This is a genomic window from Kineosphaera limosa NBRC 100340, from assembly GCF_000298215.1.
Lineage (GTDB): Bacteria > Actinomycetota > Actinomycetes > Actinomycetales > Dermatophilaceae > Kineosphaera > Kineosphaera limosa.
In genome coordinates this window covers 1-56,461 of sequence record NZ_BAHD01000010.1, presented here as the reverse complement: position 1 = coordinate 56,461, position 56,461 = coordinate 1, and the positions used below count along the sequence as shown (strand labels likewise).

Sequence of the window (56,461 nt, the reverse complement as noted above, 5' to 3'; positions counted from 1 at the left end):
CCTCCTGCACTCACCGCCCCCGCCTGCGCACCCTGTCCAGCGCCGTCCTGGCACTTGCCATGGCCCCGGCCCTGGCGGCCTGCACCGGCTCACCCGACGCCGTGGCGCCCGGAGCCGCGGCCAGCGCCCTTACGACCTACGACGCCACCACCCCAGCGGCCGAGGCGACCGACGGTGCCGGAGCCGGGCTTGAGGTGCTCGACGCGTGGACCGTGGCCCGCCCCGACGTCGCCGCCAACCCGATGACCGGCGTGTTCGGCATCGTCCGCAATGTCGGCGACCACGACGTCGAGCTCGTCGCCGCCACGTCGTCCGCCTCGCAGCGGGCCGAACTGCACGCGACCGTCAACAAGAACGGTCAGCCGGCGATGCAGCACGTCGAGAAGATCAAGGTGCCCGCGGGTGGGTCGCTGGTGCTGCAGCCCGGGGGCGACCACGTCATGGTGATGGACCTGACCCGCCCGATCGCCGTCGGCGACACCGTGAACGTCACCCTGACGACGCAGGACGGCGGAAGCCTCGAGTTTCGCGCCGTCGCCAAGCAGTTCGCGGGGGCCAACGAGCCGTACCACTCGGGCGCGCCGACCCCAGGGCAACCGACCGCGCCTGCCCCGACGTCATGACGGCCCGCCTGGGGCGCCCGAGTCGCCGGGCACTGCTCGGTGGCTCGGCAGCCGTGCTGGCGGGAGCAGGAGGAGTGGCGTTCCTCTCCGATCGGCGGCCAGCTGTCTCTGGCGGGTCGGGCCCTGGCGGATCAGGCGCTGACGGGGCGGGCACGGGCGGATCGGGCACTGGCGGATCGGGCACGGGTGGAGCCGGCCAGCCGGCCGCGGCGCCCGATCGTGACTCGGTGTCGGCCACGCCCGTGATGGTGCCGTTCTACGGGGAGCACCAGGCGGGCATCACCACGCGGCAGAAAGCGCACGTGAGCTTTGTGGGGCTCGACCTTCTACCCGGCACGGACTCCCGCGACCTCGCCGGGGTGCTCGCGATGCTCACCGACGACGCGGCCCGACTCTGCTCCGGGCGGCCCCCGCTCGGCGCGCTGGAGGCCAGTTCGGCGGCGGCCGTCGCCGGGCTGACCGTGACCTTCGGGTTCGGCCCGGGGCTGTTCGCCGCTGCCGGTGTGGCGCAGCGCTGCCCGGAGGGGGTGCGCTCGCTGCCTGCGTTCGCCACCGACCGACTCGATCGGCGGTGGGGACAGACGGATCTGCTGCTGCAGCTCTGCTCGGACGACCCCACCGGGCTGGCCTACGCCCAGCGGCGGCTGCTGCGCGATGCCGCCCACGTGTGCGAGCTGCGTTGGGTGCAGCGCGGGTTCGCCACCACCGGGCACGAGCCGGGCGAGCCCGACGATGCGTCGCCGCGCAACCTGCTGGGGATGCGCGACGGTTCGGCCAACGAGCGCGATCCGGCGCAGGTGGCGTCGGTGGCCTGGTGCGCCGGCCCAGGTCCGATGGCCGGGGGCACGCAGTTGGTGCTGCGTCGGATCCGCCTGGACCTGGAGCGCTGGGACGACGTCGACACTGCCGCCAAGGAGATGGCGTTCGGCCGCCGAGTCGCCGACGGCAGCCCGCTGAGCTCCCCGGCGGGCACGTCGGAGTTCACGGTCGTCGACCGCACGGCCAGCGACGACCAGGGATTCACGGTCGTTCCGCCGAACTCGCACGCGGCCCGGGCCCAGGCCCGCAGCGGGTCCGAGCGGATGCTGCGGCGCGGCTACAACTACGACGACGGACCCGGTGCCGACGGCCAGCGGGATGCCGGGCAGCTCTTCGCTGCCTACCAAGCCGACATCGGGGCGGCCTTCGTGCCGGTGCAGCGCCGGCTCGCGCAGGCCGACGCGTTGAACACCTGGTCGACACACGTGGGCTCGGCCGTCTACGCCGTGCCGCCCGGGGCCGCACCGGGCGAGTGGGTCGGGCAGGCCTTGCTGACGTAGCTCGCGCGCCGAGTTGTCACTTTTCCACCCGAGTCGTCACTTTCGCCGCGGCGAATCGTCACTTTCGGGGCCCAGACGTCACAAAGGACCGACAACTGGGCCACAAAAGTGACAACTCGACTTGTGGGCTGCTGGGGGCTGGGCTGCTGGGGCCTGGGTCGCGGGGCCTGGGCTGGGGGCTGGGCTGCTGGGAGGTGGGGCGGGCCGAGTCGGTGTGCGCCGCGGGTGTCAGACTCCCGGAGTGAGGATGGAGTGAGGATGGAGTGAAGACGCAGTGACGAGCGCCCTCGACGCCTTGGTGCCGGCGCGGTTCGCTGCGGGGATTCGGGGCCGGACGGCGGTAGCGATCGACGCGGGGACTCCGGGCGTCGACGGGGACGCGTGGCTGCGCCGGCTGCCCGGTCTGCTGGGCGACGCGCTGGACCGGTGGGAGCTTCGGGTCGATACCAATTCCGCGCAGACGACCACCAGGCACACCACCACCAGGCACGCCACGACCAGGCACGCCAACACCAGGAAGGCGCGCACCGCGGGCGCCACCCACGCCGCGGAAACGGCCAGTGATCCGGGCGCCGCGCCGAGCCGCTACGGGCACTGCGCGCTGGTTGTGGCCGTGCGCCGCGCGGACGGCACGCCGGCGGCGCTGAAGCTCACGTGGCCGCACCCGGAGGCGCGGCACGAGCATCTCGCGCTGCGCGCGTGGGCCGCAGATGGTGCGGTGCGGCTGCTGGCCGCGCACCCCGGCGACTGGGCGCTGCTGCTGGAGCGCCTCGACCCCGACCGCGACCTGACGGGCGTACCGGAGGACGAGGCGTGCGCGATCATCGGAGCCCTGCTGCGCCGGCTCGACCGGCCCACCCTCCCCCAGCTCGACACGCTCTCGGCGTGGACGCGCCACTTCGTGCAGGACAGCGCCGCCCCCGACCCGCGGCTGCCGCGCCGGTTCATCGAGCAGGCCCGTGCACTGGCCTCCGACCTGCTCGCCGACGACGAGCCGCTGGACGACCGGCTCGTACACACCGACCTGCACTACGCCAACGTGCTGGCCCGCCGCGCCGACGACCCGGTCGCCGACACCGCCGGCATCCTGCGGGCACGCCCGGACGTCACGCAGTGGCGGGCCATCGACCCCAAGCCGATGGCGGCGGAGCCGGCGTTCGCGCTCTGGCCCGCGCTGCATAACCGCTGGCCGGAGGCGATCGACGGCGATCTGCACTGGAACATCCGTTGCCGTCTCGGCTGGTTGTCGCAGGCTGCCGACGTCGATGAGGATCGCGCCCGAGCGTGGGCGATCATTCGGACCGTCGCCGACGCCCGGGACCTCATGCGCGATACGGCGACCACGGACTCGGCGACCACGGACTCGGCGACCACGGACTTGGCGACCACCGACCCGGCCCACCGGCCGGTGCAGACCACCAGCGCCGCAGAACTGCTCGGGCAACGCGTCCGGTTGCTCAAGGCGCTCCAACCGGACGCGTGAGCCGCCCTAGGAGGTGAGGCCCGCCAGCAGCATCGTGCCGCCGAACACCAGACCGCTGGTGATGAGCACGATCGAGGTGTAGCCCATGACGTCGCGCACCCGCAGGTTGGCGATGGCCAGCAGCGGCAGCGCCCAGAAGGGCTGGATGAGGTTGGTCCACTGGTCGCCGTAGGCGATGCCCATGACGACGATGCCGGGCTCCACGCCGAGCTGCTTGGCGGCGTCGAGGAAGATCGGGGCCTGCACGGCGAACTGGCCGCCGCCAGAGGGCACAAAGATGTTGATGATGCCGCCGGCCAGGAACGCCCACAAGCCCAAGGTCGCCGGGGTGGCGATCTGCACGAAGAAGTTGCTGAAGACCGCGACGAGACCGGTGCCGGTCATCATGCCGAGGATGCCGGCGTACAGCGGGAACTGCAGGAGGATCTCGCCGACGTTGCGGGCGGCGTTGGCGACGAGCCCGGCCAGCTCCCGCGGCGAGCCGACGAGCAGCAGGATGAGGCACAGGAAGGTCCAGTTGACGATGTCGAGCGTCAGCGCGAACCCGTTCTGCGCGAAGTACGTCACGAGGTAGATGACGAAGACCACTCCGATGACCAGCGTGATCGCGCGACTGTTGTCGACTCGGTCGGCCGGGGTGGGCTCCCCGCCGGCGCCGGCGGCTGGGTCGGCCTCCCCACCCTCGGACAGCTGCGCACCCTCGGGGAGTTCGATGATCGTCTCGCCCGAGCGCGGCCTGATCGCCCACACGGTGGCGGCGATAACGACGATCGCCACGACGATGCCCAGCAGGTTCCACCAGGCGAAGATCGTCTGGGTGACGGGGATGATGAAGCCGGTCTGCTCCTCGACGAACGAGCCCGGCGTCGCCGAGGTCAGCGGCCCGGAGCCGGAGTAGCCCATGTGCCAGACCGCGAAGCCCGAGTAGCCGGCGGCCACGAGCAGCGGATAGTGCACCTTGATGCCGCGCTCGCGGCAGGCCCGAGCCACCTCGATGGACAGCAACGCGGCCACGACCAGGCCCAGCCCCCAGCTCAGCAGCGACGCGAGGGCCGCGCAGACCGTGACGAAGACGTAGGCCATCGGCGCGGAGCGCGGCACCGCTGCGAGCCGGTCGAGGACCCGGCGCACCGGGCGGGTGTTGGCCAACACGTGCCCGAGCATGAGGACGAGCGCCATCTGGGTCATGAACGCGAGCAGGCCGGTCAGACCGTCGCCCCACTCAGTGACGATCTGCAGGGGTCCGGCGTCGGTCCAGGCCAGCGCCATGAGCGCCACGACGAACGTCAGGACGACGGCGAAGACCAGCGAGCCGGGTAGATAACGCTCGACCGCTCGGGTCAGCGGTCTGGTCAAGGTGGCGAGCACGTGGCACCTCCATTGGTGACGGGGCAAGGCGGGCTTGTGGAACGTGGAGCGCTGAGGCCCAACCGGATTGGCGGAAGGGTGCCGACGCGGCCACTGCCGCACCCGCAGTGAGGCGGCGCCAGGACCATAACGTCACGCCGGGCCGATGTCTTCGGCGACAGACCGAAGTGGGGTCGACGGATCACGTAGATGGGTGTGCGATCGCTCGACACCTGCCCACCTGGCAGCCACGCCATTGACCGACCCGACCGCCCCCGTGATAGGCAGGTGCACATGGCAACCACTGCGTTCAAGGGCACCCCTGTCCAGACCTCCGGCGAGCTCCCCGCCGCCGGGTCCACCGCCCCCGCGATCGACCTCGTCGGCTCCGACATGTCGGCCGTCACCTCGGACTCCCTGGCCGGCCGCCGCGTCGTCCTCAACATCTTTCCCAGCGTCGACACCGGCGTCTGCGCCACCAGCGTCCGCAAGTTCAACGAGCTCGCCGCGAGCCTGGACAACACGTCGGTCGTGTGCGTCAGCAAGGACCTGCCGTTCGCGCTCAGCCGCTTCTGTGGCGCCGAGGGCATCGACAACGTCACCGTCGCATCGGCCTTCCGCAGCTCCTTCGGTGAGGACTACGGCGTCACGATGACCGATGGCCCGCTGGCCGCCCTGTTGGCCCGCTCGGTGGTCGTGCTCGATGGTGAAGGCACGGTCGTCTACACCGAGCTCGTGCCCGAGATCGGCCAGGAGCCGGACTACGACGCGGCGGTCGCGGCCCTGGCCTGACCCCTCGACAAAGATCGCGGACACAAACCGGCAGACCAACCCTGCCGAACGGCCGTCGCCCGCAGGCGACGGCCGTTTAGTGTTCGCTCATGGCCTCCGATCGGACGCACGATCCGCTGCACCTGGACTTCGAGTTGCCTGACCCCGATCGGCGCTTCGCCGGGGTGCGGCTGTGGACCGATGCCGAACTCGGCCACTACCCCCCGCCGGTCGACTTCACGCGCGAGGGCCGGGTGTGGCACCTGCGCCTGGAGACCCCGCCCATCGACCGGCTCGAGTATCAGTTCGTCGCGCGACTCAAGGACGACGCCGGCGAGGAGTACGTGCTGGACCCCGAGAACGAGCGGACGGTCGGGGGCGCCTTCGGCGACAAGTCGGAGCGGGTGCTGCCGGGTTATCGTCGCCCGCACTGGTTGGAGCACGAGCCGGTGGCCGCGCAGCGCCACGACTACGCGCTGGAGACCGACGCCGGACCGGTGGAGCTGCAGGTCTGGTCGCCGGAGGTGTTGGCGGCCGACGAAGAGGCACCGCTGCTGCTGGCCCACGACGGGCCGGAGTTCGACGAGCTGGCCGGCCTGACCCGCGCTGTCGGCGTCGCGATCGCCCACCGGCGGCTGGCACCGACCAGGGTGGCCCTGCTGCGCCCCGGCCCGCGCGACGAGCGGTACGCAGCCAACGACGACTACGCCGCGGCCCTGGCCACGCAGGTCGTGCCCGAGATCGCCGCGGCGCACCCCACCTCTGGGTCGCCGGTGCTGCTGGGCGCCAGTCTGGGCGGACTGGCCGCACTGCACGCGCACTGGCGCCACCCGGGCACCTTCGGCGGGCTGTTCCTGGCCTCCGCCTCGTTCTTCACGCCCAAGCTCGACCCGCAAGAAGCCAACTTCTCCCGGTTCGCGCAGGTCACGGACTTCGTGCGCGAGGTCGCCGAGACCAGGGAGGATGCGGCGGCGGTCCGCGAGCTGCCTCCGGTCGCCATCGTCTGCGGCACGGCCGAAGAGAACCTGGCCAACAACATGGCGATGCGTCAGGTGCTCACCGCCTGGCGCCCGCCGACGTGGCACACCGTGCGCGACGGGCACTGCTACACGACGTGGCGCGACTTACTCGACCCGACGCTCGTCGACCTGTTGGCCCGCGCCGCGCCCTGAGGCGACGCGTCCCCGTTCCGCTCGATCCCACCGCGATCCGCCGCGTCGCCCACCGGCGCCGGTGCCTTGCGTGGCCACCAGAACCGGTCGCCGAGCGTGATGGCGATGGCCGGCACGAGCATCGTGCGCACGATGAGGGTGTCCAGCAGCACGCCGATGCCGATGATGACGCCGATCTGCGCCAGCGCCACGAGCGGCAGCACGCCGAGCACCGCGAACACCGAGGCCAGCAGGATTCCGGCGCTCGTGATGACCCCTCCGGTCGCGCCGAGCGCCCGCAACATGCCCAGCTTCGTGCCGTGCCGGGCGCGCTCCTCGGCGGCCCGGGTCACGAGGAAGATGTTGTAGTCGACGCCGAGGGCCACGAGGAACAGGAACGTGTAAAGCGGCACCGATCCGTCGAGGGCGGAGTATCCGAGTGGCCCGGTGAAGATCCACCAGCCCGCGCCGAGGGCCGCCGCGTACGTCGCCAGCACCGTGGCGATGAGGATGATCGGCGCGACGACGGCCCGCAGCATCACCATCAGCCCGCCGAGCACGAGCAGCAGAATCGCCGGCATGAGCACCCACCGGTCGCGCACCTGCGCGGCCTGACTGTCGACCTCCTGGGCCTGGTTGCCGCCGATCAGCGCGCCACTGTCGGCGTAGGCGGCCCGCAGATCGTGGACGCCCTGCTCGGCCGCGTCGCTGCCCGGCGCCGCCGCCAACACGACGTCGACGCGGTCCAGGTCACCGACCTCCCCGGCCGGGCGCGCGGAGACGACTCCGGGCACGTTCTGGGCTGTTGCGATCGCCGCCTGCGCGTCGGGCGCCAGGACGATGAGTGGGTCGGCGTCGCCGGCGGGGAAGGACTGGGCGAGCCGCTTCCCCGCGGTCACCGCCTCCGGAGCATCGAGCAGCTGCTCCTGGGTCGAGAGCCCGGTCTGCACCTGAGTAGCGCCGACCCCCAGGCCGGCGAGCAGGATGAGCACGGCCGCGATCGCCGCCGCGGGGCGCCGGGCCACACCGTTGCCGACCGTGCGCCACAGCGAGGCCTCGGCGGCCTGGGCCGCCTCCCCGTCGGCTGCCACCTGGGGCACCAGCGGCCAGAAGATGCGCCGGCCGAAGAGCACGAGAGTCGTCGGCAGCACGATGAGCGCGAACAGCATGGCGACGACGATGCCCACGGCCGAGCCGACGCCCAGGGCGCGGGTCGCCGGAGTCAGCGACGCGATCAGCACGATGACACCGATGATGACGGTCGAACCGGAGGCGAAGATCGCCTCCCCCGCACGCCGCAGCGCAGCGCGCATCGCCGCGTACTTGTCCTCGGTCGTGCGTAGTTCGTCGCGATATCGAGAGATGAGCAGGAGCCCGTAGTTGGTGCCGGCACCGAAGATCAGCACCGAGACGATGCCGCCGACCTGCGCGTCCCAGACAAGGCCCACGCCGTCGACGATGCGGCTGGCGACGGTCGTCGCCGTGCGCTCGGCGATCGCCACGAGGCTGAGCGGCACGAGCCACAGGATCGGTGAGCGATAGGTGACGATGAGCAGCACCGCGACGACCGCGGCCGAGGCGAGCAGCAGTTGCACGTCGGCGCCGTCGAAGACCGAGGCCAGATCGGCGCGCACTGCAGCCGGGCCGGTCAGGGCGATCTGGGTGCCCTCGGGGGCGGCCGCCCGCAACTCTTGGCGCAACTGCTCGACCGCCGCGGCGTTCTCGCTGGAGTCGCTGGCGGCCACGGGGATCGGCGCGATCGCCGCCGTACCGTCCTCGCTCACCTCGACCGGGCCACCGCGGGCGCCTGCCGTGCCCTCGGGGGCTGCAGCCCCCGGCGGCGGCCCGTTGCCCGCGGCGGACAGGCGCGCCAGCGCCTGCCGGTTGATGTCGGCGAGCTGGGCCTGGGTCAACGCGCCGTTGTCGGCGGTCCACAGCGCAACGGCGACCGAACCCGATCCGTCGTCGGTCTCGGCGAGTTTCTGAGCCACCAGAGTGCTGTCGGCGCGATCGGGTAGTCCGGCGGTCGGCGACCCGGCGGACGTCATGGGGCCCAGGCCGCTGACACCCAGGCCCAGCAGGATGAAGACGACAGCGACGATGGCCGCGCGGGGGCGGCGCACCATGCCGGAGACGAGTGCGGTCACAGTGATCCTCGTGAGAATGTAGAAGCCGGAACCAGCAGGTACATTAATTGCTTAACTAAGTCACTTAACAGTAGCCACGGGAGCGAGGACATGGCAACTCCAGAACCGGAGCCGGGTGACCCCACGGGTGGGCCCGACTCCGGAGTCGCCTGGGTTCGCGCCGAACTACAGACGCCGACCCTGTCCGCGCTGCGCGAGGTGATGACCGTCGGCAACCAGGTGGGGCCGGTCATCGCCCGCCGGGCGGGCCTGTCGCACAGCGAACTCGACGCGCTCGAGCGGCTCGCCGAGCGCCCGTACGGCCCGGCCGAGCTCGCCAAGCAACTCGGCGTGACGACCGCCGCGGGCACCCAGATCGTCGACCGGCTGGTGGCCCGCGGGCACGCGACCCGCCGCAAGCACGAGAGCGACCGGCGGCGCACCGAGGTCGTCATCTCCGACTCCGGGCGGGCCGAGGTCGTCGGTCACCTCATGCCCATGTTCGCCGCGTTGGGGCGCCTCGATGCCGCGCTGACGCCGCAGGAGGCGCAGGTCGTCACGCGCTACCTGCAGGGTGCGGTGGAGTCGATGAAGGCTCTTTTGTAGCTCGCCGGTCGCCCGGCGGCCGTGGGTCGCTCCGCGCTGGTATACCTGCTGGGCAGATCGCCGACCCGCACGGTGGCGATGACACACAAGACCATTGCGACAAAAGCCAACTGCGACAAAGGGGCCGCCTCGTGAACCGGACGCACGTCGATCTCGAGGCTCCGGGCCTCGGCCGCTCCGGCGCCGTCATCCGCTACGGCCACTGGGGCCGCCCGGTCATCTGGTTTCCCAGCGAGGCGGGCCGGGCCTGGGACTTCGAGAACAACGGGATGCTCGAGGCCGTCGAGCCGCTGCTGGCAGCCGGACGGATCAAGCTGTACTGCGTCGACGCCTACGACGAGCAGACCTGGTCGGACCGCTGGCTGTCGCTGGAGGAACGCGCCCACCGCCACGGCAACTACGAGCGCTGGATCACCGGGCCGGTCGCCGCGTGGATCGGGCAGGACTCCCCCGGCACGACCGATGCGATCGTCGCGGGGGCCAGCCTCGGGGCTTACCACGCCCTGCACCTCACCCTCACCCGAGCAGACCTCTTCCCGGTGGCCCTGTGCTTCTCCGGCAACTACGACCCCTCCACGTGGAGCGCCTGGGGCGAGCGCGGCGACGCCGCCTACTTCACCAACCCGACCGACTACGTGACCGGGCTGGGCGGCCCCCACCTGGACTGGCTGCGCTCCCGGGCGTATCCGGTGCTCGTCGTCGGCCAGGGCGCCTGGGAAACCCATCCCACCGGGGCCCTGCCCTCGACGCACCGCATGGCCGGCCTCCTGGCGGACAAGGGCATCCCGCACGAGCTCGATGTCTGGGGCCATGACGTGGCCCACGACTGGCCGTGGTGGAAGAAGCAGCTTGCCCACCATCTGCCCCGGTTCTGCTGACGCAGGAGTGCCGATCAGCGGCGATCAACGACCGCGGACGGAGAGGCCTCACGAGGGTATTTCCGCAGGTCAGGGCAGCCTCACCTTGCTTGCGGGCCGTCACCAGGACAGCTAACGTCAAGGGCGTCAGATACGCGGCATAGACGAACTCTTCGTAAAGGAATCGGCATGCCTGCCCTTGCTACCGTCACGTCCTGCTCGACCACCGCTTGCTCCTACAACACCGACGGCTGCACCGCGTTCGCCATCACGGTCGGCGGAGCCTCCGGCGCGGCCTCCTGCGGCACCTTCGTCGCTCTCGACGCACGCGGTGGCTTGCCCACTGCGGACAGCCACGTCGGCGCCTGCCAGCGCCTGGAGTGCCGCCACAACAACGACCTTATGTGCACCGCCGAGGCGATCACCGTCGGCGGCGACAACGCCGCCTGCGAGCTGTACGAAGCCAGCTGAACTCCGTGGGCCGCTGAGCCGGCCGAAGCGACGCGCGCGTGGCCCCCTGCCGATAGGGGACCACGCGCGCTCTCGATCCTGTTGTCAGATACGCGGTTGGCGCGTCAGGACCGAGCCCGGTGCAGCAGCCCCGTCAGGCGCGCGGACAACTGCGCCAGATCGCGAGCAGGCTGCGCGAAAGGTGCGAACACCACGGTCGTGGCCCCCGCCCCGACGTGCATCAAGGTGACGCCCACACCATCGATGTCCACCCAGTAGATGCGCCCGAGCGTGGCGCGGCAGCTCGGCGCGATCGGTGTCTGGCTGAGCACGCTGCCCGCAAGACGACCGCTGCTGACCCCCGCATAAAGCTCGTACACATCCGATTCGGGCAGCGCGGCAGCAAGTTCCGCAACCTCGAACTCTTGGTCGGCGCTCGGAAAGGGCGCCAGCGCCGGCCGACCGCGCCTAACCCGCGCCAGGTCGGCGAAGGCCAGGGGCGTCACCCCCGCGGCATCGTGCACCAGAACTCGATCACACGTCACCACGCCGACCAGCGCGTCCGGCGCTTGGGCCACCAGCGCAACCGTCGGGGGCAGCCGGCCTTCCGCCACGGCGCGATCGAGCGCCTGGGCGGACAACCACTCGATGCTGCCCAGGGCGTGCGCGGTGGCGGCCACGATGCGCACCCGGGCCTCTGTGGCCTCCCGTCGGATGTCCAGGCGCACCTGGGTCGGGGCTGTCGGCTCGCACGGCAGGGCGGCACCGCGGTGCGCCACGACCAACTCTCCGGTCGAGGTCAACCCGTGCGCCGGGACGTCGACCGCGCGCTGCGCGTCATGGCGGTAAGCGGTGAAGGAGGCCCGCCCCGCCCCCGCCAGCAGACGGCGAGCGGTCGACTCCGTTCGTCCCCGCAGGGCTTGGGAGATCGGCGCGCTGAGCATCGGCGAGGACATGCGGCTCCTTTCGGCCTGAGCGACTTTTGCAACCAAGGTTAGCCTGCCCTAACTTCTCTTGGTAGACGGCAGGCTGAATCGGCCGAACGGAATGGCTGGGTCGGTCAGGGGCGTGCTGGTTCGCCAGCGCTGCGCCCCTGGAGTCGGTGTGCGATGCCGTCGAGGTCACGCAGCGGCGGTAGGTCGGGGTCGGCGGGCAACCCGAGGCGCTGCGCCAATTCCAACACCCAGGGGCGGCGCAATCGGGCCCGGACGAGCAGGTCCGCGTCGCTCAGCACCTCCCCCGGCTCGCCCTGGTGCACGGCGCCGTCGACGACGACAGCTGCCACGTCCGCCCACGCCAGCGCCAGGTCGACGTCGTGGGTGGCGATGACGACCGTCGTGTCGTGCTCCTCGAGGCGGCGTAGGGCGTCGAGCATGTCGTCGACGCCGACGGGGTCGAGGCCGGCGGTGGGCTCGTCGAGCAGCAGCAGGCACGGGCGCATGGCTAGGGCTCCGGCGATCGCCACTCGTTTGCGCTGGCCGAACGACAGCCGGTGCACCGGCCGGTTCGCCAGGTCGGTCAGGCCCAGGAGGACGAGGGTCTGCGCGACCCGCGCGGCCACCTCCTGCGCATCGAGACCGAGGTTGGTCGGACCGAACGAGACGTCGCGCGCGACGTCAGCGGAGAACAGCTGGTCGTCGGGGTCCTGCAGCACCAGTTGCACGGCCTGCCGGTGCGCCCGCAAGCCCTTGCGGTCGTAGGTGAGCGGCTTTTCGTCGAGCAGCACCTGACCGGTGGTAGGCCGCAGGGAGCCGGAGAGGGCCCGCAGCAGCGTCGTCTTGCCCGAGCCGTTGGCGCCGAGCAGCGCCACCCGACGCCCGCCGGCCACGTCGAGGTCGGCACCGGCCAGCACCGGATGGTCGCCGTAGCCGACGTGCAGGCCGCGCGCCCGCAGACTCAGGTGACTCACGCGCCCCACCCTGGCAGACGTAATCCCGTGGTACCGGCGACCAGCAACGTCAGCGCAGCGACGGCGGCGAGCAGCAGCAGGCTGGCGGCGACGAAGCGGGCCGAGGCGTGCCGCGGCGGGTCGAGGGTGCGCAGGGCGTCGACGTAGCCGCGGCCGACCAGGCCCTCCTCCAGTCGGGCGGCCCGCTGCCACGCGCGCAGCAGCACGGACGTCAGGGCCGTCGAGGCCGACCGCATCCCGGCCCGACGGGTGGCGTAACCGAGCCGCTGCTCCTGGGCCATCCGGATCGCCCGCACCGACTCCAGCAGCGTGAATAGCATGCGGTACATCAGCGCGGCGACCTCGACGCAGGCGTCGGGCACGCGGGCCCGACGCAACGCGCTGAGCAGGTCGATCATCGGGGTCGTGGCGGCGAGCACGAGCACCGCGAGGGTGCCGGCCAGGCCGTGCCCGACGAGCGAGCCGGCGCGGGCCAGCGAGTCGGGCGCAAAACCCAGCCGTGGCCCACCGTCCCACGCCAGCGTCACCGCTACCGACAGCCCGCCGATGGCGATGAAGACCGCCGGCGCGGCCAGGCAGCGCAGCAGCAACTGCGGCGCCACCCGGGCCGGGCCGAGAAGGAGTGCCGCGGCGGCCAGGGCCACGAACACGGTCCCCGGCCAGGCCGGCAGCACGAGCGCCGCAACGACGAGCCCGAGCGCGAGCACCGCCTTGTCGCGCACCGCGCGCTCCCGCCAGGGGCTGTCCCAGGCGGCGTTGTCCAGCGCCAGTCCCGAAGCCGTCACCGACCACCCGTCTCTGCAGGTCCGCCGGAGGGCACGGGCGTAGCGGCGGGTGAACCCTCGGCCTCACGATGCCGGCGGGCGTGCAGCCGCCCGATGCAGTAGCCGAGCGCGATGCCCCCCAAACCCGCCTGCAAGGCGAACAGCCCCGACTCCAGCTCCGCGGACTCCGGTTCGAAGAGCGGGGTGAACCAGGGTTCGTGGCCGTCCCCCTCCACCATCTCGGTGGCGGTGGCGTCGGTGCCCGCGAACTCGCCGTCGCCCACCGAGCGCCCGATGACGAAGGATCCGGCGATGAGCAGGAAGAGCACGGCGACGAGGGCGACGTCGATCCAGCGGCGGCGCGTCATCGCGACTCACCTGCACCGGTGCTCGAGGTCGTGGACCCGGTGGCGTCCGCGCTACCCGATGACCCGCCCGAGGACTCCCCCGGCGAGCCACTCGGTGCGGCGCTCGGCGAGCCGGAGGCAGCGGTTGCTGTCGGTTGCGCGGTCGGCACCGGCAGCCCCAGGCGGGCCAGCTCGGGCGCAGCCACGCCGGTCAGCAGGCGCCACACGAGCACCCCCAACACGCCCTCGGCCAGCGCCAGCGGGATCTGCGTGAGCGCGAAGACGGTGAGGAACTTGGCCGCGGCGCCGGCGAACCCGGTCTCGACGTCGGGGTGGGCGAGCGCCAGCTGCAAGGAGGTGACGACGTAGGTGGAGATGTTGGCCAGGAACATCGCGCTGAAGATCGCCACCGCCGGTCGGGAGCGCAGCAGCGACCACGCGGCGAAGGCGACCCAGGGGCCGACGATGCCCATGGAGAAGACGTTGGCGCCCAGGGTCGTCAGCCCGCCATGGGCCAGCAGTAACGCCTGGAAGATCAACACGATCGTGCACAGGAACGTCATGATCGGCGGCCGGAAGAGCACCGCCCCCAGGCCGGTCCCGGTGGGGTGGCTGGAGCTGCCGGTGATCGAGGGCAGTTTGATGGCGGACAGAACGAAGGTGAACGCTCCGGCGGCACCGAGCAGCAGGCGGCTCTCGGGGTGCTCGCGGACCTGGATGACGACGCGGCGGGCGCCGTGGACGACGAACGGTGCGGCGACCGCGGTCCACGCCGCGGCATGCAGCGGGGGCAGGAACCCCTCGGCGATGTGCATGGCAACTCCTTGGGGGTTTCGCGCCCCCGACGAAGGGGTCTCCCGCGCAGCCGGGTCTGACTCGGACCCACAGGGGTCCTCACAGTGGCGCGACCGTGCCGGACTCACACCGGCTTCCGCACCCCGCGGGCGACAATGACCCCGCGAGTATGGCACAGCACACGACCCTCGGTCTGCTAGACAATGGGCACCCCAACCCCCGCGGAGGTCGCTGTGTCGAACACCCGTCATCACCTCATCGGCCTGCTGCTGGGCGCCGAGACCGACTGGCCCCAAGCGTTCGAGGCGCTGCTGGCCCGCGTCGGCCCGCTCGACATCGACGGCACCCGGCACGAGCTGACGAGCGAACGCCTGACCATCCACCCCTTCGATCTGCGCGACCCGGTGCGCAGCGAACTGGTCATCGACCGCCTCGCCCACTGGTACTACCACCCGCGCGAGTGGCTCAAGAAGGCCGCTCTGATGAACGACACTTACCTTTTGAACAGCCCGTTCACCTTCCAGTCGATGGAGAAGCACAGCGCCTACTGCGCGATGCTGCGACTAGGTTTGAAGGTGCCGCGCACGATTCTCGTGCCGTACAAGAATCCGGTCGACAATGTGCGGTGGGCGTACACGTCGGAGAACTACAACACGAGCTTCGACCTCGACCAGATCGCCAATGACCTCGGCTATCCGATGTACATGAAGCCCTTCGACGGGGGCGGTTGGCGCGGTGTCTCACGCATCAACAACCGCGACGACTTGCACACGGCCTACGACTCCTCCGGGCAGATGCTCATGCACCTGCAGGCGACGATCGACTACGAGACGTTCGCCCGGTGCCTGTCGATCGGGCCCGAGACCATGGTCATGGACTTCAAGCCGGACAAGCCGATGCACGAGCGGTACGCCGTGACGCACGGCTTCCTCAGCCCTCGGGCGGGCTACGAGTGCGCGGCGATCAGCCGCATCGTCAACGCCTTCTTCTCCTGGGAATTCAACTCGGCCGAGATGCTCGTCACCGGCAACGAGGTCTACCCGATCGACTACGCGAACGCCTGCCCCGATGTCGCGGTGACGAGCCTGCACTACTACTTCCCGTGGGCGATGACCGCCCTGGTGCGCTGGTCGACGTTCTGCGTGGTGACCGGCCGCCGCGGACAGATCGACCTGCGGACCAAGGCGTACTTCGAAATCGCCGACAATCCCGACCTGAGCTACGAAGAGAAGATCGACGCCTATCTGGCGTTGGCGGACAACCACTTCGACTCCGAGCGCTATTGGGAGTTCTGCGAGAAGCACCTGTCGCACGTGCCGGAGGTGGTGCACGAGTGGGTCACCAGCGCCGACTTCGAGCGGTTGCTGCAAGAGACCGTGCAGGCCACCTATCCGCCGCACGAGGAGGACATGTTCATGGGCCACTTCCGGGGTCTGGTCGGCCAGTGGGCCGGCGAGAACCAGCACGTCCGGGGAGCCTGATGGTCGACGAGCTGGTCGACCATCACGGCGGCGAGCACGGTGACGTACCGCAGGCGCGGGCCGAGCTCGCCGCCACCGGGGCCCTGCGCGCGCACATCAACCTGGGCAATCCGGTGCTCACCCACGGCACCCCGCAGGACCCCGGCGGGGTGAGCGTCGACATCGCGCGGGAGGCGGCTCGGCGGCTCGGGGTGCCCGTCGAGTTCACGTGCGTCGATGCAGCGCGGCACAGTTTCGACGCCCTGGTGCAGGGACGCGCCGACCTCGCGTTCCTGGCCGACGAGCCGGCCCGGGCTGCGCAGGTGGCCTTCACCCCGCCGTACGTGCTCATCGAAGGCGTCTTCGTCGTGCCCGACGACTCCCCGATCACGACGGTGCAGGAGGCGGACCGGCCGGGGGTGCGGATCGGCGTCAAGGAGGGGTCCGCCTACGACCTGTACCTGACCCGCACCCTGGCGCACGCACAGTTGGTGCGCGGCGCCGAAGGCGTCGACGTCTACCTCGACGAAGCCCTGGAGGCCGGTGCCGGGGTGCGCCAGCCAGCGACGCGGTGGGTGCAGGAGCATCCGGGGCATCGGGTGGTGCCGCAGCGCTTCCAGGAGATCGCCCAGTGCGCCGCGACGCGACCTGACCTCTCGCAGAGCACGTTGGCCTGGGTCGCGCAGTTCGTCGAAGAGTTGAAGGCGAGCGGTTTCATCGCCGACTCACTGGCCCGCGCGGGCCAGGAGGCGACGGTGGCGCCGCCGCGCTGGCCAGCTGCCGCTCAGGTGCTGACCAGCTGTTGACCGGCGGCCACTCGCCACGCGCCCACCCCACACTGTTCTGTGGGGTGGGCGCGTGGTTTTGTCAGTGCTTGGTCAGTGCTTGGTCAGTGCTTGGTCAGTGCGCGGAGTAGTCCGGTGCGGGGATGTCGTGGGCCCCGACTGCCAGGCGCGAGCGGCGCATGCCGTAGACGAAGTAGATGATGAGGCCCAGCACCATCCACGCGATGAACCGGACCCACGTCTCCAGGGGCAGCGTGAGCATGAGGTAGAACGCGACGGCGGCCGCCAGCCACGGCACGAAGGGGCTGCCTGGCACCTGGAACGAGCGCTTGAGGTCGGGGCGGTTGCGCCGCAGGATCGGCACGGCGATCGAGACCAGGGTGAACGCCGCGAGGGTGCCGATGTTCACCATCTCCTCCAGCTTGCCGACCGGGGTGAACGCGGCGATGAAGGCGACCGTGGTGCCGATGATCAGCGTCAGCTTGATCGGGGTGCCGGTGCGCGGATTGGTCGTGCCGAGCGAGGCGGGCAGCAGCCAGTCGCGGGACATCGCGAACGTGACGCGGGTGGCGCCGATGAGCAACGTCATGACGACGGTCGTCAGGCCTGCGACCGCGCCGGCGGAGATGATCGTGGCGAACTCCGGCCGGCCGACGTGTTCGAACGCGGTGGCCAGCGAGGCCTCGGTTGAGATCTCCTGGTAGGGAATCATGCCGGTGATGACCAGCGTGACCGCGCAGTACAGGATCGTGCAGATCACCAGGGAGGCGATGATGCCGATCGGCAGATCGCGCTGCGGGTTCTTGGCCTCTTCGGCGGTCGTGGCCACCACGTCGAACCCGATGTAGGCGAAGAAGACGAGCGAGGCCCCGGCCAGCACGCCTCCCACTCCGAACGCCGAGGGCGCCATGCCGAACATCGTCTCGACCAGCGGCGCCGTCCAGATGCTGCCACCGGTCGTCGACGCGGGCACGGCCGGCGGGATGAACGGCGTGTAGTTCGCGGTGTTGATGTAGCCGATGCCCGCGAAGATCACGAACAGCACGACGAACAGCTTGAGGCCCACGAGCACGAGGTTGACCCGCAGGGACTCCTTGATGCCGTAGCAGACAAGCGCTGTCAGCACCGCGACCAGCAGGAACGCCGGCAGGTCGAACGAGGATCCGTAGGCGACGGACTTCGGGATCTCGATCCCCAGGTGCCCGAGAAAGACCCCGGCGTAGGCCGACCAGCCCTGGGCCACGACGCTGGAGCCGAGCATGAGCTCCAGCAGCAGGTCCCAGCCGATGATCCACGCGACGAACTCGCCGAGGGTCGCATAGGAGAAGGTGTAGGCCGACCCCGACACCGGCACCGTCGAGGCGAACTCGGCGTAGCACAGGGCGGCCAGGCCGCAGCAGACGGCGGCGATGATGAAGCTGATGAGCACCGCTGGGCCGGCCACGGTGGCCGCCGCGCGCCCGGTGAGGGTGAAGATGCCGGCGCCGATGATGACGCCGACACCGAAGACCGTGAGGTCGAGGGCCGTGAGTCGCTTCTTCAGCGAATACTCCGACTCGGTGGTCTCGGCGAGCGATTCCTCGATCGACTTGGTGCGAAAGATCCCAGCGCGCCTCTTTGCGCTCTGGGGGTGAGCCTGAGCCATAGCGGCCCCCTCGTCTTGTCCGGTCGGAGCCGGCGCTGTCGGGCTCGGCTACCAGGCGGGTTCGCGCCGCGGCCGGGAGGTCCGCAGTCTGACAATCCGCGGCGCAACATTAGACCTTTGCGTGCGATCCGTCTCCCCTCCGACGCGCCCCTCTCAGCGGGCTCCCAGGGGGCCGAGCGGACCTGCGGCCCACGACGGTCCGCGAGTCCACGAAGATGGGGCCATGCACGCACTGCCCGAGAACGTTCGAGCCACCGCCGCGCGCGCGTGTGCGTCCCTGCCGCCGGAGACCGCCGAGATCTTCACCCTGCGCCTGGAGCGCTGGTGGCCCGATATCGTCGGCGGCCTGGCCGACCTGTACCCGGCTGAGCAGGCGCAGGCCACCGCGGTGCGGCTCGTCGAGGCGGCCGCAGCCGCCTACGTCGAACGCTCCCCCGCGCTACGGCGCCTCGACATCCGGCGCTCGCTGCGGCCCGACTGGCTGCAGGAGCCGGAGATGGTCGGGTACGCGGCGTACACCGAGCGGTTCGCCGGCGATCTGAGCGGGATCGGGGATCGGCTCGACTACCTCGACGAGCTCGGGGTGCGCTATCTACACCTCATGCCGCTGCTGACGCCGCGTGAGGGCGACAACGACGGCGGCTACGCGGTGGCCGACTACCGCAGCGTGCGCCCCGACCTCGGCACGATGGACGACCTCCGGGAGCTGACGACGACCCTACGGGGGCGCGGCGTGAGCCTGGTCATGGACCTCGTGCTCAACCACGTGGCCGCCGAACACGAATGGGCACAGCGGGCCCGCGCCGGCGAGCAGCACTACCGCGACTACTTCTACATCTACCCCGACCGGCAGCTGCCCGACGCCTACGAGCGCACGCTGCCCGAGGTCTTTCCCGACTTCGCGCCCGGCTCCTTCAGCTGGGACGACGAGCTCGACGGCTGGGTGTGGACGACGTTCAACGAGTGGCAGTGGGACGTCAACTGGGCCAACCCCAATGTGCTCGTGGAGTACGCGCAGATCGTGTTGTTCCTGGCCAACGCCGGGGTGGAGGTCTTACGCCTGGACGCAATCGCGTTCATGTGGAAGCGAATGGGCACCAACTGCCAGGGGCAACCCGAGGTGCACTCGATCACCCAGGTGCTGCGGGCGCTGGCGCGGGTCGCGTGCCCGGCGGTGGCGTTCAAGGCGGAGGCCATCGTCGCCCCGAACGAGCTGGTGCAGTATCTGGGCACCAGCCGATTCACCGGCAAGGTCAGCGACCTCGCCTACCACAACAGCCTCATGGTGCAGGTCTGGTCGATGCTGGCGACCAAGGAGGTGGGCCTTGCTGCCCACGCGCTGCGGCAACTGCCGCCGGCGCCCGCGACCTCCACGTGGATCACCTACATCCGGTGCCACGACGACATCGGCTGGGCGATCTCCGACGACGATGCCGCCTCCGTGGGGCTGCGCGGCTTCGACCACCGGTACTTCCTCTCCGACTGGTACAGCGGCGACTTCTGGGGCTCGGACGCCGACGGGCTGGTGTTTCAGGAGAATCCGCAGACCCGGGACCGGCGGATCAGCGGAACTGCCGCGAGCCTGCTCGGTATCCGGGCGGGGCAGGGCCTGGAGGAAGCAGCGTCGGGGCTGTCGGCGCTCCGGCTGGCTCACGCGATGATCCTGGGGTGGGGCGGGCTGCCGGTCATCTGGAGCGGCGACGAGTTGGCCACGCCCAACGATGCGGGCTGGGCCGCGGAGCCCGGCCACGAGGAGGACAACCGATGGGCGCACCGCCCGGCGCTGGACCCCGCTCGCGTCGCCCAGCGGCACGATGGCGCGACGGTGGCGGGCCGGGCGTTCGCGGATCTGCGTGAGCTGGTGGCGGCCCGGGCTCGACTCCCGCACCTGCACGCCAGCGTCGCCACCCGCATCGGCGACGTCGACGACCCCGGGGTGCTGGTGACCGTCCGCAACCACCCGCTGGGCACGTTCGTCGGGTTGTACAACGTCACCGGCCAGTGGCGCAGTTGGCCCTGGTGGCGCCTGCACGAGCACGGCATCCCCGATGCCGTCGAGCAGATCAGCGGCGAGCCCGTGCACCGCGGCGACGACGGCCACGTCTGGCTCCCGCCCCACGGCGTCTACTGGCTGACCCAGCGCTGAGCCGCCGGGGCCCCACGAGGCCCCGCGAGGCCCCACGAGCCTCGCTAGGCACCACGGGCACCATGCTGCACTTGCCACCTAGCGCCGGGGCGTGCCCCGCGATCAGGTCAGCAGGTCGTAGGTGAGGCGGACGATGAAGGCGCTGACGACGATGACGAAGACCGCGCGGACGAAGCCGTGGCCGCGCGCGACGGCCGTGCGGGCACCGAGGTAGCCGCCGAGCACGTTGGCGGCGCCCATCAGCAGGCCGATCTGCCAGATGACCGCGCCCTGAGGGATGAACACGACGAGGGCGGCGAGGTTCGTCGCCATGTTGGCGATCTTGGCCTTGGCGCTGGCCTCGATGAACGCGTACCCGCACAGCCCGACGAGCGCGAACACGAAGAACGAGCCGGTGCCAGGACCGAGGATGCCGTCGTAGAAGCCGACGAGGGCGCCGATGAGGATCGCCGTGCCCAGGTGCCGCCGCCCGCTGAACCGCAGGGCGGTGACCTGCCCCATCGACGGCTTGAACAGCGTGTACGCGCCGACGAGCACAAGCACCACGAGGATGATCGGGGTGAACGCGTCCTTACTGATGAACCGGGCGAAAAAGGCACCGGCGGCCGACCCGACAAAGGCGGCGATCGCCAACGGAATCGCGGTCCGCAGGTCGGGCCGCACCCTGCGTAAGTAGGTGATCGCGCTCGTCGTCGTGCCGCAGATCGACGCTAGCTTGTTCGTCGCGAGCAACTGCACCGGAGAGGCACCGGGCAGGCCCAGCACCAGCGCCGGCAGCTGCACGAGGCCGCCGCCGCCGACGACCGCGTCGACCCAGCCGGCCACCAGGCCGGCCAGGGTCAACAGCGCGATCGTGCGGCCGTCGATCCCTAGGTCGGGGAGCTCGGGCAGGGCGGCCAACATCGGCGCGAGAGCGCCGGGATCGACCAGCGCGTTCACTCCTGCCCGCGAACCTCGCGGGTCACCTCCGACACCAGGGCGTCGACGGGCACGGCGCGGCGCTCACCGCTGCGGCGGTCCTTGATCTCGACGGTGCCCTCGGCCAGTCCGCGGCCGACGACGACGATCGTGGGGACGCCCACGATCTCGGCGTCCTTGAACTTCACGCCGGGGCTCACCTTGGGCCGGTCGTCGTACAGCACGTCGAGTCCGGCGGCGGCGAGCTCGTCGGCGAAACCGGCGGCGGCCTCGAAGATCGCCTCGTCCTTGCCGGTGGCCACGAGGTGCACGTCGAACGGAGCCAGATTGCGGGGCCATACGAGCCCCGCCTCGTCGTGGTTGCTCTCGGCGACGGCCGCGACGGCGCGCGAGACACCGACTCCGTAGGAGCCCATCGTCACGGTGACGAGCTTGCCGTTCTCATCCAGCACCTTCAGGCCCAGCGCGTCGGCGTACTTGCGCCCGAGTTGGAAGATGTGGCCCATCTCGATGCCGCGGGCGGTGCGCAACTCCCCCGCGCCGTCGGGGCTGGGGTCGCCGTCCCGCACCTGCGCGGCATGGATGAGCCCGTCGGCCTCGAAGTCGCGGCCGTAGACGAGGTGGGCGACGTGTACTCCGTGCTTGTTGGCGCCGGTCACCCACTCCGAGCCGCGCGCGATCGTCGGATCGACGAGAAAGCGCAGCCGGCGCGCGTCGCCCTCGGCCAGCCCCGCGTTGGGGCCCATCGCGACCGGGCCGATGTAGCCCTTGACGAGCGCGGGGTAGGCGGCGAAGTCGGCCTCCGTGAACTCCTCCACCTCGGCGGGAGCGACCTGCGCCTCCAGGCGCTTGGGGTCGACCTGCCGATCGCCGGGCAGCCCGATAACCAGCGGCTCGCGGTGCCCGTCGGGGTAGGCAAGCATGACGACGACGTTCTTCAGGGTGTCGGCGCCGGTCCAGGCCCGCCCGTCGGAGCGGGGGTAGAGGTCGTTGAGGCAGTTGACGAGGGTCTCGATGGTGGGCGTGTCGCTGGTGTCGAGGTCGGTGGCGGGCGGGATGGCCGCGACGATGTCGGGGTCGACGTCGGGCGCCTGGGGCACCTGCACGGCTTCGACGTTGGCGGCGTAGCCGCTCTCGTCGCAGCGCACGAAGGTGTCCTCACCGACGTCGGAGATCGCCAAGAACTCCTCGGAGGCCGAGCCGCCCATCGCCCCGGAGGTCGCCTTGACGATGACGTAGTCGAAGCCGAGCCGGTCGAAGATCTTGACGTAGGCATCGCGGTGCCGCTGGTAGGCGGCCTCGAGCCCGGCATCGTCGACATCGAAGCTGTAGGAGTCCTTCATGATGAACTCGCGGCCGCGCAGCAGCCCGGCGCGGGGGCGCGCCTCGTCGCGGTACTTGATCTGGATCTGGTAGAGCGCCAGGGGCAGGTCTTTGTACGAGGAGTACAGGTCCTTGACCGTGAGCGTGAACATCTCCTCGTGCGTGGGACCGAGCAGCATGTCGTTCTCGCGGCGGTCCTTGAGGCGGAACAGGTTGTCGCCGTAGTCGGTCCACCGTCCGCTGGCCTCGTAGGGCTCGCGGGGCAGGAGGGCGGGGAAGCGCACCTCCTGGGCGCCGATCGCGTCCATCTCCTCGCGGACGATCTGCTCGACCTTGGCCAGCACCTTCAACCCCAGCGGCAGCCAGGAGTAGATGCCGGGCGCGGCGCGTCGGATGTAACCGGCCCGCACGAGCAGCTTGTGCCCGGGCAACTCCGCGTCGGCCGGATCTTCCCGCAGCGTGCGCAGGAACAGGGTGGACATGCGGGTGACCGACACGCGTGGCTCCTTCAAGGCGGTGGACGTCGACGACGCCCCCATGACGACGCAACTTCACCAGGAAGCGTATCGGCCGCCACCAAGCCTTTTGTGCACCCGGGCCGCCGGCGCCTGCAGATCGGGCGCTCGATCAGAGCCGGATCAGAGCAGGATGGTGGAGAAGGTGGCGCGCTGGGTGAACCCGACGCGAGCGTAGGTGGCGATCGCCGCCACGTTGTAGGCGTTGACGTAGAGGGTGACCAACGGGGCGATATGCGCGCGGGCGTAGGCGACGACAGCGGCCATGGCGGGGACCGACAGGCCCTCACCTCGGCGTGAGGGGGCCACCCATACGCCCTGCACCTGGCAGGTGCCCAAAGCGACGGAACCGAGTTCGGCTTTGAAGATGACCTCATCGTTCTCGACGATGCGCAGGCAGTGCCCGCGTTCGATGAGGGCGCGGGTGGAGTTGATGTAGGTCCGCCGGCTGGGGCCGTCGGAGTACGGCGCGTAGCCGATCTCTTCGGTGAACATCGCGGCTGCGGCGGGGACGATGAGCTCGAGTTCGCTCGGAGTCGCGGGTCTGACTCGGTCGTCGACGGGGGCACCCAACGGGGCGTCCTCCTCCATGACGAGCAGCGGTTGGTCGGCGCGAATGTCCATGGGCTCGCGCCACCAGACCCGCAGCTGGTTCCACAGCGCCTCGACCTGGGCGTCCATGCCGAAGACCGAGGAGAACTGGGACTGTTGGCGGCGCACCTTGGCCGCGAAGGCCGCTGCGGCGGCAGCGTCGCACTCGACCGGCACAAGGTTGGCCGACTGCCAACACAACGCCTCGATCCGCCCTTCGGGGCAGTACGCCAGCAGCGGACCGCGGGTGCGATGCAGGTCGGTCTCCGCGAGCCGAGCCGCTACGTACACGTAGGCGGCGGGGTCGCGGGCGCACAGGGCGAGGGCCTGGGCCCGCTCATGCGGACGCAGCGCTCTGACCTCCCGGGTCGTCCGCAGCATGGGCATAGTCTGCCTGGCGTTCACCTGCGCGCCCGCAGCCGGGCCCGCTCAGTCTTGCGCGTCGCCCTCGCCGCGCCGTGCCTGGGCCGGCCGCATCAGCCGCACCAGCTCGGATAGCAGGCCTTCGATACGCTCCAGCCGGTGCTCCACGCCGATCAGCCGCCGGCCCTGGTCCTCGACGCCGCGACTGACCTCGTCCAACCGGTTGCGTTCGATCAACTGGGTGCTGTGGATGTGGGTCAGCTGATACTCCGTGGAGTCGAAGTCGAAGCACTCACGGTAGCGCCGCCGCATCTCCTCCATGTCCGCCTCCGTGACCCCGTCAGCCGGGCGACTGGTCATGGCGTCACTCACCGCGAACGCAGGATGCCGACGACTTCGTGGAGCAGGCCTTCCACTGTGCCGAGCCGACCATCGAGTCCGTCCAGGCGACCATCGATACCGTCCAGGCGACCCTCCACGGCACCCAGGCGACGGTCGAGTCCGGCGATCGAGTGATCGAGACCGTCGAACCGCAGGTTCGCCGCCTTCTGCCACTTGTTCACGTCGGTGAGCAGGTCGTAAATGGCGTGGATGTCGTTGCTGTTTCGCTGCACTTGGCGCTCAAGCTCGACCATCGGGGTTGTCATGTCCTCGACGCTAGACGGCTCGGCGTCCGACCCGCCAGGCCCGTCGTCAACCTGTGGATAACCTCGGTGCTCGGCGACGACCATGTGGATCAGCCTACGGTGACGGACGGCGAGCCGGCTGCATCTTCGTCCACAGGCTCGCCCATCTCCTCGGCGATGCGCATGGCCTCTTCGATGAGGGTCTCGACGATCTGGGCCTCGGGGACGGTCTTGATGACCTCGCCCTTGACGAAGATCTGGCCCTTGCCGTTGCCGGAGGCGACACCCAGGTCGGCCTCGCGGGCCTCGCCGGGACCGTTGACGACGCAGCCCATGACGGCCACCCGCAGCGGCACGGTCATGCCCTCCAGGCCGGCGGTCACCTGGTCGGCCAGCGTGTAGACGTCGACCTGCGCGCGCCCGCACGAGGGGCAGGAGACGATCTCCAGCTTGCGGGGCTTCAAACCCAGGCCCTGCAGGATCTGGTTGCCGACCTTGACCTCCTCGACCGGAGGCGCCGACAGGGACACGCGAATCGTGTCACCGATCCCCCGCGAGAGCAGCGCGCCGAACGCGACCGAGGACTTGATCGTGCCCTGGAACGCCGGCCCGGCCTCGGTGACCCCGAGGTGCAGCGGCCAGTCGCCGCGCTCGGCGAGCATCTCGTAGGCGCGGATCATGACGACCGGGTCGTTGTGCTTGACCGAGATCTTGAAGTCGTGAAAGTCGTGCTCCTCGAACAGGCCCGCCTCCCACACGGCCGACTCCACGAGTGCCTCCGCGGTCGGCTTGCCGTACTTCTCGTAGAGGCGCTTGTCGAGGGAGCCGGCGTTGACGCCGATGCGGATGCTCACGCCGGCGTCCTTGGCCGCGCGGGCGATCTCCTTGACCTGGTCGTCGAACTTGCGGATGTTGCCGGGGTTGACCCGCACGGCCGCGCAGCCCGCGTCGATCGCCGCGAAGACGTACTTGGGCTGGAAGTGGATGTCGGCGATGACCGGAATCTGGCTCTTCTTGGCGATGGCCGGCAGCGCCTCGGCGTCGTCCTGGCTCGGGCAGGCGACCCGCACGATGTCGCACCCGGTGGCCGTCAGCTCGGCGATCTGCTGCAGGGTGGCGTTGATATCGGTGGTCGGCGTAGTGGTCATCGACTGCACCGACACCGGGGCGTCACCGCCGACCTCGACGTTGCCGACGCGAATCTTGCGGGAGATGCGCCGGGGGCTGACCTGGGTGATCGAGGGCGGCGGGGCCGAAGGCATGCCGAGCGAGACCGTCATGACCGCCAGTATCGCCCAGCGTCCTGACCGTCTGCTGGGCGAGGGTCCTGGCAGTCAGGCAATCTGCGCAGCACGATGGCGCCCGCTTGCGCAACCCATGGCCGACGCACAGGCGGCACTGAAACAGCTCCTACATCAGCGCTCCCACAATGAGTCGTCCGCACCGCAAAGAAGGCCGCACCGCAAGAGAACGGCGCACCGCAAGAGAACGGAAACCCATGACCGACAACGACACGCCAGCCTACGAAGGCCGCACGCTGCCCCGGCCGCACGAAGACCTCTACGACCAGGGGTTGGCCTTCGACCTCGTCACGATGTCGAGGCGCCGGATGCTCGGCTCCCTCGGGCTGGGGGCGGGGATGCTCGCGCTGGCCGCCTGCGGTGCGGACGGCGCCTCGGGCTCGAGCGCCACGTCGGCGCAAGCGTCCGCCGCGGCCACCACCGCCGATGGGGAGATCCCCGACGAGACCGCGGGCCCGTATCCCGGGGACGGCTCGAACGGGCCCAACGTGCTCACCGAGAGCGGCGTCGTCCGCGAGGACATCCGATCAAGCTTCGGCTCGGCCAGCGGCACAGCCGCGGGCATACCGATGACGATCACGCTGTCGATCACCGATTACTCGCAATCCCAAGCCCCCTACGCAGGTGTCGCCGTGTACGTCTGGCACTGCGACCGCGCAGGCAACTACTCGCTGTACTCCGACGGCATCACCGACCAGAACTACCTGCGCGGTGTGCAGATCGCGGGGGCCGACGGCAGCGTGACCTTCACCAGCATCTTTCCGGCGTGCTATTCGGGGCGCTGGCCGCACATCCACTTCGAGGTCTACCCCGACGAGGCCTCGATCAGCGACGCGTCTAACGCCATCGCCACCTCCCAGATCGCGCTGCCTCAGGAGACGTGTGCGGCTGTCTACGCCACAGCCGGTTACGAGCAGTCCGTCACGAACCTGAGCCAGATCACGCTGGCCACCGACAACGTGTTCGGCAACGACGATGCGGCCCTGCAGATGGCCACCGTCACCGGTGCCACGACGAACGGGTACACGGTCTCCCTCGTTGCGGCGGTCGACCCGGCCACCACCCCCACCGGCGGGGACGCCCCCGGGGCACCCGGCGGTGGCGCGCCCGGAGCCGCTACCGGCACGCCGGCCGCGGCCCGACCCACACCCACCGGCCCACGTCCGACCTCCGCGTGACCGTCGAATGACCCGTCGGAGTTGGGTGCTGCCCAATGCCTACAGCCGGATGGGTTTGACGATGTCGGCGTAGATGAGCAGCACCGACATCGAGATGAGCACGATCGCGACGCCGTACGTGAGCGGCAGGGCCTTGGCGACGTCGACGTAGCCGGGATCGGGGCGCTTGGTGACGCGCGCGAAACCGCGCTTGATCGACTCCCACAGGGCGCCGGCGACGTGCCCGCCGTCCAGCGGCAGTAGCGGGATGAGGTTGAAGACGAAGAGCGCGATGTTGAGGCTGCCGAGCAGCGACCACAGCATGACGACCCGGTCGCTGATCGGCAGAGCAGTGCCGTCCGGGCCTTGCAAGGCCATGCCGGAGGACACCTCGCCGGCTACTCGGCCGACGCCCACGACGCTCATGGGCCCCTCGGCATCCCGCGGGGCGCTGCCGAAGGCGGCCTGGCCGACCTCGTAGATGCGCTGCGGCAGCGTAAACACGATGGCCGCGGTGCGCTCGGTGACCATCCACACCATCGAGGGCACCTGGCTCAGGGAGCGGTCCATGGCGACGGGAGGAGCGCTGCCGACGCCGATGTACCCGGCGGTCGTCGTCGCGATGCTGCCGTCGGCCTCGTGCACGAACTGCCCGTCGGCGCCGAGCTGCGGCACCGTGTTGGGGATCGGGGTGACGGTCAGCGTGAGCTGCTGCCCGTCGCGTTCGACGACGAATTCCAGCGGCTGGTCGGCGTGCGGCCGGATGAGGGTGGCGACCTCGCTGGTGTCGGTGACCGGCTGGCCTCCGATGGAGACGAACGTGTCACCCGGGCGCAGTCCGGCGGCGGCCGCCGGGCTGGGCGTGTCGGCGGCGGTGCAGGGGCTGCGATCCGCGGTGCTCGCCGGGCCCTCGACGGGCCGCACGCACTGCACGACGGAGGCGACCTGGGCACCCGGTTGGGCGACGGCCACGCCGTTGAACAGCACGATGCCGCCGAGGACGAGGGTGGCGAGCAGCAGGTTCATGACCGGCCCGCCGAGCATGACGATGATCTTCTTGGGGGTGCTCAGCCGGTAGAAGGCCCGCGGGCGATCCTCCGGGGTCATCTCGGCCAGGGAGGCGTTGCGGGCGTCCTCGATCATCGCGGCCCACCGGCCGGAGCGTTGCGGCCGCGGCGACTCGTCGGTCTCCGGGCTCTCCCCCACCGTGACCGCGGAGGCGCGGGAGCGGCTGCTCGTCTCCTCCGCGGGCGGGAACATGCCGACCATCCGCACGTACCCGCCGAGCGGGATGGCCTTGATGCCGTACTCGGTCTCCCCCTTCGTGCGGGACCACAGGGTGGGGCCGAAGCCGACCATGTACTGGGTGCACTTGACGCCGAACTTCTTGGCGGGCAGCAGGTGCCCGATCTCGTGCAGCGCGATCGAGACGCCGATGCCGACGACGACGAAGAGCACGCCGAGCAGATACATCACGATGGTTTCTACCTCCACCTGTCCATCGGCAGGAGTTTCCCCTGTCGGTGTGCTGCGCTGGATTGCCGTTGGCCCGAGTTTGCGCCTGGGCCCAGTGTGCGCCCCGACCGGCGCCACGTCCTCAACGCCGCAGGGCGGTGAATCGTTCTCCGCAAGCACTGGTATCACTATGGCGAAATCTGGTATCATTGGGCATGGCTATGACTCTGCGCCTCACCGACGAGCAGGACGCCAAGTTGACCGCTCTGGCTGACCGCCAGGGGATCAGCAAGCAGCAGGCGGTGATTCGCCTCATCGACACGGCCGCGCTGCGCGACGCGCGACGGCGCGAGGTCGACACCATCATGGACGACGTTCTCGCCCGTGACGCCGAGCTGCTTGAGCGCCTGGCCCAGTGACCACTGATCCGCCGACGACCCCTGACCCGGCAACCTGGCGTTATCCCGACGTTGAGGACCTGCTGCACATCGCGGAACGCCTCGGCACCCCGGCCGTCCGCGACTTCGGCCTGATCGACTCGGCCGCCCACCGACCGGCAGCCACCGTCTTCGGGGAGGACGCCTACCCAGACCTCGCCACGAAGGCCGTGGCACTGCTGTCCTCGATCGCGCGTAATCACGCCCTCGTGGACGGCAACAAGCGACTCGCCTGGTCGGCGACGCGGGTACTCGTACGGCTCAACGGCTTCGACCTGGTGCCGCCCTCGACGGATGCGGCGTACGACCTCGTCATTGCAGCCGCCACGGGCGAAGCGGACGTCGAGACGCTCGCCCCGACGTTGAGTCAATGGCTCGTCCCGATGCCAGAGTCCTGACCACGGCACGCCTAGCACTGGTCAACGCGACGCACCGAGCACCTCGTGCGCCCGGGCGCGCGCCCACGCCTCGGCGGCCAGCACGTCTTCGACCGTGCGGACGGCGGCCCGGGAGCGTTCGTCCGCGGCCCAATCGTCGACGACCCGCTCGACCGTGTCGACGATGTCGAGAAAGCCGATGTGCCCGGAGTGGAACGCCTCGACGCACTCCTCGTTGGCGGCGTTGTAGACGGCGGGCTGGGTGCCGCCGGCGCGGCCGACGCGGTAGGCCAGCGGCACGGCGCGGAACGCCTGCTCGTCCAGAGGGAAGAACTCCCAGGTGGCGGCCTTCGTCCAGTCGCAGGCGGGCGCGGCGTCGGCGACGCGGTCGGGCCAGGCCAGGCCCATCGAAATCGGGATGAGCATCGACGGCGGCGAGGCCTGCGCCAGCGTCGATCCGTCGACGAACTCGACCATCGAGTGCACGACCGACTGCGGGTGCACGACCACCGTGATGTCGTCGAAATCGACGTCGAAGAGCAGGTGCGCCTCAATGACCTCCAGGCCCTTGTTGACCAGGGTCGCCGAGTTCGTCGTGACGACCCGGCCCATGTCCCATGTCGGGTGCGCCAGGGCCTGGGCGGGGGTGACGTCGGCCAGTTGCGCGCGGGTGCGGCCGCGAAACGGTCCCCCGCTGGCCGTGACGACGAGCCGGCGCACCTCGTCGCGGCGCCCCCCGCGTAGGCACTGGGCCAGGGCTGAGTGCTCGGAGTCGACCGGCACGATCTGGCCCGGCGCCGCGGCGGCCTTCACGAGGTCGCCACCGACGATCAGCGACTCCTTGTTGGCCAGCGCGAGGGTGCTGCCCGCCGCGAGAGCGGCCAGGGTCGGCCGCAGCCCGATCGAGCCGGTGATGCCGTTGAGCACGACATCGCACGGCAGCCCCGCGATCGCGGTCGCGGCGTCAGGCCCGGCGTGGATCGTCGGCGCGTAACCCGATCGGTCGGCCTCAGCAGCGGCGGCGGCAAGCTCGCGGTCGAGCGCCGCGGCAGCGCCCGCGTCGGCCACCCCGACGTGCGCGACGTCGAAAGCCACGGCCTGGCGGGCCAATTCGCGCGGCTGCGCCCCACCGGCCGCCAGGGCCACGACCCGGAACCGGTCGGGATTGCGCCGGGCGATGTCCAGCCCTTGCGTGCCGATGGAGCCGGTCGAGCCGAGGATGACGATGTCTCGCTGCTGCACGAGCGCCATTCTCACGCACGTGCGGCACCGCCCGGCACCCGGCTGAGTCACCGACCCAGATTTGTCGTTGTGGTGAACTAATTACGTGCCCCCGAGTGAGACACATCGCGCGAGCCGTTGACCTGCGCCGACGCGAACGGGGCTGGGCACCCCCAGAGGGGCACGTAATTAGTTCACCACAAAGACAAATTTCCCCGCCGCGGTTGGCGACGCGGCGAGGCGGACATTCGAGACGTTCAGCGCCGTCAACGGGCGAAAATGGGCTGATGGAGCTCGACGTCAACGGCGCCCGTCGTCAGATCGCACATCCCGACGAGCCGCTGCTGTGGGTGCTGCGCGACGAACTCGGCCTGAACGGTGTGCGGTACGGCTGCGGTATCGGGGTGTGCGGCTGCTGCACAGTGTTGCTGGACGCCGAGGCGGTGCGCAGCTGCCAGGTCAGCGCGGCCCAGGCGGCCGGGCGGGCGGTGACGACGCTGGAGGGGCTCGCCGACGGCGAGACGCTGCATCCGGCGCAGCAGGCCTACCTGGAGAACCCGCTGCAGTGCGGCTGGTGTCTGCCGGGGCATGTCATGACGGCGGTCGCGTTGCTGTCCCGCGACGCCGACCCGACACCCGAGCAGATCGAGGCGGAGGCGAGCCGCAACCTGTGCCGCTGCGGCGGGTACGGCGCCGTGCGGGAGAACGTGACCCGGGCCGCGAGCATCGCGCGGGAGCGATCATGAACAGCGGTCAGCCTGACGAGAGTGTCGGCGCGGGGGCGAGGGGCGACCAGGGCGAGGCCGCTCCCCCGGCGAAGCGAGAGCCGAAGCGACCGGCGAAGAAGCGCGGCATCACGCGCCGCCGACTGTTGCTCGGCGCGGCGGCGGGTGCGGGGCTGCTCGTCGTGGGCGCGCCGATCGCCCTGGACCGCGGGCGCCCGTGGCTGGCGCAGACGGTCCTGGAGCGCGGCGCTGGCGGCCCGACGATCCCCGAGCCGCTCGTCTGGTTCGAGCTGACCGAACAGGGGGTCACCCTCTACGTGCCGAAGATCGAGATGGGTCAGGGCGTGCACACGGCGCTGGCCCAGATCGCCCTCGAAGAGCTCGCGCTGGACCCCGAGCAGCTGGTCGTCCGCCAGGCCGACACGAGCCGCGGGTTCGCGGCGAACGCGCAGTTCACGTTCGGCTCCACGTCGGTGGCGACGATGTACCAGCCGCTGCGCGAGGCCGCCGCCGCGGTGCAGGCGATGCTCACGGCCGAGGCTGCCGCCCAGCTACAGACGACCCCCGATCGCCTGACCGCGGCCGGCGGCCGGTTCACGGTCCGCGGCGGCGACACGGCTCAGGGCAACGACGCGACGCGGACGTTCGGGCAAGTCGTGGCCGCGAAGGTCGGGGCGTGGCAATTGCCCGAACAAGCGCCGCCGCTGCGCCCGGCGAGCGAGTTCACGCGCATCGGCACCGCCGCGCCCCGCACCGACATGCGCGACAAACTGACCGGGGCCGCCACCTACTCCTACGACGCCCGCGTCGAGGGGATGCGGTTCGGCGCGGTCGCCCGCCCACCCAGGTTCGGCGCCGCCCTGAAAGCGGGGCGCGGCCCGCAGCGCGCGAACCTGACCGTCGTCATCGACCCGGAGGCGAACTTCGCCGGGGTCGTTGCGCCGACCCGCACCCAGGCCTGGGCCGCGGTGCGCGAGCTGGAGCTGGAGTGGGAGGGCGGCACCGACACCGACTCGGCCGCCCTCGACGCGCTGCTCGAGGCGACCTCCGGTGCGGTCGTTCGCCGGGACGGCAATGTGCGGCGCGCCTTGGAGCAGGGCACGGTCGTCGAGGCCGCCTACCGCACGCCGTTGGCCCACCACGCGCACCTGGAGCCGATTGCCGCGCTCGTGGCGATCGACGAGCCGGAGGCGGGCCAGCCGAGCCAGTCGGGCCAGTCGGGCCAGTCGGGCCAGTCGGGCCAGTCGGGCCAGTCGGGCCAGTCGGGCCAGTCGGGCCAGTCGGGCCAGTCGGGCCAGTCGGGCCAGTCGGGCCAGTCGGGCCAACCGAGCCAGACCAAGCGCCGGGTGCGCGCCTGGGTGGGCACCCAGGCTCCGGGCAACGCCGCGGATGCGCTGACCGAGCTGCTCGGCGACGACCACGCGGTGACCGTCTACCCGACGTTGCTCGGCGGGTCGTTCGGCCGCAAGGGCAGCCAGGATGCGGCAGTCGAGGCGGCGCGGCTCGCGCGAGCGGCGGGCGTGCCCGTGCATGTCGGCTGGTCGCGGACCGAGGATCTGCAGCACGGCATGTACCGCCCGCCGACGCACACGCGGCTGCGCGGGTCGGTCGACGCCAACGGGCGGATGCTCGGCGTCGAGCAGCACAGCGCCTCCGGCGACATCATCTGGGCCGTCGCGGGACTGCCGGAGTTCGTGCGCGGGACGCTGGGATTCGACCCCGGCACGCTGCTCGGGCAGTTTCTGCCCTACGCCCTCGACGGCTACCGCGTGGTCAACCAGCGCGAACAGCTCCCGGTGCCGACGGGCCCGTGGCGCGGCCTGGGGGTGCTGCCGAACGTCTTCGCGCTGGAGAGCTTCGTCGACGAGCTGGCGGCGGCCGCCGGCGTCGATCCGTTGGAGTTCCGGCTCAACAACCTGCCCGACGACGAGGCCGGCCGCCGCCTGCGAGCCGTGCTGACCAAGGCCGCGGACGAGGCCGGCTGGCGCACCGGGGCCTTCGCCGGCACGCCTCGGCGCGGCTCCGACGGGATCACGGCCGGCGCCGCCTCCCGCCCGGGCCTGGGCATCGCCTGCTGCCTGGACCACGACACGGCTGTCGCCGTGGTTGCCCAGGTCGCCGTGCGCGAGCGCCAGATCGACGTGCAGCGGGTGGTGGTCGCGGTCGATCCGGGGTTGGTCATCGACCCGGCGGGCGCCCGGCTGCAGGCCGTCGGCTCGGTGGTCATGGGCCTGAGTTCGGCGCTCGTCGAACGTCTCGACGTCGCGGGCGGCGCAGTGACCCAGACCAACTTCGACGACTACCCGATCCTGACGATGGACCGCACGCCGCCGATCGATGTCCACTTCGTCGCCAGCGACGACCAGCCCCGCGGCATGGGTGAGCCGGTGCTCGGCCCGGTGGCCGCGGCGGTCGCCAACGCCGTGTACGCCGCCAGCGGTCAGCGAGTGCGTACCCTGCCGTTACCGGCCCACCTACCCTGATGAGCATGACCACCTACCGGGTGCGGCACCCCTACGTCTGGATCATCGGCGTGAGCCTGCTGCTCACCGGCGCTGTGTGGCTCACGGGCCTGGCCATCGCCCGCGACGACCTGCTGCCCGACGCAGGCCCCTCCTGGTACTACTGGCAACTGCCCGAGCCGACCTTGCTGACGCGCCTGTCGGCGTGGGGCGGGTACCTGGCCCACCAGTTGGCGATCTGGGGCATCATCTACTACGCCCAAACTCGCGTACGCACCTACTCGGCCGGGCTGCATCCGATCAACGTCATCGCGCTGGCCACGAACTTCGGGTTCATCGTGCTGCACCTGGCCCAGAGCCTCGTGTTCTACGACGGCCTGGCCCAAGACGTGTCGATCTACAGCTCGCAAGGATCGGTCATCGCCCTGCTGGTCGTCGTTCTCCTCATGGAGAATCGCCGCCGCGGCCTGTTCTTCGGCAAGAAGGCGCCGCTGAGCAAGCGCGTCGTCGAGGTTGCCCGCCGCTATCACGGCTATCTGTTCAGCTGGGCGATCGTGTACACGTTCTGGTACCACCCGGCGGAGAACAGCAGCGGACACCTCATCGGCTTCTTCTACATGTTCCTGCTGCTCGCGCAAGGCAGCCTCTTCCTCACCCGCTATCACACCAACCGCGCGTGGACGCTGACGCTCGAAGTGATGGTGCTCGTCCACGGCGCGCTCGTGGCGCTCATGCAGGCGGGCCCGACGGGTTTCTGGCCGATGTTCTTCTTCGGCTTTGCCGGCATCTTCGTCATCACGCAAATGCACGGTGTCGGCTGGTCGCTGCGCACCCGCTGGCTCATCGGAGCCGGCTACGTGCTGGGCGTGGTCGGCGTGTACTTCTACCGGGGGTACGACCGCATCGACGAGATCGTGCGCATCCCGATCATCGAGTACGCGCTGGTCTTCGTTCTGGTGCTGCTCGTGTGGCCGGTCGTCCTCGTGGTCGACGCGGTGGTCGACGCGGTGCGCCGCCGCCGTGGATCCGGGACCGACCCGCAGCGATCCCCGCAGGCCACGGGGGTGGGCGGCGGCGAGGCGGGCGGGTCTAAGCTGGACTGACCGGGCAGCCCGTCGGCCCCCGGGCACCCAACGAAGGACCAGTGAATCCCATGGCACGCGACGGCCTGAGCCTGAGCTACCGGGTGTGGTGGAACATCCGCAAGACAATCCTGACGTTCTACGGGCCCGCGCAGCTCGGCCACGCCAACGACCCGATCCGTCGCCTCGAGCGGGAGCGGGAGCAGAAGGTCGAGGAGGCGCGTCGCGCCCGCTCCTGACCCGGTTCGAGGCCGACGACCGCGTCGGAGTGCGGGTCGACGCGCCCTCTAGGGACCCTCACGGCCGCGCCAGGATCTCCCCGTGCAGCATGGCGAACCACGCATCGGGCCCGGGCCAGTCCCGCCAGGCCTGCGCTATCTGCTCCAACTCGGTGTCGTCGGCCAGGCCGTGCCGCCGGGCCCCGACGGCGAACTCGGAGGCGAGTGCCCGTTGCGCCCAGGTGCCGGCCCAGTGCGCGCGGGATGCCTCGTCGGCGTAGCACCACGCGCTGGCGGACGCCGTGACGTCCGTGAGACCGGCCGCGTGCGCCCAGTGCAGGAGGTGGCGCCCGGCGTCGGGCTCCCCGCCGTTGGCTCGGGCCAGCGGCCGGTAGACCTCGAGCCAGCGCGTCAGCCCGGCGGCGGGCGGATGCCAGGTCATCGCCGCGTAGTCGGCGTCGCGGGCCGCCACGAGGCCGCCGGGGCGGGTGACCCGGGCCATCTCCCGCAACGCCGCGACCGGATCGCTCAGGTGCTGCAGCACCTGGTGCGCGTGCGTGACATCGAAGGAGTCGTCCGCAAAGGGCAGGGCGTAGACGTCGGCGAGTTCGAAACGCGTCGTCGCGTCGCCTCGAGCGGCGGCGTTGGCGCGGGCCGCCTCCAGAGGCGCGGGAACGTTTTCGATCCCGATGACCTGCCCCTGTGCCCCGACGATCTCGGCGAGGTCGAGAGTGATGGACCCGGGACCGCACCCGACATCGAGCAGGCGCAGGCCCGGCCGCAGGTGCGGCAGCAGGTAGGCGGCACTGTTCGCGGCGGTCCGAGCGCCGTGTGAGGCAAGCACACTGCCATGGTGACCGTGCGTGTACACGCCCTGCGGTTCATTCTCCGAGACCATACGTCTCAGTCTATGACCGTCTCGGCGCCGGGTTCAGCCGTCGAGATCCAGGCCCTCGGTCACGGGCATGTTCGGCACGACGATGACGGGGCTGGGCAGCTTGTCGAGGATCTTGCTGACCGCCGCACCGAGGAACTGTCGTTGCGGAGCACCCACCCTCGTCGACCCCACGATCAACACGGACGTTTCGAGCCACTTCGTCGCTTCGATCACCGCCGGGACATCGCCGCCTCGGGCGAAGACGAACCGGGTGTCGGTCGGTGCGCCGTAACGGGCGACGGAGGACGACATGAGCAGGGCGACCCGGGCGCGCGCCTCGTCGACGATGGCGTCGTTGATCTCGGTGTCGGGGTCGACGAGGATGACCACTCGCAGCGGCAGCCCGGTGCGCACGCAGACGCGCAGCGCCACGTCGAGCACAGCTTGCCCGCCGGGGCGAGTGCCGACCGCGCAGTCGACAGACTCGATCGGCCGATTCACGCGATAGTCCAAGGGAGCCAGCGCGACCGGAATCGTGGCCTCTTGCAGCACGTCCGTGGTCACCGACCCCAGGGCCTGCCGGCGCAGCCGAGCGCCGAAACCGCCCGGGCCGTCGGACCCCAGGATGATGACGCGCGACCCCAGGTCGCGGGCCGTCTGCAGCACGGCGGGGGCCACCGCAGGGGCGGTGCGGACGTGTACCCGCACAGGCACATCCCGCGGCACGAGGGCCGCTCCCCGATCGAGGGCCTCCCGGGCACGGCGCGTGACGCCCCGGTCGCTGCGTGACACGCGCCGCCCGCCCGGCACGACCGACACGAGATCGAGGGAGACACCGAAGGCCTGGGCCATCGACACCGCCAAATTCAGCGCATCGCGCCCGCCTTCGTCGTCGCGGTAGCCGACCAGGTAGTTCAGCTGCTCATCCGCCGTCTTCGGCGCAACCCCTGACACTGCGCGATCCCCCTCTCCCCCAGCTCAGCACGTCACGAATTGCGCCGCCGTGGCGCGCCTCGCCTAGCTGCCCCGAACGCGCCGCCGCCGGGTCGGCCGCTGCCACGTCGAAGCTCAAGTCACGACATTAACCCCGAGATGGCGTGCCGTGCGAGGGGCTCCCGGCTAACGGTCAGTCACGTCGCCAATCGGGGCCGCACAAACACCGGAACACCTGCGGGAGTGTCCGATTCGACCACGCACGCGGCCCGACCCCCGCTAGCTGCGGGGGCCGGGCCGGATCGCGGCGGGACACGTGCGCCCCCGAGCGAGGCGACCTACTCGTGCCGCAGCACGGGACGCAGCACCTCGAGCACGGAGGCGTCCTCGATGGTCGAGGGGACCATCGCCTCCTGGCCGTCGGCGATCTGCCGCATGGTCTTGCGCAGAATCTTGCCCGACCGGGTCTTGGGCAGCGCCTGCACGACGTCGACCTCACGCAGGGCGGCGACGGCGCCGACCTCGGAGCGGACCCGGCCGACGAGCTCCTTCTTCAGCTCTGCCTCCCCGGCGTCGTCGAGGGTGATACCGGACTTCAGCACGACCAGGGCCCGCGGGATCTGCCCCTTCATCTGGTCGGCGACACCGATGACCGCGCACTCCGCGACGCTCGGGTGGCCGGCCAGGGCCGCCTCGATCGAGCCGGTGGACAGGCGGTGCCCGGCGACGTTGAGTACGTCGTCGGTGCGGCCCATGACGTAGATGTAACCGTCGGAGTCGATGTAGCCGCCGTCGCCGGTGAGGTAGTAGCCGTCGAAGGCGCTGAGGTAGGACTCGACGTAGCGGTCGTCGTCCTGCCACAACGTGGGCAGGGTGCCGGGGGGCATGGGCAGCTTGATGCAGATGGCCCCCTCGGTGCCGGCCTCCACCTGGTTGCCCTGCTCATCGAGGATCTGCACGTCGTAACCGGGGGTCGGCACGCTGGGCGAACCGGGCTTGACCGGCAGCTCCTCGATGCCGACAGGGTTGGTCGCGATCGGCCAGCCGGTCTCGGTCTGCCACCAGTTGTCGATGACCGGGATGCCGAGCTTCGCGTGCGCCCACTCGTAGGTGTCGGGGTCGAGCCGCTCGCCGGCCAGGAAGAGCCGCCGGAAGTTCGACAGGTCCGACTGCTTCATGAACTCGCCGTCAGGGTCTTCCTTCTTGATGGCCCGGATGGCGGTCGGCGCGGTGAACAGGGAGGCGACGTTGTACTTCTCGATCGTGCGCCAGAACGCGCCGGCGTCGGGCGTGCCGATCGGCTTGCCCTCGTAGACGATCGTCGTGGCGCCGGCGAGCAGCGGCGCGTACACGATATAGGAGTGGCCGACGACCCAGCCGACGTCGCTGGCGGCCCAGAACACCTCGCCGGGGTGGATGCCGTAGAGGTTGGGCATAGACCAGTTGAGGGCGACCGCGTGACCGCCGTTGTCGCGCACGATGCCCTTGGGCTTGCCCGTGGTGCCCGAGGTGTAGAGCACGTACAGGGGGTCGGTGGCCTGCACGGGTACGCACTCGGCCGGCTCGATGGAGTCGTCGTTCATGACGGTCACCCAGTCGAGGTCGTTCTCGCCCATCTCGGCCTCGACCTGCTCGCGCTGGAACACGATGCAATGGTCCGGCTTGTGCTCGCTGCGGCGGATGGCGGCGTCGATCATCGGCTTGTAGGGGATGGTGCGCGACGGCTCGATGCCGCAACTGGCCGCGACGATGATCTTCGGCCGCGCGTCCTCGATGCGGGCGGCCAGCTCGGCCGGGGCGAACCCGCCGAACACCACGGAGTGCACGGCACCGATGCGCGCACACGCCAGCATCGCGACGAGCGCCTCGGGGATCATCGGCATGTAGAGGACGACGCGGTCGCCCTTCTCCACACCCTGGGCGCGCAGCACACCGGCGAACTTGGCCACCTGCTCCAGGAGTTCGGCGTAGGTGATGGTGCGAGAGGAGCCGGTGACCGGGCTCTCGTAGTGGATGGCTGCCTGGTCGGCGCGGCCACCGGCCACGTGCCGATCGAGGGCGTTGTAGCAGGTGTTCATCACACCGTCGGGGAACCAGCGATAGAACGGCGGCCGCGAGTCATCAAGGGCTTGGGTCGGGGCCGTGATCCAGTCGATTCCTTCGGCCACCTCCCCCCAGAATCCCGCGGGGTCGCTCGTGCAGCGATCGTGGACAACTCGGTATGCGCCATTGCTCATGGCACATCTTTACGTGTCCGACCCCCCGCGCGCAGGCAACGGGCAAACATGTCGCTGGGCGCGCGCACCGCGGGGACGAACGGCGGTTCGCCCTCGCGGATCAGCCGCAGGTCAGCCGCAGTTCGCGCAGAACGAGGCTGGGTGCGATGCCGCAGCCGACCTCGAAGGTGCCGAGATCCGCGACGTGCCAGTGGGCACTGCGACGCTGCACGAGCACGACCGCGCCGTCGACCTCGTCGGGGTCGTTGGGCACCAGCATCGCGGTCGCCCACCGGCCGCCCTGGGCGACGCTGATCGAGCGCACGGTGTAGGCATCATCCGGCACGTCGGCGGTGACCTCGGAGTCGCGGACCGCTGCGGCGATGGCCCGCTGCGTCGGCGTTGTCGCTGCATCGCCCGGCGGCGACCAACCCCGACTCGCCGCTGCCGGCCGGGCGGCGCCCGGATGGGCTACTGGTCGGGCCTGCGCGACGGCGGGGGCGGCCGGCGAGGTCGCGGCCTCGGCGGGGGTGATGTCGGGAACAGCGGCCAGCGCGGCGGCGATAGCCAGGCCGGACAAGGACCCGGCCAGGGCTTGCAAGAACTTCATGTCGTCCTCGAGGGGGTACAGCGCGGGAGATCGGTGCCGTTCTTCCCAACGGCCGCCCGGCCCAGCCGATCACCCCTGCGACGTCACGAATGGGAAACGATCCCACAGCGTCCGGCATCATCGAGCGATGGATATCGAGTCGGTGGACGCGCTGCGGGCGGCGCTGGCGGCGGGCACGGCCCCGGCGCACATGCGACTCAAGGGCCTGGACCTGCGCGGCAACGCCGACATCTTCGACGGTCACGGCGACTTCGACGGTCTGGTGGTGCTCGGCGGCCTGTTGCCGCCCCGGTTGGGGCGCAAGCTGACCCGCGCAGGCGCGATCGTCTTCCCACCCGCGCCTCATGCTCCGGTCGACCCGTATCGGGGGCGGCTGTACGAGCCGCAGGAGCTGTACGCCGGGCTGCTGGAGCGCGGCTACGGCTCGACTCCCGACGCGCTGGCCTACGCGTGGAGCCGCGACCCGGCCTTGCTGCACGACGCCTATGTGTCGGTGCTGCGGGCGATCCACGACGCGGCGATGGGCGATGCCCTGGACGCCCTCATCGACGATCGTGCGGTTGTCGGGGTGATGGGTGGACACAACTGGGATCGAGGCACCGACCACTTCACGGGCGCGGCCCGATTGGGGTTTGCGCTGGCTCAGGCGGGGATGCTCGTGGCGACTGGCGGCGGTCCGGGTGCCATGGAGGCCGCGAACCTCGGCGCCTACGCGACGTGCGAGGACGGCCTGACGGCAGCTTTGGAGTTGCTCGCGCGGGTGCCGTCGTTCGTCCCGACCGTCGACGACTGGGCGGGCACCGCGTTCCACGCTCGAGAATTGGCCCGACCGGTGCCCTGGGAGGGGCCGCCGCGCAGCGTCGGCATTCCGACGTGGTTCTACGGCCACGAGCCGCCGAACGTGTTCAGCGAGCACATCGCCAAGTTCTTCTCCAATGCGGTGCGCGAGGACGGCCTGTTGTCGCGCTGCCGCAACGGGATTGTCGTGCTGCCGGGCCGCGCGGGCACAGTGCAGGAGATCTTCCAGGCCGTCACCCCACTGTTCTATGCGGTCGAGGGCAGCCCCCTGCCGCCGCTCGTACTCGTGGGCGTCGAGCACTGGACCCGGCGTGTGCCCGCCTGGCAGGCCGTCCAGGCCCTGGCCGCGGGCCGCGGCATGTCCGAAGCCGCACACCTCGTTGACACGCTGGAGGAGGCCGCCGCCCTCGTCGGCATCTCGTAATCCGCCCCTGCCCGCACGGCGGATCGGTGGGTCAGCGGGTCACTTCTTCCAGGACCTCCAGGACGTGGCGGTAGACGTGGCCGGTGGCTCGGGTCATGCCGATCTCGCAGGTGCGGTTGGTCGAGACCGCCGCCCAGATGTCGGGGCCGAGGGCGGCGACGTCGAGGGCCTCGGGGTGGGTCGCGGCGGCAGTCAGCTCCGGGTGCAGCATCCCGCGGTCGCCGGCGAAGCCGCAGCAGCCTGCGTCCGGGGGCACGATGACCTCCTCGGCGCAGAAGGAGGCGACGGCCTGCAGCGCAGGCAGGTCTGCGGCGCGGCGGTCCGAGCACGTGGGGTGCACGACCATCCGCCCACCCCGCCGCACCGGCTCCGGCAGGCGCGGCAGCACCTCCTGCGCGACGAACGCCACCGCATCCATGACCCGCAGCGCCTCCACGCGCGCCGCGAGCCGGTCGTCGCCGGCGGCGCGCAGGTCTCCGGCCAGCTCGTGCAACCCATGGGAGCAGGAGCTGGCGTCGGAGACGACCGGCACCGCGCCCTCCCGGGTCGCCTCCAGCAGCGCCAGGGCGGTGCGGCGGGCCATCGTCGCCGTGCCGTCGCTCAGGCCCTTGCTGCGCCACACCGTGCCGCAGCACAGGTCCTGCACTCCGGCGGGGATCTGCACAGCCACCCCGGCGCGGTCGCAGACGGCCAGAAAGGCGCGCGCCGCCCCCAAGCCGCTCGGGTGGCGTTGCGGCCCGGCGGGATCGGCCGGTCCGAACAGCTCGCTGATGCAGGAGGCGAAGAGCACCACCTCGCCCGGCTCGCGCCGCGCAGTCGTCGCGCGGCTGATGCCCGGCCCGGGGAGGTCGTCGCCGACGTACGGCACCAGGTCGGTCGGCAGCACCCGCCGCGACAGTCCCGTGACCGCCGAAAAGAGGCCGTGCGGGCCGACCGCGCCGATCCCGACCCCCGTGCGCAGCAGCGGCAGCAAACGCCCCCACTCCTGGGCCAGGGTCACCCCGACCGCCTGCACGGCGCTGCTGTGCCGCGCCTTACGGTGCGCCTTCATGAACACACCGGTGTCGATGCCGACCGGGCACGCGCTCTGGCACAGCGAGTCGGCGGCACACATGTCGACGGCGTCGTAGGCGTAATCGGCCTCGACGCTGCGGCGCACGTCCTGTGGCGCGTGGGCGATATCCCGGAGCAGCGCGATCCGCTGCCGCGGGGTCGTCGTGACGTCCCGCGACGGGCACACGGGCTCGCAGTAGCCGCATTCGACGCAGCGGTCGACCTGTTCGTCGACCGCTGCCGTGACCTTGAGGTCGCGCAGGTGGGCCTTGGGGTCGTCACCGATGATGACCCCGGGGTTGAGCACGTTGCCGGGGTCGGCCAGCGACTTGATCTGCCGCATGACGTCGTAGAGCTCGTCGCCGTACTGCCGGCGCACATACGGCGCCATGATCCGCCCGGTGCCGTGCTCGGCCTTCAGCGAACCATCGGCGTCGAGAACGAGGTCGACCAGCTCCTCCGTGAACCGCTCAAAGCCACGCAATTGTGTGGGATCAGCGAGGTCCGGGTTGATCATGAAGTGCAGATTGGCGTCGCGCGCGTGCCCGAAGATCACCGCGTCGTCATAGCCGTATCCGCCACACAACCGCTGCAACTCGCGCACGGTGCCGGTCAGGGCCGGCATCGGCACCACGACATCCTCGAGCAGCGCCGTCGAGCCGGTCGGGCGCGCTCCGGCGACGGCGGTGTACAAGCCCTTGCGCACCGACCACGCCGCGGCGCGCTCGCTCGGCTCGGTCGTGAAGACCGCCTCGCTGGACAGCCCCCGCAGTCCGCCGATCGCCCGCTCCAGGGCGGCCCGGGTGTCGGCGAGCGCCTCGGGGCTCTCTTCCTGAGCCTCGATGAGCAGCGCGGTGTGCTCGCGCACCGCCAGCCCGTCGAGGGCGCCGACCCGCACCGGGCCGGCCTGGCTGACCCGCAGCGAGGCCGCGTCCATGAGTTCGGCGGTGCGGCTGCCGGCCTCGATGAGGGCGGGCAGCGCGTCGGTGGCCGCGTCGATCGACTCGAAGACGAGCAGCGCGGTGGCGATGTGCGGGTAGATCGGCACGGTGCGGTAGGTCGCGCCAAGGACGAACCCGAGCGTCCCCTCCGACCCGATCATGAGGTGGGCCAGCATGTCGGCGGGCGTCTCGTGGTCGAGCAGGGAGTTCAGGCCGTAGCCCATCGTGTTCTTCATCGAGAACTGGTGCTCGATGCGGCGCACGGAGTCGGGGTTGGCGCGCACGCGGTCACGCAGTCGGGCCAGGCCCTCCCAGAGCGCCGGCTCGTCGTGGCGCAGTTTCTCGTCAGCGTCGCGGGACGCCGTGTCGATGCGGGTCCCGGAGGGGAGCACAAAGTCGAGTGCGTCGAGGGTTCGGTAGGTGTTGGCGGTCGTGCCGCACTGCATGCCGGAGGAGTTGTTGGCGACGACCCCGCCGATGGTGCACGCGGATTCGCTGGCCGGGTCGGGCCCGAGGGCCCGCCGGTAGGGTGCGAGCCGGGTGTTGACGGCCCGCACTGTAGCGCCGGGTTGACACAGCACGCGGGCACCCTCGTCGAGCACCCGCACCCGCCGGAAGTTGCGGCGCGTGTCGATGAGCACCCCATCCGTGCCGGCCTGACCCGACAGGCTGGTGCCGCCCGAGCGGAAGGTCACCGGCAGCCCATGCCGGGTCGCGACTGCGATCGTGTTCTGCACGTCGAGTCCGTCGCGGGCGACGACGACCGCCTGCGGCACGAGTTGGAAGTGCGAGCCGTCGTGGCTCATCTTCAGCCGGTCGATGAGCCGGCTGCGCAGCGGCCCGGGCCCGACCTCCTGCCGCAGATCGTGCAAGAGCGCTTTGTCGACCGGCCCGGGCACGACGGGCGTCGCCCGCAGCTGCGGATCAGGGCTCGGCTCGGAGCGGTGAGCATCGATGACATCGGTCATGGCGAACCTCCAGCGACGACAGGCCCTCAACCTACCGGCGCCTGCGCCGATATGCCGCCGACCTGCTCAGACCAGCCGGAATCGAGCCACCTGCGCGCCGAGCCGGTCGCTCATCTGGTCGAGCTGGCCCGCGGTGACCCGCGTCTGCTCGGCGATCTCGGTGGTGTGCGCCGTCGCCTTGGAGACCTGCTCGATCGAGGTGCCGATCGAGCGGGTGCTGCGGGCGGCGCGGTCCACGCTCACGGCCATCTCGCTGGTCGTCGCGGATTGCTCGTCGACGGCGGAGGCGACGACGCTCTGGTAGTCGTTGATCCGCTCGATGACCGCGGTGATCTGGCCCATCGCCGCGGTCGCGGACTCGGTGTCGGCCTGGATCGACTCGATCTGCTTGGTGATGGTCTCGGTCGCCTTGGAGGTCTCCTGCGCCAGATCCTTGACCTCGTTGGCGACCACGGCGAAGCCCTTGCCGGCCTCGCCTGCGCGGGCCGCCTCGATCGTGGCGTTGAGGGCCAGCAGGTTGGTCTGTTCGGCGATGCTCGTGATGACCTTGACGACCTCGCCCACCTCCGCGGATGAGGCGCCCAGCCTCGTGACGGAGCCGGCCGTGCCCTGGGCGGCCTCGACGGCCTCGGCCGCGACCCGGCGAGCCTCCTGGGCGTTGTCGGCGATCTGGCGGATCGAGGCGCTCATCTCCTCCGCGCCGGCGGCGACGGTCTCGATGTTGCGGCCGGCGTCGGTGGCGGCGTGGGAGACGCCGCTGGCCTGGTCGGAGGCGCTGGAGGCGCTCTGGGCGATCGTGCCGGCCACGCCGACGAGCCGCTCGGACTCGGTGCCCAGTTCTCGCGAGCAGGCCTGCAATTCACCGACCGTGCCACGCAGGGTATCCACGACTCGGGCGAGCCCCTGGGACACCTGGGTCAGCTCGTCGCGTCCGGTGGCGGCGGCGCGCTCGCGCAGGTCGCCACCGGCCAGCGCGTCGAGGTCGGCCAGCAGCCCCGCGACGCGTGAGCGGATGTCGCGCGCGGCCAGCAACGCGACCCCGAGCGTCAGCAGCGCGCAGACGACGGTCAGCACGGCCACGATGATGCGGGAGCGTGAGGCGAGGGCGTCCAGGTCGGAGACCTGCGCCATGTACGCGGCGCCCCCTTCGACCAGGCCTTTGAGGGTGCCCTCATAGGTCTTGCGCAGGTCGCGGTTGGCACCCAGCGCGGCCGCGATCGCCCCTTGCCGGTCGCCGGTGTATTGGGCGAACTCGGCATCCAGCGCGTCGTTCCACCCGGCGATCTGGGTTTGCAAGAGGCCGACCTGCGTGCGCGCCTCGTCCGTCGGCGCAAGCCCGGCGGCGGCGGCGGGTCGTCGCCGACCTGCTCGCGTCGCTCGATGACCTCGTCGACGAACTTACGGTCGCCGCCGATGAGAAAGCCACGCTCGTCGTTGGCGATCGCCTTGAGGGTGACGGCCGCCGATTCCAGTCGCAGCAGATAGGCGGTCGCGCTCTGCTGGTTCTCTCCGCTGCGTTCCAGCGCGGAGACCAACATGAGCGTGAAGCCACCGACCGCCAGGAGGGCGACGAGCAGGAGCAGCAGGGGCGCCACCATTTTTCCGACGAGCCCACCGGGGATTCGATCCTGCAACGACATGACTCCTCCTGGGGATGCGCCGGGCTGCACTCCCCTCCCATCGACTCCTGCAAAGAAACCTTGGAGGAATCTGGGTGTGATCTCGACGGGTGCCGCTCAGGCGGTCGCTGCCGCCAGCTGCCCGCAGGCCCCGTCGATGTCGCTGCCGCGCGTGTCGCGCACCGTCGTCGGGATGCCGTGGGCACGCAGCCGCTCGACGAACTGCTGCTCGACGCCCGGGCGGCTCGCGGTCCACTTGCTGCCTGGGGTCGGATTCAGCGGGATGGGGTTGACGTGTACCCAGCCGCGGCCGCGGGCGTTGAGCTTGTCCCCCAGCAGGTCGGCGCGCCACGCGTGGTCGTTGATGTCGCGGATCAGCGCGTACTCGATGGAGACCCGTCGTTTGGTCGTCTCGAAGTAGCGGTAGGCGGCGTCGAGGGCCTCGTCGACCTTGTACCGGTTGTTGATCGGCACGAGCTCGTCGCGCAGCTCGTCGTCGGGCGCGTGCAGACTGAGCGCGAGGGTCACCGGGATGCCCTCGCCCGCGAGCCGGTCGATGCCGGGCACGAGGCCGACGCTGGACATCGTGATGCCGCGCGCCGACATCCCCAGGCCGGCCGGGGTGGGGTCGACCATCCGGCGGATCGCGGCGATCGCTCGCTTGTAATTGATGAGGGCCTCCCCCATGCCCATGAACACGACATTGGAGACGCGCGAGTTCTGGCCGGGGTCGGTCGGCGCGCCGTCGTCGTCGGGGGCATCGAATGCGCCCGCGGAGCCCTCCGGGGCGTCGAAGGCGCTGGCGGCGCCGGCCGGCAGGTCGATGGCGGCGGCCGGTCCGCGCAACCCCGAGGGCCCGTCTCGCAGCATCCGCTGGGCTGCGACGACCTGCTCGACCATCTCGGCGGTCGACAGGTTGCGGGTGAAGCCCTCCTGGCCGGTCGCGCAGAACGGGCAGTTCATGCCGCACCCGGCCTGGCTCGAAATGCAGACGGTGGCGCGGCGGGCGTAGCGCATGAGTACCGATTCGACGAGCGCGCCGTCGTGCAGCCGCCACACCGACTTCACGGTGGCCCCGCCGTCGGCCTCCAGGTGTCGCACCGGCGTCAGCAGGGTCGGCAGCATCGCGGCGACGAGTTCGTCGCGGCCGGCCTTGGGCAGGTCGGTCATGTGCTCCGGGTCGCTGGTCCAGTGCTCGAAGTAGTGGGTCGAGAGCTGCGCGGCGCGAAACGGCTTGTGCCCGAGCGCGGCGACCGCCTCCTTGCGGGCAGGCACGTCGAGGTCGGCCAGGTGCGTCGGCGGCATCGGATTACCCGGCGGCGAGAAGGTGACTTGGCCCGGGCCGGGGCGGCGGCGCTGCAGGCGGACGGGCGTGGGCTGCGTGCTCATGATCGGTCCAGTCTCGCAGGCCACTGGTCGGGTGCGCCCGCTAGGCAACCGGAACGAGCAGCAGCATCATCCACCAGACTCCGGGGGCGCACAGCAGCAGGGAGTCGATGCGGTCCATGATGCCGCCGTGGCCGGGCAGGATACGCCCGAGGTCCTTGATGCCCAGGTCGCGCTTGAGCATCGACTCCACGAGGTCGCCCAGCGTGGCCATGGCGACGGCCACGAGCCCGATGAGCGCCCCGGCCCACCACGCTCCGGAGAGCAGCGTCGGGACGGCGATCGCCCCGACGACGACGCACGCGGCCGCCGAACCGGCGAACCCCTCCCACGACTTCTTCGGGCTCACCGAGGGCGCCATGGGGTGCTTGCCGGCGAGCACCCCGGCGGCGTACCCGCCGATGTCGGAGGCGATCGTCACAAGGATGAAGACGATGACGCGCCGGTTGCCGTCGGGCGCGGCGAGCATGAGGGCCGAGAACGCGGCGAGAAAGGGCGCGTAGGCCACGATGAAGGCGCCGCCGCCGATGTCGCGGGCGGCGCCGTCGAGGCCGCTCGCCACCCGCCAGCAGACCACCGCCAGGATCGTCAGGCCGAAGGCGACCATGAGGGCCGCCGGGCCGCCCAGGTAGGCGGCGGGAAGCATCGCCATCGCGCCCAGCCAGACCGGGACCAGGGGGATGTGGATGCGGCCGGCCTGCATGCCCTCGTTGAGCTCCCAGACGGCGAGCAGGATGGCGGGGGTCGCGAGCAGCAGCCAACCCCAACTGACCAGGGTCAGTGCCGCCAGGGCCAGGCCGCCCAGAAGGAGGGCGACGGCGATGGCCATCGGCAGGTTGCGCCCGGCGCGGCCCGTCGACTTCCCGGCGGCCGGCGGGCCGGAGGGAGTGGCCGCGGATGTCACCTCAGACCCACTCACACCTCGGTGAGCTCGGTTTCCTTGCCCTTGAGCAGGGTGTCGATGAGGTCGACGTGCTTCTTGGTGAGGGTCTCCAGCTCCTTCTCGGTGCGGGTGCCCTCGTCTTCGCCGACGTCGCCGTCCTTGACGAGCTTGTCGATGGAGTCCTTGGCGTGCCGGCGGATGTTGCGGATGGAGATCTTGGCGTCCTCACCCTTGCGGTGCGCCATCTTGATGTACTCCTTGCGCCGCTCCTGGGTCAGGGCGGGCAGGACGCAGCGGATGGTGTTGCCGTCGTTGCCGGGGTTGACGCCCAGGTCGGAGTCGCGCAGGGCCTTCTCGATCGCCGACATCGACTGCTTGTCGTACGGCGTGATGAGGACCGTGCGGGCCTCGGGAGTCTGGAAGGACGCGAGCTGCTGCAGGGGGGTCGGTGCGCCGTAGTAGTCGACCATCAGCTTGTTGAACATGCCCGGCGTGGCGCGCCCGGTGCGGATCCCGGCGAAGTCCTCCTTGGCGACTTCGACGGCCTTCTCCATCTTCTCTTCGGCCTCGAACATCGTCTCGTCCAGCATCCGCTGCTCCTTCGTCACATCCGCGCCGCCCCCGGTGGGCTACGCGGTCATCCTCTCAGATCGCTATCAGCCGCCTGCGCCCCGCCGGAACCGAGGTCACTGTGCGTAGACCTCGGTGCCGATCGGCTCGCCCCGCAGCGCCCGGGTGATGGTGTCTTCGCCCTGAATGCCGAAGACGACCATCGGCAGCTCGTTCTCCATGCACAGGCTGAACGCGGCGGCGTCGACGACCTTGAGCCCGTCGACGAGGGCCTGGGAGTAGCTGACCCGGTCGAACTTCTTGGCCTCCGGGTTGGTGCGCGGGTCGGAGTCGTACACGCCGTCGACGCCGTTCTTGCTCATGAACACGGCGTCGCAGTGGATCTCCAGAGCGCGCTGGGCCGAGACGGTGTCGGTGCTGAAGTACGGCATGCCGGCGCCGGCGCCGAAGAGCACGATCCGACCCTTCTCCAGGTGCCGGATGGCGCGGCGCGGGATGTAGGGCTCGGCGACCTGACCCATGGTGATGGCGGTCTGCACCCGGGTCTCGCACCCCTCCTTCTCCAGGAAGTCGGAGAGCGCCAGGCAGTTCATCACCGTGCCGAGCATGCCCATGTAGTCGGCCCGGGAGCGGTCCATGCCCTGCTGCTGCAACTCCGCTCCGCGGAAGAAGTTGCCGCCGCCGACAACGATCGCCACCTGAACACCCTCGCGGACGGCCACCGCGATCTGGTGCGCGATGCCCTTGACGACCGTCGGGTCGACCCCGATCCGCCCACCGCCGAACGCCTCGCCGGAGAGCTTGAGCAGGACGCGCTGATAGGCACGGTTCTCGGAGGACACCGGTGGGATTCCCTTCGTCGGCGCCCTCGAATCGGGCGCGCGGATGCGGACACTGCACGTGATTCTCACACGACCCACGCGGCGGGTGGGCACCAGGCGGCGACCGGTCGGTGAACGGCGGAGGCGGCGCAGGTACGGCATGACACACGCCGCAGGGCCCGCCCCTCCGGGTGGAGGAACGGGCCCTGCGGATACGGTGCGTGTGGCTGCTCAGGCACCCACGCGGAAGCGGGCGAAGGACGTACCTTCGGCGCCGGCCTCCTTGAGCACGGCCTGGACCTGCTTCTTCTGGTCCTTGGCGTACTTCTGCTCCAGCAGCACGTTCTCGGCGAAGTAGCCGTTGACGCGGCCCTCGACGATGCGCGGGAGGGCGGCCTCGGGCTTGCCCTCCTCCTTGGCGGTCTCCTCGGCGATGCGACGCTCGTTCTCGACCGTCGCCTCGTCGACCTCGTCGCGGGTCAGCACGGTGGGGCTGAACGCGGCGATGTGCATCGCGATGTCGCGGCCGATCTGCTCGTCACCACCGGAGTAGGCGAAGACCACGCCGACCTGCGCGGGCAGATCGGGGCTCGTCTTGTGCAGGTAGGACACGACGTTGTCGCCCTCGACGCGGGCGACGCGACGCACCTCGATCTTCTCGCCGATCGTGGCGTTGGCCTCATCGAGCACGGCCTGCACGGACTTGCCGTCCAGGTCGGAGTCCAGCAGCGCCTGCGCGTCGGCTGCGCCGACCTTGACGGCCTGGTCGAGCACCTTGTCGGCCAACGCGATGAACTTCTCACCCTTGGCGACGAAGTCGGTCTCGCAGTTGACCTCGACGAGCGTGCCGACGCCACCGTCGACGTGCGCGGCCACCAGGCCGTTGCTGGCCGAGCGACCCTCACGCTTGGTCACGCCCTTGAGGCCCTTGACCCGCAGGATCTCGGTGGCCTTCGCGGTGTCACCGTCGGCCTCGTCAAGAGCCTTCTTGACGTCGAGCATGCCGGCACCGGTCTGCTCACGCAGCGCCTTGATGTCTGCAGCGGTGTAGTTCGCCATCTGTGTTTCTCGCTCCTTTGGCGGAATGGATGGTTACGGAACGGCTCAGGCCTGCTCGGCCTGCGCGTCAGCGGTCTCCTCGACGACGACCTCTTCGGCGACGACCTCTTCGACCGCGGCCGGGTCGACAGCGGCGACCTCCGCGGCCTGCTCGGCGGTGGCCTCGGCCAGTGCGACCTGCTCGGCCGGGTCGACGACGTCGGCGGCGGCGGTCTCCTCCGCGGCCTGCGCCACGGAGGTCGGGCCGGTCTCGACGTCGGTCGCGGCGGCAGCCTGCTCACCGGCGGCCTGCTCGCCCGCCAGCAGCTCGCGCTCCCACTCGGCCAGCGGCTCGGCCTGGGCGCCACCGTCGACGGCGTTCTGGCCGCCACCAGCGTTCTGGCTGCGGGTCAGCAGGCCATCGGCGACCGCGTCGGCCACGACGCGGGTGAGCAGCGTGACGGAGCGGATCGCGTCGTCGTTGCCGGGGATCTTGTAGTCGACCTCGTCGGGGTCGCAGTTGGTGTCGAGGATCGCGATGACCGGCAGGTTGAGCTTGCGGGCCTCGGTAACGGCCAGGTGCTCCTTCTTGGTGTCGACGATCCACACGGCCGAGGGCACCTTGGCCATGTCGCGGATGCCGCCGAGCGTGCGCTCCAGCTTCTCCTTCTCGCGACGCAGGACGAGCAGCTCCTTCTTCGTGCGGCCGCTGCCGGCCACGTCGTCGAAGTCGATCTCCTCGAGCTCCTTGAGGCGCTCCAGGCGCTTGTGCACCGTGTTGAAGTTCGTGAGCATGCCACCGAGCCAACGGTGGTTGACGTACGGCATCCCGACGCGCGTCGCCTGCTCGGCGATCGGCTCCTGGGCCTGCTTCTTCGTGCCGACGAACAGGATCGTGCCGCCGTGGGCCACGGTCTGCTTGACGAAGTCGAAGGCGTCGTTGATGTAGGTCAGCGACTGCTGCAGGTCGATGATGTAGATGCCGTTGCGCTCGGTCATGATGAAGCGCTTCATCTTGGGGTTCCAGCGACGGGTCTGGTGCCCGAAGTGGACGCCGCTCTCGAGGAGCTGGCGCATGGTGACGACGGCCATGCCGAGGTCTCCTTCTCGTTGGTCCAGTTGTCGGCCACGGCGGCGGGATTGCCGTGTGGCCCCTGGCGCCTCGACCGCACACCACCGGCGCGAGCCGGACTGTTGGCGGGTGGTCCCAGCGGGGCGAGGGCGGGCGAACCCGGCCTCGCGGCGCCGGATGAGACGCGCGAATTCCTGCGGTGCCGCTGCCCTCCAGGCATGACAGACCACAGGTGTGCTCAGAGTACCCGTCCGCGGGCCTCCGGAGCCAATCGCCGCGGCGAGCTGGGCACACCCCTAACCTGGCGGACATGAGCGACGAGACCACCACCCTGTCCGCAGCCACTGCCTCCCCCTCCGGAGCGGACCGCGCGCAGCAGCCGTTGGTGGAGCGGATGCGCTCGTTCGGCACGACGATCTTCACGCGGATGTCGGCGTTGGCGAACCAGACGGGGGCGATCAACCTCGGGCAGGGATTTCCGGATGAGGACGGCCCGCAGGAGGTGCTGGACGCGGCGGTCGCGGCGATTCGCGCCGGCGACAACCAGTACCCGCCGCTGCCCGGTGTCGTCGACCTGCGGCACGCGATCGTGCGGCACCAGGAGCGGCGGTACGGGCTTTCGCTGAACGCCGACACCGATGTGCTCGTGACGATGGGCGCGACCGAGGCCATCGCCGCCAGCGTGCTCGCACTGTGCGAACCGGGCGACGAAGTCGTGACCTTCGAGCCGTACTACGACTCCTATGCGGCCGTCATCGCGCTGGCGGGGGCGACGCGGCGCACCAGCGTGCTGCGATTTTCCGACTTCGCCCTCGACGAGGAGTCGTTGCGCGCGGCCTTCAGCGAGCGGACGCGGCTCGTGCTGCTCAACACCCCGCACAATCCGACCGGCAAGGTGTTCACCGCCGATGAGCTGGAGGTCATCGCGCGGCTCGCGGTGGAGTACGACGCGATCGTCGTCGCCGACGAGGTCTACGAGCACCTGGTGTTCGCCCCGGCGCGGCACATCCCGATGGCGACCCTGCCGGGGATGGCGCAACGGACCCTGACGATCGGCTCGGCGGGCAAGACGTTCGCGACGACTGGCTGGAAGATCGGCTGGATCACCGGGCCGGCGGAGCTGGTGGCCGCGGCGCGGACCGTCAAGCAGTTCCTCACTTTCGCCGGCGGCGCACCCTTCCAGCCCGCCGTCGCCGCCGGGTTGGCGCTGCCCGACACGGTCTTCGACGACTACGCGGCGGGGCTCGCCCAGGCGCGCGACGCGCTGCTCGCCGGGCTGGCACAGGCCGGCATCCCCGCCACCAACCCGGATGGCACCTACTTCGTCATCGCCGACGTGCGCTCGGTCGGCGGCGAGGACGCGATGCAGTTCTGCCTGGATCTGCCCGCGCGGGTCGGGGTGGTCGGCGTGCCGGTCAGCGTGTTCTGCGACGACAAGGAGTCCGCGGCCGGGCTCGTGCGGTTCGCCTTCTGCAAGCGGCTGCCCGTCGTTCAGGAGGGCGCGCGGCGGCTGAGCCAGCTGACCGGCTGAGCCAGCTGACCGGCTGAGCCAGCTCGCCGGTTGAGCTGCACCTACTCCTGGTGCGCTCGCGACTGGACAACCCCCGGTCCGACTGAGCCATCGGCAACCGACTGGGCAACCGCTCGAGTGGTTGCCCAGTCCCGGTCGCCGTTGTCCAGCGCTAGTTGCCGTTGTCCAGTACTTGGTGCGCACTGCGCGACCCAGCCGAGTGGCCCGCCGCCGGCGAGCCGGGAAATCTGCTCAATCCGCCGTCCACAGGGGTGCCGACCGGGCGGGGTCTATCCACAGGTGCGGCACTCAGAGTCGGCGCGTGGGGGCATCGGCGCGCCACGGTAGGTGCCATGCCGCTGCCGATCGTCCCCCTCATCCCCGTCGTCCTCTCCGCCTTCGGGCTCATGCCCGTGGGGGCCGGCGTCGCCGGAGCTGGAGCGGCCGCCACCGCAGCCCGCACGGCGCTGGTCGTGCGCGACGTGGCCAAGGCGGTGCCGCGCCCGGGATGGCAGGCCCCGCTGCGCGGCAGCCCAGAGATCGGGCGGGCGTTCGATCCGCCCAAGGAGAAGTGGCTGGCGGGGCACCGCGGGGTCGACCTGAAGTCGCACGTCGGCGCCAGTGTGCTGGCCGCGGGAAACGGCATCGTGTTGCACGCCGGACTGGTCGCCGGCAAGCCGGTGGTCTCCATCCAGCACCCCAACGGCCTGCGCACCACCTACGAGCCGGTCATCACCAGCGTCAAGAAGGGCCAGCCGGTGGGCCGCGGGGCCGCGATCGGGCGCCTGGCGCCCGGAGGCCACTGCCCGCCACAGGCGTGCCTGCACTGGGGAGCGCGCAAAGGCGCCCAATACGTCGACCCGCTGAGCCTGCTCAAGGAGCTGAGCCCCGTTCTACTGCCGGTCCGATGAGGCGTGTCAGCGCGACGACGGCGGGGTGGGCCAGCCCCAGGGGGTGCAGCCGTAGAGGCTCTTGGTCTGCTGCACCATGACGGGCGCGGGCCGACCGGGGCCCGGGCACGAACGGTGGGAATGACCGAGGGCGTGGCCGACCTCGTGGTTGACGAGGTACTCGCGGTATCCGGCGACGTCGTCGCCGTAGGTGCCCGCTCCGTGGGCCCAGCGTTCGAGGTTCAACAGCACGCGGCCGCCGGCGTGGCACGACAGCTGACCCATCGTGCGCAGCGGCAGACAGTTGCGGTCGACGTAGGCGGGGCTGCCCAGGATGATCCGCACGTCGGCGCTTGCCCCCTGAGCGCGCTGCTGCGGGCTGACGTTGACGAAGTGCACGCCGTCGACGGCCTCCCACCCCCGCGGGTCGGTGAGCACCCGGTGCACGTGCGCGGCGAAGTGGTCCACGGGCACGTCCAGGCCCCCTTCGGCCTCCACGGAGTACCGGATCGTGCGGCCCGAGCGGGTCGAGTCCGGACCGGGGACCGCGAGTACCTGCGTGGTGCCGGTGCCGGAGTCTGGCAGCGTCGCCGGCAGCTGCGGCTCGGGCGTGTCGCCGGGCGCCGGAGGTCCGTGGGCCGCCGCGGAGGTCGTGCCCTCGGGGCTCCCCGGTGGGGTCGTGCTCTCGCCGGCGCTGGGATCCGGGTCGGCGCGGGTCGACCCGTCCCAGGCCGTCGTCTGGGTGGCGACTGGAGGTGGCGCGTCGGTCGTGGGGGCCTGGCTGCCGCCGGCGCCCAGGTGCCCGACGGCAAGGGACACGACGAAGGCGCAGAGCGTTCCGGCACCGAGCACGGTGAGGGCGCGCCGGCGCCGCTGCAGCATCCGGCGCCGCGCGGGCGTCAGCGCAGGTGAGCGTTCGTGCTCCGGGCCGGCCGCGTCGGCCTCCTGATGCGGGTCACGCCCAGCAGAGCGCGGGCCGGAGCTGGGGTCATCACGCACGCGGGTGGGCCTGTTCGTAGCTGGAGCGCAAGCGCTGCAGGGAGACGTGAGTGTAGAGCTGGGTCGTAGCGAGGCTGGCGTGGCCGAGCAACTCCTGCACCGAGCGCAGGTCGGCGCCGCCGTCGAGCAGGTGGGTTGCGGCGGAGTGCCGTAGCGCGTGGGGCCCCACGGCGGGAACCCCCGGGGCCGCCTGGATGCGCTGGGAGAGGATCGTGCGGACCTGCCGTTGCCCCAGGCGCCGGCCGCGGACCCCGAGGAAGAGCGCCGCCATGTCCCGCGGGCCACCCGAGCCGGCCTTGGGCCGGGTGCCACCCGAGCCGGCCTTGGGCCGGGTGCCGCTTGCCCCGGCGTCTCCTCCCGCGGTCGATGTGGCGCAGGCGCCGGCGGCAAGGACTGGGCGGCCGCGCACCAGCCACTCGTCGAGAGCTACCTGCGCTGGGAGGCCGTAGGGCACGGAGCGCTCTTTGTTCCCCTTGCCGAGCACCCGCACAACGCGGCGGGCGGTGTCGATGTCGTCGATGTCCAGCGCGACCAGCTCGCCGACGCGCAGCGCGCAGCCGTACAGGAGTTCCAGCACCGCCCGGTCTCGCGACTCGACGGCGATCTCCTGCGCCGACATCCCCTGCGTCGACTTTGCCTGCGTCGGGTCCTCTTGAACCGAGGGCGTCTGCGACGACGTGGGCCCCGAACCCGCGGCTCCCTCGCTTGAGCCTGCCGTCGTTGAACCCGCCGACGTCGAGCGGGCCGTCGCCTCGATGACCCGGGCGGCGTCGTGAGCGCTGAGCACGGTCGGCAGGGTGCGGTTGGCGCGGGGGCTGGCCAGGCGGGCGGCGGGGTCGGACGGCAGCCGCCTGGAGTCTTGCGCCCACCGGAAGAACGTGCGGGCTGCGGCACCGCGGCGCGCGAGGCTGGATCTCGCGGCCCCGTCAGCAGCCAGGTGCCCGAGCCAGGCCCGCAGGTCGGCCAGGTCGACGGCTTCCGGGGGGTGCCCTCGCTGCGCCGCGAACTGCAACGCGGCGTCCACGTCGGCCAGGTAGGCCCGCACGGTGTGCTCGGAGCGCCCACGCTCCAGCCGCAGGTGTCGACCGAAGTCGTCCAGCAGCTGCTCGGCCCGCGGGTGCGACGCGGCCGCGTCCTGCGCAATCGACGGGGTAGGCACGAGATCACGCTGACATCCCCCACGCCGTCCGGCAAATACCCGCAGTTGTCGCGCGCGTCGCCAGAAATCGTCGCCGCCATGGCGAGGGCCTGCGGGGGCATGCGGGGGTCGACATGAGGACGGCTTTCAGCGATCGTCGACCGGCACCGTTGCCTGCGTGGTGAGGATGAGCTGTTCGCTGGGCAGGGCTCGGTGTTCCGGCAACAACGCCGAGCCGGGCGGTTCGCCGCCGCCGCTGCTGCTGTCGTTGTTGTTACCGCCGCTGTCGCCGTCGACCTCATCGCCAGCGCTGCGGCGTGGTTGGTTGCCGATTGGGGTGCCGTCAGCGCGCGTCCAGAC

General features: G+C 70.8%; 51 protein-coding genes and 1 pseudogene (1 of these 52 cut by a window edge). 21 read left to right on the top strand and 31 right to left on the bottom strand.

Translation table 11 applies throughout. From position 1 onward, the window contains the following. The 3 genes from KILIM_RS22020 to KILIM_RS22015 all read left to right on the top strand — a co-directional run. Positions 1-623, top strand: the 3' portion of a protein-coding gene (locus KILIM_RS22020) for a copper chaperone PCu(A)C (protein WP_006591253.1). It extends 73 nt beyond the left edge of the window; the window shows 623 of its 696 coding nt (coding positions 74-696); its start codon lies off the left edge, out of view; it ends in the stop codon at positions 621-623. Positions 624-850: 227 nt separating this feature from the next. After that, complete coding sequence (locus KILIM_RS03550; RefSeq protein ID WP_006591252.1) at positions 851-1,942, top strand: Dyp-type peroxidase; 1,092 nt, start codon at positions 851-853, stop codon at positions 1,940-1,942. Between the two features lie 274 nt (positions 1,943-2,216). Next, the gene (locus KILIM_RS22015; protein WP_006591251.1) at positions 2,217-3,425 is read left to right on the top strand and encodes an aminoglycoside phosphotransferase family protein; all 1,209 of its coding nucleotides are present in this window, start codon (positions 2,217-2,219) and stop codon (positions 3,423-3,425) included. Between the two features lie 6 nt (positions 3,426-3,431). On the opposite strand, the gene KILIM_RS03540 is transcribed toward KILIM_RS22015, so the two are convergent. Continuing rightward, complete coding sequence (locus KILIM_RS03540; RefSeq protein WP_006591250.1) at positions 3,432-4,793, bottom strand: short-chain fatty acid transporter; 1,362 nt, start codon at positions 4,791-4,793, stop codon at positions 3,432-3,434. 273 nt (positions 4,794-5,066) lie between these two features. Between KILIM_RS03540 and tpx the strand changes: the two genes are divergently transcribed. Together tpx and KILIM_RS03530 are read left to right on the top strand one after the other, a co-directional pair. Then, positions 5,067-5,564, top strand: coding sequence for a thiol peroxidase (tpx, locus tag KILIM_RS03535; protein ID WP_006591249.1), 498 nt, complete (start codon positions 5,067-5,069; stop codon positions 5,562-5,564). An 89-nt stretch (positions 5,565-5,653) separates the two neighbouring features. Then, positions 5,654-6,715, top strand: a complete 1,062-nt coding sequence (locus KILIM_RS03530; RefSeq protein WP_006591248.1) for an alpha/beta hydrolase — start codon at positions 5,654-5,656, stop codon at positions 6,713-6,715. Here the strand turns inward: KILIM_RS03530 and KILIM_RS03525 are convergent. Next, positions 6,649-8,841, bottom strand: coding sequence for an MMPL family transporter (locus tag KILIM_RS03525; protein ID WP_006591247.1), 2,193 nt, complete (start codon positions 8,839-8,841; stop codon positions 6,649-6,651). The two genes, KILIM_RS03530 and KILIM_RS03525, sit on opposite strands and share 67 nt — an antisense overlap. A gap of 90 nt (positions 8,842-8,931) precedes the next feature. Here KILIM_RS03525 and KILIM_RS03520 point away from each other — a divergent pair, with 90 nt between their 5' ends. The 3 genes from KILIM_RS03520 (at position 8,932) to KILIM_RS03510 (ending at position 10,754) form a co-directional block, all read left to right on the top strand. Further along, positions 8,932-9,426 (top strand): MarR family winged helix-turn-helix transcriptional regulator, encoded by a 495-nt coding sequence (locus KILIM_RS03520; RefSeq protein WP_006591246.1) that lies wholly within the window; start codon positions 8,932-8,934, stop codon positions 9,424-9,426. A 131-nt stretch (positions 9,427-9,557) separates the two neighbouring features. Next, positions 9,558-10,304 carry an esterase family protein gene (locus KILIM_RS03515; RefSeq protein ID WP_006591245.1) on the top strand — a complete coding sequence of 249 codons (747 nt, stop codon included), beginning with the start codon at positions 9,558-9,560 and terminating at the stop codon, positions 10,302-10,304. Between the two features lie 168 nt (positions 10,305-10,472). Continuing rightward, a complete protein-coding gene (locus KILIM_RS03510; protein WP_006591244.1) occupies positions 10,473-10,754 on the top strand; it encodes a DUF1540 domain-containing protein in 282 nt (93 codons plus the stop codon). A 104-nt stretch (positions 10,755-10,858) separates the two neighbouring features. On the opposite strand, the gene KILIM_RS03505 is transcribed toward KILIM_RS03510, so the two are convergent. The 5 genes from KILIM_RS03505 to KILIM_RS03485 all read right to left on the bottom strand — a co-directional run bounded on the left by KILIM_RS03505 (position 10,859) and on the right by KILIM_RS03485 (position 14,568). Further along, the gene (locus KILIM_RS03505) at positions 10,859-11,689 is read right to left on the bottom strand and encodes a hypothetical protein (RefSeq protein ID WP_006591243.1); all 831 of its coding nucleotides are present in this window, start codon (positions 11,687-11,689) and stop codon (positions 10,859-10,861) included. A 104-nt stretch (positions 11,690-11,793) separates the two neighbouring features. Further along, complete coding sequence (locus tag KILIM_RS03500; protein ID WP_006591242.1) at positions 11,794-12,642, bottom strand: energy-coupling factor ABC transporter ATP-binding protein; 849 nt, start codon at positions 12,640-12,642, stop codon at positions 11,794-11,796. After that, positions 12,639-13,427, bottom strand: coding sequence for a cobalt ECF transporter T component CbiQ (cbiQ, locus tag KILIM_RS03495; protein WP_006591241.1), 789 nt, complete (start codon positions 13,425-13,427; stop codon positions 12,639-12,641). Before cbiQ ends, KILIM_RS03500 begins: the two co-directional genes overlap by 4 nt. Further along, positions 13,424-13,774: an energy-coupling factor ABC transporter substrate-binding protein gene (locus KILIM_RS03490; RefSeq protein WP_006591240.1), complete on the bottom strand. Its 351-nt coding sequence runs from the start codon at positions 13,772-13,774 to the stop codon at positions 13,424-13,426. Before KILIM_RS03490 ends, cbiQ begins: the two co-directional genes overlap by 4 nt. Beyond that, on the bottom strand, positions 13,771-14,568 hold the full coding sequence (locus tag KILIM_RS03485) for an energy-coupling factor ABC transporter permease (protein WP_006591239.1): 798 nt from the start codon (positions 14,566-14,568) through the stop codon (positions 13,771-13,773). The genes KILIM_RS03490 and KILIM_RS03485 overlap by 4 nt, the downstream gene beginning before the upstream one ends. Before the next feature lie 213 nt (positions 14,569-14,781). Between KILIM_RS03485 and KILIM_RS03480 the strand changes: the two genes are divergently transcribed. Both KILIM_RS03480 and KILIM_RS03475 read left to right on the top strand, forming a co-directional pair. Next, positions 14,782-16,029 carry an ATP-grasp domain-containing protein gene (locus tag KILIM_RS03480; protein ID WP_006591238.1) on the top strand — a complete coding sequence of 416 codons (1,248 nt, stop codon included), beginning with the start codon at positions 14,782-14,784 and terminating at the stop codon, positions 16,027-16,029. Beyond that, positions 16,029-16,814 (top strand): transporter substrate-binding domain-containing protein, encoded by a 786-nt coding sequence (locus KILIM_RS03475; protein WP_006591237.1) that lies wholly within the window; start codon positions 16,029-16,031, stop codon positions 16,812-16,814. The genes KILIM_RS03480 and KILIM_RS03475 overlap by 1 nt, the downstream gene beginning before the upstream one ends. A gap of 94 nt (positions 16,815-16,908) precedes the next feature. Here KILIM_RS03475 and KILIM_RS03470 read toward each other — a convergent pair whose 3' ends face one another. Continuing rightward, positions 16,909-18,438, bottom strand: a complete 1,530-nt coding sequence (locus tag KILIM_RS03470; protein ID WP_006591236.1) for an amino acid permease — start codon at positions 18,436-18,438, stop codon at positions 16,909-16,911. Between the two features lie 223 nt (positions 18,439-18,661). Here KILIM_RS03470 and KILIM_RS03465 point away from each other — a divergent pair, with 223 nt between their 5' ends. Then, positions 18,662-20,584, top strand: coding sequence for an alpha-amylase family protein (locus KILIM_RS03465; RefSeq protein ID WP_006591235.1), 1,923 nt, complete (start codon positions 18,662-18,664; stop codon positions 20,582-20,584). Positions 20,585-20,686: 102 nt separating this feature from the next. On the opposite strand, the gene KILIM_RS03460 is transcribed toward KILIM_RS03465, so the two are convergent. The 6 genes from KILIM_RS03460 to ispG form a co-directional block, all read right to left on the bottom strand. After that, positions 20,687-21,487 (bottom strand): TSUP family transporter, encoded by an 801-nt coding sequence (locus tag KILIM_RS03460; protein WP_040562092.1) that lies wholly within the window; start codon positions 21,485-21,487, stop codon positions 20,687-20,689. Positions 21,488-21,519: 32 nt separating this feature from the next. Next, positions 21,520-23,364, bottom strand: a complete 1,845-nt coding sequence (locus KILIM_RS03455; RefSeq protein WP_217997043.1) for a proline--tRNA ligase — start codon at positions 23,362-23,364, stop codon at positions 21,520-21,522. 99 nt (positions 23,365-23,463) lie between these two features. After that, on the bottom strand, positions 23,464-24,312 hold the full coding sequence (locus KILIM_RS03450) for a GNAT family N-acetyltransferase (protein WP_006591232.1): 849 nt from the start codon (positions 24,310-24,312) through the stop codon (positions 23,464-23,466). 48 nt (positions 24,313-24,360) lie between these two features. Beyond that, entirely contained in the window at positions 24,361-24,615 is a 255-nt protein-coding gene (locus KILIM_RS03445) for a hypothetical protein (protein WP_157551424.1), read from the bottom strand. 47 nt (positions 24,616-24,662) lie between these two features. Beyond that, on the bottom strand, positions 24,663-25,025 hold the full coding sequence (locus tag KILIM_RS03440) for a hypothetical protein (protein ID WP_006591230.1): 363 nt from the start codon (positions 25,023-25,025) through the stop codon (positions 24,663-24,665). A 5-nt stretch (positions 25,026-25,030) separates the two neighbouring features. Continuing rightward, a complete protein-coding gene (gene ispG / locus KILIM_RS03435; protein WP_006591229.1) occupies positions 25,031-26,200 on the bottom strand; it encodes a flavodoxin-dependent (E)-4-hydroxy-3-methylbut-2-enyl-diphosphate synthase in 1,170 nt (389 codons plus the stop codon). Positions 26,201-26,418: 218 nt separating this feature from the next. On the opposite strand from ispG, the gene KILIM_RS03430 reads away from it, so the two are divergent. After that, complete coding sequence (locus KILIM_RS03430) at positions 26,419-27,399, top strand: dioxygenase family protein (protein WP_006591228.1); 981 nt, start codon at positions 26,419-26,421, stop codon at positions 27,397-27,399. Between the two features lie 39 nt (positions 27,400-27,438). On the opposite strand, the gene KILIM_RS03425 is transcribed toward KILIM_RS03430, so the two are convergent. Continuing rightward, positions 27,439-28,872, bottom strand: a complete 1,434-nt coding sequence (locus tag KILIM_RS03425) for a M50 family metallopeptidase (protein WP_255247599.1) — start codon at positions 28,870-28,872, stop codon at positions 27,439-27,441. Between the two features lie 176 nt (positions 28,873-29,048). Here KILIM_RS03425 and KILIM_RS03420 point away from each other — a divergent pair, with 176 nt between their 5' ends. Next, complete coding sequence (locus KILIM_RS03420; protein ID WP_040562070.1) at positions 29,049-29,252, top strand: hypothetical protein; 204 nt, start codon at positions 29,049-29,051, stop codon at positions 29,250-29,252. Next, positions 29,249-29,668, top strand: coding sequence for a type II toxin-antitoxin system death-on-curing family toxin (locus tag KILIM_RS03415; RefSeq protein ID WP_006591225.1), 420 nt, complete (start codon positions 29,249-29,251; stop codon positions 29,666-29,668). Before KILIM_RS03420 ends, KILIM_RS03415 begins: the two co-directional genes overlap by 4 nt. Positions 29,669-29,689: 21 nt before the next feature. On the opposite strand, the gene dxr is transcribed toward KILIM_RS03415, so the two are convergent. Further along, complete coding sequence (dxr, locus tag KILIM_RS03410; RefSeq protein ID WP_006591224.1) at positions 29,690-30,889, bottom strand: 1-deoxy-D-xylulose-5-phosphate reductoisomerase; 1,200 nt, start codon at positions 30,887-30,889, stop codon at positions 29,690-29,692. Positions 30,890-31,155: 266 nt separating this feature from the next. On the opposite strand from dxr, the gene KILIM_RS03405 reads away from it, so the two are divergent. Genes KILIM_RS03405 through KILIM_RS24300 form a run of 4 tightly spaced genes read left to right on the top strand, consistent with a single transcriptional unit; the run spans position 31,156 to position 35,376 of the window. Then, positions 31,156-31,614: a (2Fe-2S)-binding protein gene (locus tag KILIM_RS03405; protein ID WP_006591223.1), complete on the top strand. Its 459-nt coding sequence runs from the start codon at positions 31,156-31,158 to the stop codon at positions 31,612-31,614. Continuing rightward, a complete protein-coding gene (locus KILIM_RS22010; RefSeq protein WP_006591222.1) occupies positions 31,611-34,076 on the top strand; it encodes a xanthine dehydrogenase family protein molybdopterin-binding subunit in 2,466 nt (821 codons plus the stop codon). Before KILIM_RS03405 ends, KILIM_RS22010 begins: the two co-directional genes overlap by 4 nt. A 5-nt stretch (positions 34,077-34,081) precedes the next feature. Next, positions 34,082-35,158 (top strand): hypothetical protein, encoded by a 1,077-nt coding sequence (locus KILIM_RS03390; RefSeq protein WP_174316813.1) that lies wholly within the window; start codon positions 34,082-34,084, stop codon positions 35,156-35,158. A 50-nt stretch (positions 35,159-35,208) separates the two neighbouring features. Beyond that, on the top strand, positions 35,209-35,376 hold the full coding sequence (locus tag KILIM_RS24300; protein WP_006591220.1) for a hypothetical protein: 168 nt from the start codon (positions 35,209-35,211) through the stop codon (positions 35,374-35,376). A gap of 58 nt (positions 35,377-35,434) precedes the next feature. Here KILIM_RS24300 and KILIM_RS03385 read toward each other — a convergent pair whose 3' ends face one another. From KILIM_RS03385 to KILIM_RS22005, 4 genes are all read right to left on the bottom strand, one after another. Next, on the bottom strand, positions 35,435-36,253 hold the full coding sequence (locus KILIM_RS03385) for a methyltransferase domain-containing protein (RefSeq protein ID WP_006591219.1): 819 nt from the start codon (positions 36,251-36,253) through the stop codon (positions 35,435-35,437). Positions 36,254-36,286: 33 nt separating this feature from the next. Then, entirely contained in the window at positions 36,287-37,186 is a 900-nt protein-coding gene (locus KILIM_RS03380) for a universal stress protein (RefSeq protein ID WP_006591218.1), read from the bottom strand. Between the two features lie 317 nt (positions 37,187-37,503). Then, complete coding sequence (locus KILIM_RS03375; RefSeq protein ID WP_006591217.1) at positions 37,504-39,402, bottom strand: propionyl-CoA synthetase; 1,899 nt, start codon at positions 39,400-39,402, stop codon at positions 37,504-37,506. Between the two features lie 100 nt (positions 39,403-39,502). Continuing rightward, complete coding sequence (locus tag KILIM_RS22005) at positions 39,503-39,991, bottom strand: hypothetical protein (RefSeq protein ID WP_006591216.1); 489 nt, start codon at positions 39,989-39,991, stop codon at positions 39,503-39,505. A 127-nt stretch (positions 39,992-40,118) separates the two neighbouring features. Between KILIM_RS22005 and KILIM_RS03365 the strand changes: the two genes are divergently transcribed. Beyond that, positions 40,119-41,213: an LOG family protein gene (locus KILIM_RS03365; protein ID WP_006591215.1), complete on the top strand. Its 1,095-nt coding sequence runs from the start codon at positions 40,119-40,121 to the stop codon at positions 41,211-41,213. A 31-nt stretch (positions 41,214-41,244) separates the two neighbouring features. Here KILIM_RS03365 and KILIM_RS03360 read toward each other — a convergent pair whose 3' ends face one another. The 8 genes from KILIM_RS03360 to rpsB form a co-directional block, all read right to left on the bottom strand. After that, positions 41,245-44,175: an FAD-binding and (Fe-S)-binding domain-containing protein gene (locus KILIM_RS03360; protein ID WP_006591214.1), complete on the bottom strand. Its 2,931-nt coding sequence runs from the start codon at positions 44,173-44,175 to the stop codon at positions 41,245-41,247. A 66-nt stretch (positions 44,176-44,241) separates the two neighbouring features. After that, entirely contained in the window at positions 44,242-45,471 is a 1,230-nt protein-coding gene (locus KILIM_RS03355; protein WP_006591213.1) for a methyl-accepting chemotaxis protein, read from the bottom strand. A gap of 440 nt (positions 45,472-45,911) precedes the next feature. Then, positions 45,912-47,183 (bottom strand): 23S rRNA (adenine(2503)-C(2))-methyltransferase RlmN, encoded by a 1,272-nt coding sequence (gene rlmN / locus KILIM_RS03350; RefSeq protein ID WP_006591212.1) that lies wholly within the window; start codon positions 47,181-47,183, stop codon positions 45,912-45,914. Between the two features lie 40 nt (positions 47,184-47,223). Continuing rightward, the gene (locus KILIM_RS03345) at positions 47,224-48,099 is read right to left on the bottom strand and encodes a phosphatidate cytidylyltransferase (protein ID WP_255247598.1); all 876 of its coding nucleotides are present in this window, start codon (positions 48,097-48,099) and stop codon (positions 47,224-47,226) included. Next, positions 48,096-48,653, bottom strand: coding sequence for a ribosome recycling factor (gene frr / locus KILIM_RS03340; protein WP_006591210.1), 558 nt, complete (start codon positions 48,651-48,653; stop codon positions 48,096-48,098). The genes KILIM_RS03345 and frr overlap by 4 nt, the downstream gene beginning before the upstream one ends. A gap of 96 nt (positions 48,654-48,749) precedes the next feature. After that, positions 48,750-49,475 (bottom strand): UMP kinase, encoded by a 726-nt coding sequence (gene pyrH / locus KILIM_RS03335; RefSeq protein WP_006591209.1) that lies wholly within the window; start codon positions 49,473-49,475, stop codon positions 48,750-48,752. A 210-nt stretch (positions 49,476-49,685) separates the two neighbouring features. After that, the gene (tsf, locus tag KILIM_RS03330) at positions 49,686-50,513 is read right to left on the bottom strand and encodes a translation elongation factor Ts (RefSeq protein WP_006591208.1); all 828 of its coding nucleotides are present in this window, start codon (positions 50,511-50,513) and stop codon (positions 49,686-49,688) included. Positions 50,514-50,558: 45 nt separating this feature from the next. Continuing rightward, the gene (rpsB, locus tag KILIM_RS03325) at positions 50,559-51,584 is read right to left on the bottom strand and encodes a 30S ribosomal protein S2 (protein WP_006591207.1); all 1,026 of its coding nucleotides are present in this window, start codon (positions 51,582-51,584) and stop codon (positions 50,559-50,561) included. 290 nt (positions 51,585-51,874) lie between these two features. Between rpsB and KILIM_RS03320 the strand changes: the two genes are divergently transcribed. Together KILIM_RS03320 and KILIM_RS03315 are read left to right on the top strand one after the other, a co-directional pair. Next, entirely contained in the window at positions 51,875-53,095 is a 1,221-nt protein-coding gene (locus KILIM_RS03320) for a pyridoxal phosphate-dependent aminotransferase (RefSeq protein WP_006591206.1), read from the top strand. Between the two features lie 332 nt (positions 53,096-53,427). Continuing rightward, entirely contained in the window at positions 53,428-53,985 is a 558-nt protein-coding gene (locus KILIM_RS03315) for a M23 family metallopeptidase (protein ID WP_006591205.1), read from the top strand. Positions 53,986-53,991: 6 nt separating this feature from the next. Here the strand turns inward: KILIM_RS03315 and KILIM_RS03310 are convergent, their stop codons facing one another. From KILIM_RS03310 to KILIM_RS03300, 3 genes and pseudogenes are all read right to left on the bottom strand, one after another. Further along, on the bottom strand, positions 53,992-54,963 hold the full coding sequence (locus tag KILIM_RS03310; RefSeq protein WP_006591204.1) for a DUF3152 domain-containing protein: 972 nt from the start codon (positions 54,961-54,963) through the stop codon (positions 53,992-53,994). Beyond that, positions 54,956-56,122 carry a tyrosine recombinase XerC gene (locus KILIM_RS03305; protein WP_006591203.1) on the bottom strand — a complete coding sequence of 389 codons (1,167 nt, stop codon included), beginning with the start codon at positions 56,120-56,122 and terminating at the stop codon, positions 54,956-54,958. Before KILIM_RS03305 ends, KILIM_RS03310 begins: the two co-directional genes overlap by 8 nt. 126 nt (positions 56,123-56,248) lie before the next feature. Continuing rightward, positions 56,249-56,461, bottom strand: a pseudogene (locus KILIM_RS03300) (hypothetical protein); the annotation flags it as partial.

Excerpts from the sequence above, each read along its gene's own strand:
- tpx (WP_006591249.1), top strand. The coding sequence starts at position 5,067 with ATGGCAACCACTGCGTTCAAGGGCACCCCTGTCCAGACCTCCGGCGAG.
- KILIM_RS03430 (WP_006591228.1), top strand. The coding sequence starts at position 26,419 with ATGACCGACAACGACACGCCAGCCTACGAAGGCCGCACGCTGCCCCGG.
- KILIM_RS03470 (WP_006591236.1), bottom strand. The coding sequence starts at position 18,438 with ATGGCTCAGGCTCACCCCCAGAGCGCAAAGAGGCGCGCTGGGATCTTT.
- KILIM_RS24300 (WP_006591220.1), top strand. The coding sequence starts at position 35,209 with ATGGCACGCGACGGCCTGAGCCTGAGCTACCGGGTGTGGTGGAACATC.
- rpsB (WP_006591207.1), bottom strand. The coding sequence starts at position 51,584 with ATGGCCGTCGTCACCATGCGCCAGCTCCTCGAGAGCGGCGTCCACTTC.
- KILIM_RS03360 (WP_006591214.1), bottom strand. The coding sequence starts at position 44,175 with ATGACCGATGTCATCGATGCTCACCGCTCCGAGCCGAGCCCTGATCCG.
- KILIM_RS03440 (WP_006591230.1), bottom strand. The coding sequence starts at position 25,025 with ATGGTCGTCGCCGAGCACCGAGGTTATCCACAGGTTGACGACGGGCCT.
- KILIM_RS03505 (WP_006591243.1), bottom strand. The coding sequence starts at position 11,689 with ATGTCCTCGCCGATGCTCAGCGCGCCGATCTCCCAAGCCCTGCGGGGA.
- KILIM_RS03485 (WP_006591239.1), bottom strand. The coding sequence starts at position 14,568 with ATGCACATCGCCGAGGGGTTCCTGCCCCCGCTGCATGCCGCGGCGTGG.
- tsf (WP_006591208.1), bottom strand. The coding sequence starts at position 50,513 with ATGGCGAACTACACCGCTGCAGACATCAAGGCGCTGCGTGAGCAGACC.
- KILIM_RS03530 (WP_006591248.1), top strand. The coding sequence starts at position 5,654 with ATGGCCTCCGATCGGACGCACGATCCGCTGCACCTGGACTTCGAGTTG.
- KILIM_RS03315 (WP_006591205.1), top strand. The coding sequence starts at position 53,428 with ATGCCGCTGCCGATCGTCCCCCTCATCCCCGTCGTCCTCTCCGCCTTC.
- KILIM_RS03490 (WP_006591240.1), bottom strand. The coding sequence starts at position 13,774 with ATGACGCGCCGCCGCTGGATCGACGTCGCCCTCGTCGCCGTGCTCTTC.
- KILIM_RS03465 (WP_006591235.1), top strand. The coding sequence starts at position 18,662 with ATGCACGCACTGCCCGAGAACGTTCGAGCCACCGCCGCGCGCGCGTGT.
- KILIM_RS03420 (WP_040562070.1), top strand. The coding sequence starts at position 29,049 with ATGGCTATGACTCTGCGCCTCACCGACGAGCAGGACGCCAAGTTGACC.
- KILIM_RS03460 (WP_040562092.1), bottom strand. The coding sequence starts at position 21,487 with ATGTTGGCCGCCCTGCCCGAGCTCCCCGACCTAGGGATCGACGGCCGC.
- KILIM_RS22010 (WP_006591222.1), top strand. The coding sequence starts at position 31,611 with ATGAACAGCGGTCAGCCTGACGAGAGTGTCGGCGCGGGGGCGAGGGGC.
- KILIM_RS03450 (WP_006591232.1), bottom strand. The coding sequence starts at position 24,312 with ATGCTGCGGACGACCCGGGAGGTCAGAGCGCTGCGTCCGCATGAGCGG.
- KILIM_RS03320 (WP_006591206.1), top strand. The coding sequence starts at position 51,875 with ATGAGCGACGAGACCACCACCCTGTCCGCAGCCACTGCCTCCCCCTCC.
- KILIM_RS03390 (WP_174316813.1), top strand. The coding sequence starts at position 34,082 with ATGACCACCTACCGGGTGCGGCACCCCTACGTCTGGATCATCGGCGTG.
- KILIM_RS03475 (WP_006591237.1), top strand. The coding sequence starts at position 16,029 with ATGGTCGACGAGCTGGTCGACCATCACGGCGGCGAGCACGGTGACGTA.
- KILIM_RS03375 (WP_006591217.1), bottom strand. The coding sequence starts at position 39,402 with ATGAGCAATGGCGCATACCGAGTTGTCCACGATCGCTGCACGAGCGAC.
- frr (WP_006591210.1), bottom strand. The coding sequence starts at position 48,653 with ATGCTGGACGAGACGATGTTCGAGGCCGAAGAGAAGATGGAGAAGGCC.
- KILIM_RS22005 (WP_006591216.1), bottom strand. The coding sequence starts at position 39,991 with ATGAAGTTCTTGCAAGCCCTGGCCGGGTCCTTGTCCGGCCTGGCTATC.
- KILIM_RS03455 (WP_217997043.1), bottom strand. The coding sequence starts at position 23,364 with ATGGGGGCGTCGTCGACGTCCACCGCCTTGAAGGAGCCACGCGTGTCG.
- KILIM_RS03405 (WP_006591223.1), top strand. The coding sequence starts at position 31,156 with ATGGAGCTCGACGTCAACGGCGCCCGTCGTCAGATCGCACATCCCGAC.
- rlmN (WP_006591212.1), bottom strand. The coding sequence starts at position 47,183 with ATGAGCACGCAGCCCACGCCCGTCCGCCTGCAGCGCCGCCGCCCCGGC.
- KILIM_RS03520 (WP_006591246.1), top strand. The coding sequence starts at position 8,932 with ATGGCAACTCCAGAACCGGAGCCGGGTGACCCCACGGGTGGGCCCGAC.
- KILIM_RS03445 (WP_157551424.1), bottom strand. The coding sequence starts at position 24,615 with ATGGAGGAGATGCGGCGGCGCTACCGTGAGTGCTTCGACTTCGACTCC.
- ispG (WP_006591229.1), bottom strand. The coding sequence starts at position 26,200 with ATGACGGTCTCGCTCGGCATGCCTTCGGCCCCGCCGCCCTCGATCACC.
- KILIM_RS03510 (WP_006591244.1), top strand. The coding sequence starts at position 10,473 with ATGCCTGCCCTTGCTACCGTCACGTCCTGCTCGACCACCGCTTGCTCC.
- KILIM_RS03385 (WP_006591219.1), bottom strand. The coding sequence starts at position 36,253 with ATGGTCTCGGAGAATGAACCGCAGGGCGTGTACACGCACGGTCACCAT.
- KILIM_RS03365 (WP_006591215.1), top strand. The coding sequence starts at position 40,119 with ATGGATATCGAGTCGGTGGACGCGCTGCGGGCGGCGCTGGCGGCGGGC.